61 protein-coding genes, 1 tRNA gene and 1 riboswitch (1 of these 63 only partly in view) are annotated in these 55,488 nt (G+C 71.7%); of the genes, 13 read left to right on the top strand and 49 right to left on the bottom strand.

The window, feature by feature from the left end:
• From ACIBF8_RS18840 to eis, 3 genes are all read left to right on the top strand, one after another.
• Positions 1 to 22 carry the 3' end of a cytochrome ubiquinol oxidase subunit I gene (locus ACIBF8_RS18840; RefSeq protein ID WP_396784425.1) on the top strand. The gene continues 1,391 nt to the left of window position 1, outside the view, so the window shows 22 of its 1,413 coding nt (coding positions 1,392-1,413); its start codon lies off the left edge, out of view; the stop codon is at positions 20 to 22.
• A 14-nt stretch (positions 23 to 36) separates the two neighbouring features.
• On the top strand, positions 37 to 1,035 hold the full coding sequence (cydB, locus tag ACIBF8_RS18835; protein WP_396784423.1) for a cytochrome d ubiquinol oxidase subunit II: 999 nt from the start codon (positions 37 to 39) through the stop codon (positions 1,033 to 1,035).
• 153 nt (positions 1,036 to 1,188) lie between these two features.
• Positions 1,189 to 2,382, top strand: a complete 1,194-nt coding sequence (gene eis / locus ACIBF8_RS18830; protein WP_396784421.1) for an enhanced intracellular survival protein Eis — start codon at positions 1,189 to 1,191, stop codon at positions 2,380 to 2,382.
• An 81-nt stretch (positions 2,383 to 2,463) separates the two neighbouring features.
• On the opposite strand, the gene ACIBF8_RS18825 is transcribed toward eis, so the two are convergent.
• Positions 2,464 to 2,907, bottom strand: coding sequence for a MarR family winged helix-turn-helix transcriptional regulator (locus ACIBF8_RS18825; RefSeq protein WP_396784419.1), 444 nt, complete (start codon positions 2,905 to 2,907; stop codon positions 2,464 to 2,466).
• Between the two features lie 96 nt (positions 2,908 to 3,003).
• On the opposite strand from ACIBF8_RS18825, the gene ACIBF8_RS18820 reads away from it, so the two are divergent.
• Positions 3,004 to 3,456, top strand: a complete 453-nt coding sequence (locus ACIBF8_RS18820) for a MarR family winged helix-turn-helix transcriptional regulator (RefSeq protein WP_396784418.1) — start codon at positions 3,004 to 3,006, stop codon at positions 3,454 to 3,456.
• A 6-nt stretch (positions 3,457 to 3,462) separates the two neighbouring features.
• Here the strand turns inward: ACIBF8_RS18820 and ACIBF8_RS18815 are convergent, their stop codons facing one another.
• The 3 genes from ACIBF8_RS18815 to ACIBF8_RS18805 all read right to left on the bottom strand — a co-directional run bounded on the left by ACIBF8_RS18815 (position 3,463) and on the right by ACIBF8_RS18805 (position 5,573).
• Positions 3,463 to 4,149 (bottom strand): hypothetical protein, encoded by a 687-nt coding sequence (locus ACIBF8_RS18815; protein WP_396784416.1) that lies wholly within the window; start codon positions 4,147 to 4,149, stop codon positions 3,463 to 3,465.
• An 83-nt stretch (positions 4,150 to 4,232) separates the two neighbouring features.
• A complete protein-coding gene (locus tag ACIBF8_RS18810) occupies positions 4,233 to 4,694 on the bottom strand; it encodes a peroxiredoxin (RefSeq protein ID WP_396784415.1) in 462 nt (153 codons plus the stop codon).
• A 45-nt stretch (positions 4,695 to 4,739) separates the two neighbouring features.
• On the bottom strand, positions 4,740 to 5,573 hold the full coding sequence (locus ACIBF8_RS18805; protein WP_396784414.1) for a patatin-like phospholipase family protein: 834 nt from the start codon (positions 5,571 to 5,573) through the stop codon (positions 4,740 to 4,742).
• A gap of 90 nt (positions 5,574 to 5,663) precedes the next feature.
• Here ACIBF8_RS18805 and ACIBF8_RS18800 point away from each other — a divergent pair, with 90 nt between their 5' ends.
• A complete protein-coding gene (locus tag ACIBF8_RS18800) occupies positions 5,664 to 6,392 on the top strand; it encodes an SDR family oxidoreductase (protein WP_396784413.1) in 729 nt (242 codons plus the stop codon).
• A 64-nt stretch (positions 6,393 to 6,456) separates the two neighbouring features.
• Here the strand turns inward: ACIBF8_RS18800 and ACIBF8_RS18795 are convergent, their stop codons facing one another.
• From ACIBF8_RS18795 to ACIBF8_RS18760, 8 genes are all read right to left on the bottom strand, one after another.
• Positions 6,457 to 6,582: a hypothetical protein gene (locus ACIBF8_RS18795; RefSeq protein WP_256443348.1), complete on the bottom strand. Its 126-nt coding sequence runs from the start codon at positions 6,580 to 6,582 to the stop codon at positions 6,457 to 6,459.
• Entirely contained in the window at positions 6,579 to 7,991 is a 1,413-nt protein-coding gene (locus tag ACIBF8_RS18790) for an OFA family MFS transporter (protein WP_396784412.1), read from the bottom strand. Before ACIBF8_RS18790 ends, ACIBF8_RS18795 begins: the two co-directional genes overlap by 4 nt.
• Before the next feature lie 249 nt (positions 7,992 to 8,240).
• Positions 8,241 to 9,620 (bottom strand): glucose-6-phosphate dehydrogenase, encoded by a 1,380-nt coding sequence (gene zwf, locus ACIBF8_RS18785; protein WP_396784411.1) that lies wholly within the window; start codon positions 9,618 to 9,620, stop codon positions 8,241 to 8,243.
• A 239-nt stretch (positions 9,621 to 9,859) separates the two neighbouring features.
• Positions 9,860 to 10,309 (bottom strand): hypothetical protein, encoded by a 450-nt coding sequence (locus tag ACIBF8_RS18780; RefSeq protein ID WP_396784409.1) that lies wholly within the window; start codon positions 10,307 to 10,309, stop codon positions 9,860 to 9,862.
• Between the two features lie 11 nt (positions 10,310 to 10,320).
• Entirely contained in the window at positions 10,321 to 10,830 is a 510-nt protein-coding gene (locus tag ACIBF8_RS18775) for an EndoU domain-containing protein (protein ID WP_396784408.1), read from the bottom strand.
• Between the two features lie 3 nt (positions 10,831 to 10,833).
• Complete coding sequence (locus tag ACIBF8_RS18770) at positions 10,834 to 11,328, bottom strand: hypothetical protein (protein ID WP_396784407.1); 495 nt, start codon at positions 11,326 to 11,328, stop codon at positions 10,834 to 10,836.
• A 1-nt stretch (position 11,329) separates the two neighbouring features.
• Positions 11,330 to 11,572: a hypothetical protein gene (locus ACIBF8_RS18765; RefSeq protein WP_396784405.1), complete on the bottom strand. Its 243-nt coding sequence runs from the start codon at positions 11,570 to 11,572 to the stop codon at positions 11,330 to 11,332.
• Positions 11,573 to 11,585: 13 nt separating this feature from the next.
• The gene (locus ACIBF8_RS18760) at positions 11,586 to 12,074 is read right to left on the bottom strand and encodes a YbaB/EbfC family nucleoid-associated protein (RefSeq protein ID WP_396784403.1); all 489 of its coding nucleotides are present in this window, start codon (positions 12,072 to 12,074) and stop codon (positions 11,586 to 11,588) included.
• Positions 12,075 to 12,361: 287 nt separating this feature from the next.
• On the opposite strand from ACIBF8_RS18760, the gene ACIBF8_RS18755 reads away from it, so the two are divergent.
• Positions 12,362 to 13,078, top strand: coding sequence for an alpha/beta fold hydrolase (locus ACIBF8_RS18755; RefSeq protein WP_396784402.1), 717 nt, complete (start codon positions 12,362 to 12,364; stop codon positions 13,076 to 13,078).
• A 90-nt stretch (positions 13,079 to 13,168) separates the two neighbouring features.
• Here ACIBF8_RS18755 and ACIBF8_RS18750 read toward each other — a convergent pair whose 3' ends face one another.
• Positions 13,169 to 13,927: a hypothetical protein gene (locus tag ACIBF8_RS18750; protein ID WP_396784400.1), complete on the bottom strand. Its 759-nt coding sequence runs from the start codon at positions 13,925 to 13,927 to the stop codon at positions 13,169 to 13,171.
• 467 nt (positions 13,928 to 14,394) lie between these two features.
• On the opposite strand from ACIBF8_RS18750, the gene ACIBF8_RS18745 reads away from it, so the two are divergent.
• Positions 14,395 to 15,396 (top strand): tyrosine-type recombinase/integrase, encoded by a 1,002-nt coding sequence (locus ACIBF8_RS18745; RefSeq protein WP_396784399.1) that lies wholly within the window; start codon positions 14,395 to 14,397, stop codon positions 15,394 to 15,396.
• Between the two features lie 6 nt (positions 15,397 to 15,402).
• On the opposite strand, the gene ACIBF8_RS18740 is transcribed toward ACIBF8_RS18745, so the two are convergent.
• The 5 genes from ACIBF8_RS18740 to ACIBF8_RS18720 form a co-directional block, all read right to left on the bottom strand.
• A complete protein-coding gene (locus ACIBF8_RS18740; protein ID WP_396784398.1) occupies positions 15,403 to 16,074 on the bottom strand; it encodes a fasciclin domain-containing protein in 672 nt (223 codons plus the stop codon).
• Positions 16,075 to 16,167: 93 nt separating this feature from the next.
• Positions 16,168 to 18,276, bottom strand: a complete 2,109-nt coding sequence (locus ACIBF8_RS18735) for a M14 family zinc carboxypeptidase (protein WP_396784396.1) — start codon at positions 18,274 to 18,276, stop codon at positions 16,168 to 16,170.
• Between the two features lie 115 nt (positions 18,277 to 18,391).
• The gene (locus ACIBF8_RS18730; protein ID WP_396784395.1) at positions 18,392 to 19,192 is read right to left on the bottom strand and encodes an MBL fold metallo-hydrolase; all 801 of its coding nucleotides are present in this window, start codon (positions 19,190 to 19,192) and stop codon (positions 18,392 to 18,394) included.
• Positions 19,189 to 19,989, bottom strand: a complete 801-nt coding sequence (locus tag ACIBF8_RS18725; RefSeq protein ID WP_396784394.1) for an alpha/beta hydrolase — start codon at positions 19,987 to 19,989, stop codon at positions 19,189 to 19,191. The genes ACIBF8_RS18730 and ACIBF8_RS18725 overlap by 4 nt, the downstream gene beginning before the upstream one ends.
• A gap of 111 nt (positions 19,990 to 20,100) precedes the next feature.
• Complete coding sequence (locus ACIBF8_RS18720; protein WP_396784392.1) at positions 20,101 to 20,880, bottom strand: endonuclease/exonuclease/phosphatase family protein; 780 nt, start codon at positions 20,878 to 20,880, stop codon at positions 20,101 to 20,103.
• 181 nt (positions 20,881 to 21,061) lie between these two features.
• Between ACIBF8_RS18720 and ACIBF8_RS18715 the strand changes: the two genes are divergently transcribed.
• Positions 21,062 to 21,832 carry a sulfite exporter TauE/SafE family protein gene (locus tag ACIBF8_RS18715; protein WP_396784390.1) on the top strand — a complete coding sequence of 257 codons (771 nt, stop codon included), beginning with the start codon at positions 21,062 to 21,064 and terminating at the stop codon, positions 21,830 to 21,832.
• Here the strand turns inward: ACIBF8_RS18715 and def are convergent.
• Both def and ACIBF8_RS18705 read right to left on the bottom strand, forming a co-directional pair.
• The gene (def, locus tag ACIBF8_RS18710; RefSeq protein ID WP_396784389.1) at positions 21,829 to 22,338 is read right to left on the bottom strand and encodes a peptide deformylase; all 510 of its coding nucleotides are present in this window, start codon (positions 22,336 to 22,338) and stop codon (positions 21,829 to 21,831) included. The genes ACIBF8_RS18715 and def overlap by 4 nt on opposite strands.
• A 32-nt stretch (positions 22,339 to 22,370) precedes the next feature.
• Positions 22,371 to 23,624, bottom strand: a complete 1,254-nt coding sequence (locus tag ACIBF8_RS18705) for a chorismate-binding protein (RefSeq protein WP_396784387.1) — start codon at positions 23,622 to 23,624, stop codon at positions 22,371 to 22,373.
• A gap of 123 nt (positions 23,625 to 23,747) precedes the next feature.
• Here ACIBF8_RS18705 and ACIBF8_RS18700 point away from each other — a divergent pair, with 123 nt between their 5' ends.
• Positions 23,748 to 23,948, top strand: a complete 201-nt coding sequence (locus ACIBF8_RS18700; RefSeq protein ID WP_007460326.1) for a DUF5999 family protein — start codon at positions 23,748 to 23,750, stop codon at positions 23,946 to 23,948.
• 149 nt (positions 23,949 to 24,097) lie between these two features.
• Here the strand turns inward: ACIBF8_RS18700 and gcvP are convergent, their stop codons facing one another.
• The 19 genes from gcvP to ACIBF8_RS18605 form a co-directional block, all read right to left on the bottom strand.
• On the bottom strand, positions 24,098 to 26,920 hold the full coding sequence (gene gcvP / locus ACIBF8_RS18695) for an aminomethyl-transferring glycine dehydrogenase (RefSeq protein WP_396784386.1): 2,823 nt from the start codon (positions 26,918 to 26,920) through the stop codon (positions 24,098 to 24,100).
• A gap of 75 nt (positions 26,921 to 26,995) precedes the next feature.
• Positions 26,996 to 27,094: riboswitch (glycine riboswitch) on the bottom strand.
• Positions 27,095 to 27,178: 84 nt separating this feature from the next.
• Positions 27,179 to 28,021, bottom strand: coding sequence for an NAD-dependent protein deacetylase (locus ACIBF8_RS18690; RefSeq protein ID WP_396784385.1), 843 nt, complete (start codon positions 28,019 to 28,021; stop codon positions 27,179 to 27,181).
• A 77-nt stretch (positions 28,022 to 28,098) separates the two neighbouring features.
• The gene (locus tag ACIBF8_RS18685; protein WP_396784383.1) at positions 28,099 to 29,166 is read right to left on the bottom strand and encodes a MerR family transcriptional regulator; all 1,068 of its coding nucleotides are present in this window, start codon (positions 29,164 to 29,166) and stop codon (positions 28,099 to 28,101) included.
• A 140-nt stretch (positions 29,167 to 29,306) separates the two neighbouring features.
• Positions 29,307 to 30,266, bottom strand: coding sequence for an SAM-dependent methyltransferase (locus tag ACIBF8_RS18680; protein ID WP_396784381.1), 960 nt, complete (start codon positions 30,264 to 30,266; stop codon positions 29,307 to 29,309).
• A gap of 92 nt (positions 30,267 to 30,358) precedes the next feature.
• Complete coding sequence (locus ACIBF8_RS18675; protein WP_363617528.1) at positions 30,359 to 31,054, bottom strand: cell division protein DivIVA; 696 nt, start codon at positions 31,052 to 31,054, stop codon at positions 30,359 to 30,361.
• Between the two features lie 52 nt (positions 31,055 to 31,106).
• A complete protein-coding gene (locus ACIBF8_RS18670) occupies positions 31,107 to 32,288 on the bottom strand; it encodes a globin domain-containing protein (protein ID WP_396784379.1) in 1,182 nt (393 codons plus the stop codon).
• Between the two features lie 2 nt (positions 32,289 to 32,290).
• Complete coding sequence (locus ACIBF8_RS18665; RefSeq protein ID WP_396784378.1) at positions 32,291 to 32,689, bottom strand: group 1 truncated hemoglobin; 399 nt, start codon at positions 32,687 to 32,689, stop codon at positions 32,291 to 32,293.
• Between the two features lie 258 nt (positions 32,690 to 32,947).
• On the bottom strand, positions 32,948 to 33,544 hold the full coding sequence (locus ACIBF8_RS18660) for a MerR family transcriptional regulator (protein WP_396784376.1): 597 nt from the start codon (positions 33,542 to 33,544) through the stop codon (positions 32,948 to 32,950).
• Between the two features lie 196 nt (positions 33,545 to 33,740).
• Positions 33,741 to 34,205 carry a bifunctional nuclease family protein gene (locus ACIBF8_RS18655; protein WP_396784375.1) on the bottom strand — a complete coding sequence of 155 codons (465 nt, stop codon included), beginning with the start codon at positions 34,203 to 34,205 and terminating at the stop codon, positions 33,741 to 33,743.
• 183 nt (positions 34,206 to 34,388) lie between these two features.
• On the bottom strand, positions 34,389 to 35,090 hold the full coding sequence (locus ACIBF8_RS18650) for a MerR family transcriptional regulator (protein WP_396784884.1): 702 nt from the start codon (positions 35,088 to 35,090) through the stop codon (positions 34,389 to 34,391).
• Between the two features lie 50 nt (positions 35,091 to 35,140).
• The gene (locus ACIBF8_RS18645) at positions 35,141 to 35,593 is read right to left on the bottom strand and encodes an FHA domain-containing protein (RefSeq protein WP_007071101.1); all 453 of its coding nucleotides are present in this window, start codon (positions 35,591 to 35,593) and stop codon (positions 35,141 to 35,143) included.
• Positions 35,594 to 35,807: 214 nt separating this feature from the next.
• Positions 35,808 to 36,188 carry a glycine cleavage system protein GcvH gene (gcvH, locus tag ACIBF8_RS18640; protein ID WP_396784373.1) on the bottom strand — a complete coding sequence of 127 codons (381 nt, stop codon included), beginning with the start codon at positions 36,186 to 36,188 and terminating at the stop codon, positions 35,808 to 35,810.
• Positions 36,189 to 36,249: 61 nt separating this feature from the next.
• Positions 36,250 to 37,263 (bottom strand): DUF881 domain-containing protein, encoded by a 1,014-nt coding sequence (locus tag ACIBF8_RS18635; RefSeq protein WP_396784371.1) that lies wholly within the window; start codon positions 37,261 to 37,263, stop codon positions 36,250 to 36,252.
• Between the two features lie 11 nt (positions 37,264 to 37,274).
• Positions 37,275 to 37,607: a small basic family protein gene (locus ACIBF8_RS18630; RefSeq protein ID WP_030327710.1), complete on the bottom strand. Its 333-nt coding sequence runs from the start codon at positions 37,605 to 37,607 to the stop codon at positions 37,275 to 37,277.
• Positions 37,604 to 38,545 (bottom strand): DUF881 domain-containing protein, encoded by a 942-nt coding sequence (locus tag ACIBF8_RS18625; protein WP_396784370.1) that lies wholly within the window; start codon positions 38,543 to 38,545, stop codon positions 37,604 to 37,606. Before ACIBF8_RS18625 ends, ACIBF8_RS18630 begins: the two co-directional genes overlap by 4 nt.
• Entirely contained in the window at positions 38,542 to 39,174 is a 633-nt protein-coding gene (locus tag ACIBF8_RS18620) for a CDP-alcohol phosphatidyltransferase family protein (protein ID WP_396784368.1), read from the bottom strand. Before ACIBF8_RS18620 ends, ACIBF8_RS18625 begins: the two co-directional genes overlap by 4 nt.
• A 293-nt stretch (positions 39,175 to 39,467) precedes the next feature.
• A complete protein-coding gene (locus ACIBF8_RS18615) occupies positions 39,468 to 39,929 on the bottom strand; it encodes a MarR family winged helix-turn-helix transcriptional regulator (RefSeq protein ID WP_396784367.1) in 462 nt (153 codons plus the stop codon).
• 16 nt (positions 39,930 to 39,945) lie between these two features.
• On the bottom strand, positions 39,946 to 41,154 hold the full coding sequence (locus tag ACIBF8_RS18610) for a PP2C family protein-serine/threonine phosphatase (protein WP_396784366.1): 1,209 nt from the start codon (positions 41,152 to 41,154) through the stop codon (positions 39,946 to 39,948).
• A gap of 71 nt (positions 41,155 to 41,225) precedes the next feature.
• Positions 41,226 to 41,972 carry an SAM-dependent methyltransferase gene (locus ACIBF8_RS18605; RefSeq protein ID WP_396784365.1) on the bottom strand — a complete coding sequence of 249 codons (747 nt, stop codon included), beginning with the start codon at positions 41,970 to 41,972 and terminating at the stop codon, positions 41,226 to 41,228.
• Positions 41,973 to 42,088: 116 nt separating this feature from the next.
• Here ACIBF8_RS18605 and ACIBF8_RS18600 point away from each other — a divergent pair, with 116 nt between their 5' ends.
• The 3 genes from ACIBF8_RS18600 (at position 42,089) to ACIBF8_RS18590 (ending at position 43,757) form a co-directional block, all read left to right on the top strand.
• Complete coding sequence (locus tag ACIBF8_RS18600; RefSeq protein WP_396784364.1) at positions 42,089 to 42,970, top strand: universal stress protein; 882 nt, start codon at positions 42,089 to 42,091, stop codon at positions 42,968 to 42,970.
• Between the two features lie 101 nt (positions 42,971 to 43,071).
• On the top strand, positions 43,072 to 43,284 hold the full coding sequence (locus ACIBF8_RS18595; RefSeq protein WP_088989541.1) for a phosphatidylethanolamine-binding protein: 213 nt from the start codon (positions 43,072 to 43,074) through the stop codon (positions 43,282 to 43,284).
• Positions 43,281 to 43,757: a hypothetical protein gene (locus ACIBF8_RS18590; protein WP_396784363.1), complete on the top strand. Its 477-nt coding sequence runs from the start codon at positions 43,281 to 43,283 to the stop codon at positions 43,755 to 43,757. The genes ACIBF8_RS18595 and ACIBF8_RS18590 overlap by 4 nt, the downstream gene beginning before the upstream one ends.
• Here ACIBF8_RS18590 and ACIBF8_RS18585 read toward each other — a convergent pair whose 3' ends face one another.
• Positions 43,758 to 43,961 carry a hypothetical protein gene (locus ACIBF8_RS18585; protein WP_396784361.1) on the bottom strand — a complete coding sequence of 68 codons (204 nt, stop codon included), beginning with the start codon at positions 43,959 to 43,961 and terminating at the stop codon, positions 43,758 to 43,760. It abuts the gene before it with no gap.
• Between the two features lie 134 nt (positions 43,962 to 44,095).
• Between ACIBF8_RS18585 and ACIBF8_RS18580 the strand changes: the two genes are divergently transcribed.
• On the top strand, positions 44,096 to 44,746 hold the full coding sequence (locus tag ACIBF8_RS18580; RefSeq protein ID WP_396784360.1) for a hypothetical protein: 651 nt from the start codon (positions 44,096 to 44,098) through the stop codon (positions 44,744 to 44,746).
• A 5-nt stretch (positions 44,747 to 44,751) separates the two neighbouring features.
• On the opposite strand, the gene ACIBF8_RS18575 is transcribed toward ACIBF8_RS18580, so the two are convergent.
• The 9 genes from ACIBF8_RS18575 to fdh form a co-directional block, all read right to left on the bottom strand.
• Positions 44,752 to 44,937 carry a hypothetical protein gene (locus ACIBF8_RS18575; RefSeq protein WP_396784926.1) on the bottom strand — a complete coding sequence of 62 codons (186 nt, stop codon included), beginning with the start codon at positions 44,935 to 44,937 and terminating at the stop codon, positions 44,752 to 44,754.
• A 70-nt stretch (positions 44,938 to 45,007) separates the two neighbouring features.
• The gene (locus ACIBF8_RS18570; protein ID WP_396784359.1) at positions 45,008 to 46,285 is read right to left on the bottom strand and encodes a hemolysin family protein; all 1,278 of its coding nucleotides are present in this window, start codon (positions 46,283 to 46,285) and stop codon (positions 45,008 to 45,010) included.
• A 75-nt stretch (positions 46,286 to 46,360) separates the two neighbouring features.
• A complete protein-coding gene (locus ACIBF8_RS18565; protein WP_030327722.1) occupies positions 46,361 to 46,558 on the bottom strand; it encodes a hypothetical protein in 198 nt (65 codons plus the stop codon).
• Between the two features lie 77 nt (positions 46,559 to 46,635).
• A complete protein-coding gene (selB, locus tag ACIBF8_RS18560) occupies positions 46,636 to 48,420 on the bottom strand; it encodes a selenocysteine-specific translation elongation factor (RefSeq protein WP_396784358.1) in 1,785 nt (594 codons plus the stop codon).
• Positions 48,421 to 48,422: 2 nt separating this feature from the next.
• The gene (selA, locus tag ACIBF8_RS18555; RefSeq protein ID WP_396784357.1) at positions 48,423 to 49,724 is read right to left on the bottom strand and encodes an L-seryl-tRNA(Sec) selenium transferase; all 1,302 of its coding nucleotides are present in this window, start codon (positions 49,722 to 49,724) and stop codon (positions 48,423 to 48,425) included.
• Positions 49,725 to 49,747: 23 nt separating this feature from the next.
• A tRNA-Sec gene (locus tag ACIBF8_RS18550) sits at positions 49,748 to 49,843 on the bottom strand.
• 13 nt (positions 49,844 to 49,856) lie between these two features.
• Entirely contained in the window at positions 49,857 to 51,101 is a 1,245-nt protein-coding gene (gene nrfD / locus ACIBF8_RS18545; protein ID WP_396784354.1) for an NrfD/PsrC family molybdoenzyme membrane anchor subunit, read from the bottom strand.
• Entirely contained in the window at positions 51,098 to 52,054 is a 957-nt protein-coding gene (locus ACIBF8_RS18540; protein WP_396784352.1) for a 4Fe-4S dicluster domain-containing protein, read from the bottom strand. The genes nrfD and ACIBF8_RS18540 overlap by 4 nt, the downstream gene beginning before the upstream one ends.
• On the bottom strand, positions 52,044 to 55,316 hold the full coding sequence (fdh, locus tag ACIBF8_RS18535) for a formate dehydrogenase (RefSeq protein ID WP_396784350.1): 3,273 nt from the start codon (positions 55,314 to 55,316) through the stop codon (positions 52,044 to 52,046). Before fdh ends, ACIBF8_RS18540 begins: the two co-directional genes overlap by 11 nt.
• Between the last annotated feature and the right edge of the window lie 172 nt (positions 55,317 to 55,488).

The raw sequence follows: 55,488 nt of genomic DNA, 5'->3' as shown, positions 1-55,488 counted from the left end.
CCCGCTCGCCTTCGCCTACTGATCCCGGAGCCCATCGTGGAACTGACCACCATCTGGTTTCTCCTCGTCGCCGTGCTGTTCACCGGGTACTTCATCCTGGAGGGCTTCGACTTCGGCGTCGGCATGCTGCTGCCCGTGCTCGGCCGCGACGATCGGGAACGCCGCGTCCTGATCAACACCATCGGCCCGGTCTGGGACGGCAACGAGGTGTGGCTGATCACCGCCGGTGGCGCCATGTTCGCCGCGTTCCCCGAGTGGTACGCCACCCTGTTCTCCGGCTTCTACCTGCCGCTGCTGCTGATCCTGCTGGCCCTGATCGCCCGGGGGGTCGCCTTCGAGTACCGGCACAAGCGTCCCGAGGCGTCCTGGAAGCGCCGCTGGGACGCGGCGATCGTGGTCGGTTCGCTGCTGCCGGCGATCCTGTGGGGTGTCGCCTTCGCCAACATCCTGCGCGGCGTGCCCCTGGACGCCGACCACGAGTACGTCGGCGGCCTGCTGGACCTGCTCAACCCGTACGCCCTGCTGGGCGGCGCGACCACCCTCGCGCTGTTCCTCACCCACGGCGCGGTGTTCCTCGCCCTGAAGACCACCGGCGACATCCGCGAGCGCGCGGGCGCCCTCGCGGTGCGCCTGGGCGCCGGCGCCGCCGTGCTCGCGGTCGGGTTCCTCACCTGGACGCTGAGCATCCGCTCCAGCGCGGCCGCCGTCGTGCTCGCCGTCGGCGCGGCCCTCGCCCTGCTCGGCGCGCTGGCCGCCGCCCGGGTGCGCCGGGAGGGCTGGGCGTTCACCGGTACCGCGGTGGCGATCGGCCTGGCCGTGGCGACCCTGTTCGCGGCGCTGTTCCCGAACGTGCTGCCGTCCACCCTGGACGCGGCCGGCACGCTGACCGCCACCAACGCCGCCTCCACCCCGTACACCCTGAAGATCATGACCTGGGTGGCGGTGATCTTCACGCCGGTCGTGCTGGCCTACCAGGGCTGGACGTACTGGGTGTTCCGCAAGCGCATCGGCGTGGCCAACATCCCGCAGCACTGACCGCCGAACCGCGTCGATCTTGCACTTTCGGTTGTCGTTCTGCGTGGGATGCACCTTATGCCGCCGCAGAAAGTGCAAGATCGACGAGGATGGGGGGTTCGTCGCGGTGGTATATCGGCTGTCGGGGCGGGGCTGCCTCGCTACGGTGTGCCGATGCCTGCCACCGTGCACGTACGCGAACTCACCGCCGACGACCTCGACGCCGCCTGGGAGCTGGGCCGGTTCGCGTTCGGCGCCAACCCGGAGCGCCCCTCCAGCACGAGCGTCGACGTGCCCGGCATGACCCGCTACGGCGCGTTCGACGACGCCGGTCGGCTCGTCGGCAAGGCCGTCGACCTGCACCACGACCAGTGGTGGTCCGGGCGGGCGGTGCCGGCCGCCGACGTCGCCGGGGTGGCGGTCGCCCCCGAGGCCCGTGGTCGGGGCGTGGCCCGCGCGATGCTCACCGCTCTGCTGGCCGGCGCCCGCGACCGTGGGGCGGCGATCAGCGCGCTCTATCCGACCGTCGCCGCCCCCTACCGGGCCTGTGGGTGGGAGGCCGCCGGTGTGCTGCGCACGGTCGACCTGGCCACCGCCGCGTTGCCCCGGCACCGGCCCGCGTCGCACCTCACTGTCCGGGCCGGCACACCCGCCGACCTGGCGGCCGTCGCCGGGCTGTACGAGCGGGTCACCCGGCACCGCAACGGCATGCTGACCCGCCGGGGGAAGCTGTTCGACTTCTTCGCCGCCGATGGTGGCCTGCCCGGCGACGGGCTCACCCTCGTCGAGGCCGACGGCGAGCTGGTCGGCTACGCCACCTGGCAGCGCGGCCGGGGCTACGGGGCCGACTCGGTGCTCACCGTTGACGAGGCCCTGGCCGTCACGGCCGAGGCCGCCCGGGAACTCGTCGGGGTGCTCGGCAGTTGGGCCAGCGTCGCGCCGAGGGTGCGGCTGTGCCCGCTCGACGGGGACGCCGTGAGTGTTCAGCTGCCGTTGGAGTCGGCCCGCGAGCACGAGCGGGACCTGTGGATGCACCGGCCGGTGGACGTGGCCCGCGCGGTCAGCGCGCGGGGGTGGCCCGCGTACGCCCGGGGCGCCGTGGACTTCCACCTCACCGACCCGCTCGCCGAGTGGAACACCGGCACCTGGCGGTTGGCCGTCGCCGATGGCGCCGCCGAGCTGACCCGCGTCGACGGTGCGGCGGATCTGCGGCTGGACGTCCGCGGTTTCGCGTTGCTGTACGCCGGGGCGGCGCACGCTCGCTCGGTCGCGCAGGCCGGCCTGCTGCACTGTGCCGGTGACACCGACCCGGCCGCCCTGGACCTGCTGGGCGTCGGCGGCCCGGCGCAGCTGCTCGACTACTTCTGACCGGCCGGGCCCGGCACCGTGTGCCGCTGACGGGGCCCCTGACCGGGCGCGCGCCGGCGTCGACGCGGGCCGCGCGCCCGGTCAGGTCGGGGTTGCCGCCAGTTCGGCGTTGGCGCGTTGGGTGACCAGGGTGAGCACTCGGGCGGCGGCGCTCGCCTCGTCGGTGGGGATGCCCGCGTACATGCGGGCGCTGATGCCCACGACGGCGTCGGCGATGCGGGCCTGTACGGCGTGACCGGCGTCGGTCAGCCGTAGCCGCGTCGCGGCATCCGGGTCGACCTCGACGAGGTTCGCGTCGACGAGGGTGGCGAGTACCCGCCGCACCTCCGGCTCGTGGACCTTGAGCGTGCTGGTGATCCGCTGGGTGAGCTGGGCGCGTTCGGCCGGGCCGTTGGCGAGGATGTTGAGCACGAGCACCTGGTTGAACTCGACGCCGAGGGGAGCGACGGCCCGTTCGAGCAGGGCCCGGGTGGCGTAGTGGGCCTGGCCGATGACCTGGCCGTTGAGGGTGGGGACGGTGGACATGATGCCTCCTTCGAAACGTTGGCCAAACCAACGTTGGTGAAGCCAACGTATCATCCGATCGTGGGTCACGCCAACGATTCCTGGTAGCCTGCGCCCATGGAATCCACGGCCCCGCAGTCACCCGCCGGGCTCAGCACCGCCCCGAGCTGGCTGCTCAACCAGACCGCCAGTCATGCCGCCCGCCTGCTCAGCGAGGGCTTCGCCGCGCACGACCTGCGCGGCTACCACTACCGGCTGCTCGCCACCCTGGCCGAGGAAGGGCCCGCGAGTCAGGCCGACCTCGGCCGCCGCTGCGGCATCGACCGCAGCGACGTGGTGGCCGCCATCAACGACCTGGCCGGGCGAGGGCTCGTGGTGCGTGCCCCCGACCCGGCCGATCGCCGCCGCAACGTCATCAGCGTCACCGACGCGGGCATCGACGAGGCCCGCCGGATGGGCGACACCGTCGAGCGCGTCCAACGCGACCTGCTCGCCCCACTGTCCACCAGCGAGCGCGAGCAGCTGACCCGACTGCTCACCCGACTGCTGCGCCACCACAGCGGAAGCTGACCCGCCTCAGCGGGCCTCGCGCAGCTCCGCCAGCCGGGCCTCGATCTCGGCCAGCTCGGCGCGCAGCTTCTCCGCCTGCTGCTCCGCCTCGGCCCGTTCGGTGCCGAGGATCTGCTCCACCGCCTCCTGCACCCCCGGCACGTCCACCAGGGCCACCATCTTCAACGCCTCGGCCGGCTTCACCACGTACGGCTTCGCCAGTGCCTTGCTGCCCTGCTGCGCGGCGACGGTCCACTCACCGTCGGCGTACGCCAGGGTCACCGTGAGGCCGGCGGGGCCCTTCGGCTTGACGGCCTTGACCGCCCGCCGCGCCGGCGGCTTCTCCGTCTGCTCCACCTTCGGCTCCTCCTGTCGCTGCGCGGGCACCCGCGGCGTGTCCAACACGAACTCCGGCGCGGCCACCGCGGGCGGCTCCTGCGGCTCGGGCTCCGGCTTCGGCTCCGCCACCCGACGGCCGACGCCCTTGGGCGCCACGGCCAGGTCGGCGGGGGAGAACGGCAACTCGTCGCGCCCGAAGCGCACCACCACGAACTCGTCGGACACCTCGGGGTCGGTCAGCTCGATCACCTGACCGACCTGACCGGCGATCTGCCCCGCCGACGCGGTGAACACCACCCGTGGCTTGCGCCCGGCCGCCAACGCCTCCCGGATGCTCTGCACCTCGTTAGTGGACAAACCCTGGCCGGCATCCATCACAACCCTCTTCCGTACACCTGTTTGATTGCTGTCTTGATACCAGCCGACTGCGACACCCGCCGCACGGGGCTCGCGCCCACTCAGCCGCCCAACGCCCGCAGGGCCCGGTCCGCGTGGTCGTTCATGCTGACCTCGCTGTGGATCACCTCGATGACCCGCCGGTCGGTGCCGATCACGAACGTCATCCGCTTCATGCTCAACGGCCCCAACGGCACCCGCCGCCTGACCCCGAACTGCTGCGCCACCGTGCCGTCGGCGTCCGACAGCAGCGGATAGTCGAAGCCGTGCAGCTGGGAGAACTCGGCCTGCTTCGCCACCGAATCCCGACTGATGCCCACCCGCGTCGCGCCCAGCGCGGTGAACTCCGCCGCGAGGTCCCGAAAGTGGCAGCTCTCCGCCGTGCACCCCCGGGTCATCGCCGCCGGATAGAAGAACAGCACGACCGGCCCCGTCGCCAGGAACTCCGACAGCCGCCGCGGCGTGCCCGTCTCATCCGGCAGCTCGAAATCCTGCACCACGTCACCGACACCCACACCCGCCACCGCGCACCTCCATCGTCCGACCGACCGCGCGGTGAGCGTAAGCGATCACGCCCAGAGCGTCGCCACCTCGTCGGCCACCACGTCGGCCTGCGCCCGCCCGGCCCGCGCCGCCCCCGCCCGCCGGGCCGGGTCCAGCACGTTGCGGCCGATCGCCGTGCGCGCCGCCGCGTCCGGCATCACCACCAGCACCCGTGACCCGGCCGCCCGCAACCCGTCCACCTGCGCCGACAGCCGCGGCATCGGCCCGAACGCCGCCGAGGTCGGCGCGAGCACCAGCACCGCCCGGGCGTCCGCCGCCAGGTCCGCGTTCACCGTCGAGCGCATCCCACCGTCGACGAAACGGCGCGCGCCGATCGTCACCGGCGGCCACACCCCGGGCACCGCGCAACTCGCGCCCACCGCGTCCACCAGGGACACCCCGCTGTCGCGGTCGAAGACCACGAACTCACCCGACGCCGCGTCCACCGCCGTGACCAGCAACCGCCGCGCCGGCCACTCCCGGTCCGGCAGCCGAGCCTCGATCACCGCCCGTCGCGACGCCTCCGACGGGGTACGCGCCGCCAACGCCATCGCCCCGATCCGCGCCCGCGAACGCACCGCGTCGCGGGTCCGACCGCCGGCCCAGATCAGCCGCGCCAGCACCGCGAAGCCCAACCGCGCCGCCACCTCACTCGACGGAGGCGCCAACTGCTCGGCGTAGAACCGCTGCACGGGCAACCCGGAACACACCTGCGCGCCGACCACCGAGCCCGCCGACGTGCCCACCACCAGATCCGCCTCGGTGACCGGCACACCCCGCTCGACCAACCCCGCCAGCAGCCCCAACTCCCAGGCCACCCCGGTCACCCCGCCACCGCCGAGCACCAACGCCCGCTGCATGTGACTCTCCTCTCGACGACCGACCCGCGCCGGTCACGGTAGCGTCGGCACGACCAGCACGCAGCCGGCAGACACCCCCGGGGAGGCACCGTGGCACCCGTCACCGTCATCACCGGCGGCGGACGAGGCATCGGCGCGGCCACCGCCCGCCGGCTCGCCGCGGCCGGTCACCACGTCGCGCTGTGCTACCGCCGCGACGAGGCCGCCGCCACCGCCGTCCTGGCCGACCTGCGCGCCGCCGGCGCACAAGCCATCGCGGTACGCGCCGACACCACCGACCCCGACCAGGTGAGCGCCCTGTTCGACGCCGCCGGTCAGCTCGGCCCGCTCACCGGCCTGGTCAACAACGCCGGCGTCACCAGCCCCATCGGGCCCTTCACCGAACTGCGCGTCGAGGACCTGCGCCGGGTCGTCGACGTCAACCTCGTCGGGTACGTCCTCTGCGCCCAGCAGGCCGCCCGGCGGCTGACCGACGGCGGGGCGATCGTCAACGTCTCGTCCGCGGCCGCGACCCTCGGCAGCCCGGGGGAGTACGTGCACTACGCCGCCGTGAAGGCCGCCACCGACACCCTCACCGTCGGCCTGGCCAAGGAACTCGCCCCGAGGGGCATCCGGGTCAACGCCGTAGCACCCGGCATCGTGCGCACCGACATCCACGCCGACTCCGGTGTGCCCGACCGCGCCGATTCCGCCGTCGGTCGCATCCCGCTGGGCCGCGCCGGCGAACCCGACGAGATCGCCGCCGCCATCGCCTGGCTGCTCGGCCCGGACGCCTCGTACGCCACCGGGACGGTGTTACGCGTCTCCGGCGGTCTCTGACCACGCGCCTTCGCGGTCGGCGACCGCCGGGCGTTCGCGCTGGTCGGAGACCGCCGGATCCGGCTCAGTGGGTGAACAGCTTCGCCGCGGTGATGACGGTCTGCGCCACCCCGTAGCCGAGCAGCGCCGCCACCACCAACCAGGAGATCCACAACCGGGCCTGCTGCCCGGGTCGGCTGTCCTCGCTCATCGCGTTGCACTCCTCTGCGCCATCTCGTCGTCGGTCGTCTGCTGTTCCGCCGATGGTTCGTGGTAGCGCTGCGGCACCGGCCGCACCAGCAGGTTCGCCACGAAGCCCACGGCCAGCACCCCCACCATCGTGAACAGCGCCGGCCGGTACGCCGCCGCCGTCAACGAGCCCGGCTCACCCTGCGCGTCGAGGAACCCGTTGACGATCAGCGGACCCGCGATCCCGGCCGCCGACCAGGCGGTCAGCAGCCGCCCGTGGATCGCCCCGACCTGGAAGGTGCCGAACAGGTCCCGCAGGTACGCCGGCACGGTGGCGAACCCACCGCCGTAGAAGGACAGGATCACGCAGGCCAACAACACGAACAGGGCCGTCGAGGTCTGCCCGACCAGCGCCAGCAGCGCGTACAGCGCCATGCCGACACCGAGGTACACCAGGTAGATCGGTTTACGGCCGATGACGTCCGAGGTGGACGACCACACGAACCGGCCGGCCATGTTGAACAGCGACAGCAGACCCACGAAGCCGCCGGCCGCCGCGACGGTCACCGCCGAGGTGCCGTTGTCGCGGAAGAAGTCCTGGATCATCGGGCTGGCCTGTTCCAGGATGCCGATGCCCGCGGTCACGTTGCAGAACAGCACCACCCACAGCAGCCAGAACGAGCGGGTCTTCACCGCGTTCGCCGCCGACACGTTCGCCGTGGTGACCAGCGGTTTCGCCGCCATGCTCGCCGGATCGAAGCCATCCGGGTGCCAGCCCTGCGCCGGCACGCGCACGTTCGCCACCCCGAACATCATGATCACGAAGTAGCCCAGGCCGAGCGTCACGAACAACCACACCAGTGCGCTGCCCGAGGCCGTCGACCCGGCGTTGGCCGGGTCGTAGCCGGCGTCGTAGAACGACAACAGTTGCCGCGACAGGGGAGAGGCGACCATCGCCCCACCACCGAACCCCATGATCGCCAACCCGGTGGCCAGGCCCGGCCGGTCCGGGAACCACTTGATCAGGGTGGAGACGGGGGAGATGTAGCCGATGCCCAGCCCGATGCCGCCGAGCAGCCCGTAGCCCAGATACAGCAGCCACAGCTGCTTCGTGGCGATGCCCAGCGAGCCCACCAGGAAACCCGCCGCCCAGAAACACGCGGACACGAACATCGCCTTACGCGGCCCGTTCGCCTCCACCCAGGTCCCGGCGACCGCGGCGGACAACCCCAGCATCACGATCGCGATACTGAAGATCACCCCGATCGCCGTCTGACTGGTGTCGAAGTGGGCGATCAGCGAGTTCTTGTAGACGCTTGTCGCGTAGACCTGACCGATGCAGAGATGGATGGCCAACGCCGCCGGAGGAATGAGCCAGCGGCTGTAGCCGGGCGGCGCGACGGTGTGCCGACGATCGAGTGCGGAAAGCATGCGCTGCTTCCTCTCCGAAGAGGACGAAAGACGTCGCACACAACGTGCCCACACCACTCGTAACCGGCAAACCCACCGTCGCCGGACGGTCGCTGCGGTGAGCTGAGCGGTCAGTCAGCGCCCGCGCCGAGCGGGCGGCGCTGCGAGCGTTGTCGCCGCAGCGCTTCCCGCACGTCCTCGCCGCCACCGCCGCACGGCGACCCGTACCACCGGATGACCCGCACCGCCCGCGGGCGGTGCGCGACGCCGTCAGCGCAGGTCCGGGGTGTGCCAGCCGCCGGCCAACGCGTCGGCGTCCGCTGGACCCCAACTGCCCTTCTCGTACGACTGCACCGCCGCCGGCAGATCCAGGATCGGCTCGACGATGCGCCACTCCTGCTCGATCGTCTCCGCCCGCGCGAAGCGCAGGTGCTGCCCATCCATCGCGTCGTCGAGCAACCGCTCGTACGCCTCCTGCCGACGGCCCAGAGCCGCGCCGAAGTCGACGGACAAATCCACCGGACGGCTCGCCACCTCGGCACCCGGGCTCTTCGCCTGGATCGACATCGTGATGCCGTCACCGCGCCCGAGACGGAACCGCAGCAGGTTCGCGGCCGTCGCCGTGCCCCGCTCGGCCGGGATCAGCGAGCGCTGCGGCTGCTTGAACTCGACCACGACCTCCGTCGCCGTGCCCGGCAGGGACTTACCGGTGCGCAGGTAGAAGGGCACGCCCGCCCAACGGGGGGAGTCGACCGTCAACCGGGTCGCCACGAACGTCTCCGTGTTCGAGTTCGGAGCCACACCCGGCTCGTCGCGGTAACCGGCGTACTGACCCCGAACGGTGTACTCCGGCGACAGCGGCGCGATCTGCCGCAGCACGGCGGCCTCCGCCTCCCGGAACGCGGCGGTCTCCTCGCCGGCCGGCGCCTCCATCGCGATCAGCGCAACCACCTGCAGAATGTGGTTCTGCAGCACGTCCCGCGTGGCGCCCACCGTGTCGTAGAAACCGGCCCGGCCCTGCGTGCCGAACCCCTCGGCGAGCGTGACCTGAATGTTGTCGATGTGCTCGTTGTTCCACAGCGGCTCGAACAGCCGATTGGCGAACCGGAAGGCGTAGAGGCCCTCGACGGCTTCCTTACCGAGGTAGTGATCGATGCGAAACACCCGCTCCGGCGCGAAGGCCGCGCCCAGCGTGCGATCCAGCTCGCGGGACGACTCCAGGTCACGCCCGAACGGCTTCTCCACGATCACCCGACCCCGGTCAGCCAGACCGACCGCCGCCAGGCCCTCGACGACGGAACCGAACACCGCCGGAGGAATCGCCAGATAGAAGACCGGTCGTTCGGCGTCGCGCAGCCGCTCAGCCAGCCGCTGGTACGTCGTCGGGTCCGCGTAGTTACCCGAGATCATCGAAAGGTTGCCCGCCAGCCGGTCGAAGGTCTCGTCGTCGACCTCGTCGTTGGCCTCATTGATCGACTTGCGGGCTGTGGTGACCAGCTGCTGATCATCCCAGGGGGAGCGGGCCACGCCGATCACCGGGACGTCGAGGCGGTCGCGCCGAGTCAACTCGTACAGCGCCGGGAACAGCTTCTTCGACACGAGGTCTCCCGTGACGCCGAACAGCACTACCGCGTCTGAGCGCATGTGCATGGCACTTCCATTCGATCATGTGGTTCTGATCTTCCGAACGGACAACGGCGCGACCCGCTCCGGGAATTCCCCAGCGAGCGGCGCACGTGAGGTCGGCGACAGCGGCGGCGCTCACCTTGAAGGAGGCTGACAGGCCGGGTGTGACGTGGGTAACGCCCGACTCACCCTGATCGAATAACTTCGATCATCATAAGGCCGGAAACCCCGACGCTCCACCCACCCACCGGAACCGACCGGTGTCAGAAAAGCCTTCCACGGTACGGGTGGGTGCGACCCCAGACCTGCTCCCACAGCCGAACCTCGGCCTCCGGCAACGGCAGCTCGGGCGAATACTCCCGGTACGCGCCCGGGGTCTCCGGGATGGCGGCCAGAAACCGCCAGTAGTCCTCCAACACCGGCCGCAGCTCATCGAGCGAATACTCACCCTGCTCGCTGTCCGCGTAGTGGTTGCGGAACCGGATGCCGGCCGCGTCGATCGTCACGTCGTAACTCTCACTGGTCCACGGCTCAACCGGGCCGCCCTTGGCGGCATCATCGACCGTCGCCAGAGCATCGAGGACCACGCCGAAATGCTTACCGACCTCGCTCGACACCCACGCCCCCAAGGGGCGGTACCGCTCGTAGTGCGTCGGGTCGACATCGAACCGGACACCGCCGCTGGCGCTGAGGTGGAACGTGATGAGGGGCAAGAAATTCTCCGTCAGAGCGTCGGCCAGCCGTTGCCGAGAGTGCCGTTGGGACCATACCAGCCCTCGATCCGGACACCTTTGTAGAAGCCCTCCCACTTGTTGGTGTTCGGAATCGCGGTGGCGTTCTGGAACGCCGTCGGAATGGCGGCGTCGACCTGCGCCGGAGTCCAGTGGTCAGGAAAGAAGGTGCTCACCCCACCGTTACCGCTCTTGGGCACCCACCGGCCGGTGGCCTGGTCGAAGTAGAGCGGACGCGCCGTGTACGGGCCGTTCGGCGTCGGACGATTGACCGAGCCCGGCACGATCCGGCGCTCCGGGAAATCCTGCCCACCGGGGCGGTAGTGGTAACCCGAGCCGTACGGGTTGTTCGGGTTGTTCGCCGGCCGACGCACGTCACCGCGGAACACGTGGCTACGACGCTCGTGATCCAACCGCCCCGGGCGCTGCCGACGCTTGGCCTTCTTCAGGTAGCGGAACGCCGCCGAGATGAGCTTCCCGCTGCCCCTCGAACGCGCCGACACCGCCTACGCCTCCAGCAGAGTGAAGAGCACCTCTTGGAAGAGGTTGCTCACCACGGTGCGCGCGAGCTGCTGAAAAATCGGGATCTCCAGGAGGGTGGCCCCGAACGAGACCGCCGCCGTCGCGATCGCCTGCGCGATCTGGATCGCCAGGATGACCAGCTGAACGATCACGGCGATCTTCAACGCCAGCACGATCATGCCGCAGATGACCAGCCCGGTGCCCGTCAACGTGGCCGCGGGCACGCCATCCCGAATGCTGGCGACCGGGCCCTCCTCATTGCTCCACCACTGCTGGAACGCGGTGATGTCGGCACCACTGTTGCCCGTCCAGACCGGAGCCGCACCAGCGTTGGCAGTGCCGACGATCGAGCCGAGAGTGCCCGCGAAGGACATCCACGCCTGCCCCATCTCGGCGAGCTTCTGCTCGTCAGCCTCCGGCCAGTTGAAGCCCAGAATGCCCAGCAACGAACGCAACTCGTCGGGAAGCTGCAGCCCCACGTCAGCCCCCGAGGCCCTGCTGCAGGGTCGTGAACGAACCGTGGATCCGTTCCTCGATCTCCCGATAGGTCGCCGCCATGCCACCCAGATCAAGGCCCGCCGCCCCGATCTCGTCCATCGCCGTGGCGAAGCAGTCGAACGCGAACTCGGCGACCGCCTCGTGCGCCGCCCCGATCAACGCTCCGATGTCGTCACTGCCCCACGGCTGCCCGAACGCCGCCAACTCCTGCTGGAACGCGGCCACCGCCTGCCCGAAATCACCAGCGACGCGCTCCAGACCCGACCCGGACGATGCCAGGGAATCGGGATCGACCTGGATGCCCGGCCCGGTCATCGCCCGTCACCCGCACGCCGCACGAGCATCTCCTGCGCCTGCACAGCTGGTTGGTGAACGCCGACAACTGCCGACCCGTGCTCTCCTGGATCTCCCGAAGCCGCTCACCGAGCCCGTCGAGGTCGGCGCCACCGCCCGGAATCCCCGCCTGGGCCTGAAGATCGGCCAGAGACGAGTTGACCGCTGCGGTCAACTCCTCGGCCAGGACCTGACTGGACAACCGCATCACCCGAGGATCAAGAGTGATCTCGGTGACGCGCCCGGGCAACGCCGTGCGGACCACCACCAGCCCGTCGGCGGCGCTGCCCTCGCCAGCCGGCGGCTCCGCCGCGCCCTGCTGGAACTCGTCGAGCGCGGCCATCGTGTCGGACAGCAACTTGCCGAGACCGGACGGATCGACAGGGCTGGTCACGTCGAGCCCCCCTTTACATCGACCGACGTGAGAAAGCCTAAACGAACCGGTCAACCTGTCGCAGCCCCGGCACACACCGTGACGACCCCCGACCAGCTACAAGCCGCTCCACGTGGGGGAGAGGGCCGCTACCGCGTCCGGCGTACGCACCGGCACCAGCATCCGACTGCTCGTGAGACGTTGTCTGGTGCCACCGCCATCACCCCAGTGAGGAATCGACCATGAAGCTGGCGTTCGACCAATCAGCGGGAACCGGACCAGAGATCGTCTGCCTGCCCATGTTCAGCATGACCCGCGCTGCCACGGCCGCCGCCTTCAGCCCGGCCTTCGCTGGCGCCAACCTCCGCGAGACGTACCTGGACCTGCCCGGCCACGGCGACACCCCAGCCAACGGCGAACCCACGTCCCAGGCGGTGCTGGACACCGTGTGCGGGTGGCTCGACCAGCACACCGACGCGCCGGTCCTGTTGGCGGGCGCCTCCTACGGCGCGTACCTGGCCGCCGGCATCGCCCGCCAACGACCCGGACTCGTCCGCGGCCTGCTCCTCGTCTGCCCCGGAGTCACCATCGCCCGCGACAGCCGAACCCTGCCCGACGCCCCGCCGCTCGACGCGCCCGCCGGCTGGCTCGACGCAGCCCCCGGCGCACTGCACGCACACCTCGACGCCGCCCTGGGGCATCGCACCCCGGCCGTCGTCGCGGCCGTGCTCGCGGCATTCGACTCCGGCGGCCCCGGCGACGCGACGTTCCAGCAGCAGTTGCAGACCGGCCCCGACTACGCCCTACCTGACGAGAACAGTGACGCCGTGTTCGCCGGGCCGGTCAGCGTGATCACCGGCCGACAGGACCGGATCGTCGGCTACGCCGACCAGTTCCGCGCCATGCGCCGCTATCCGCGCGGCACGTTCACCATGGTCGACGCGGCCGGGCACTACCTGCCGTACGAACAACCGGCGCTGCTGCGATCGCTCACGCAGGACTGGCTGCGCCGGGTGTCGGCGTAACACCAGTGCCCCCCGGAAGCTACCGTCGAGTGAGATTCGATAATGCACATTATGTAAAGTTGGGTGTTCTGGTGGTCCCCTCGACAGCGGTCAGTCGCGGGTCAGGCCGGGCGGGCACGCGTCCTCGTCCGGTGCGACGCGGCGCGCGTTGACCAACGGGTTGCGCTGCAGACGGGTGATCACGGCAGCGCTGCCGCCGACGTCGGTCCAGCTGTCGTCCCACAGGGCGGAGACGAGCCAGGAGCGATCCCGTGGAAAGAACAGGTCGGGCAACGCCCCGTCGCCGCGCATGTGACCGGTCCGCCACGTGCGGGCCTGCTCCGGCCCGGCCTCGACCAACACGTAGGGCCAGTCCCAGTAGAGGGACACCCGCGAAGCGTGTGGGAAAACGACGTCGTGGGCGCCGGTGTCCAGATAGCCCAGCCACCAGGGCTGCTCCGGTGTGCACGCGGCCAGCTCGTCGATCAGGGCGCGTTCGTGGGCGTCGAACCCGACGCCGTCCGGCGGATAGCAGGTGGCGTACGCCTCGAACAGCGGCGGGATCGCGGTGGTGATCGAGAAGCCCTGGGTGGTGCGCCCGGCGAGCCAGGCGACGTCGCTGGCCGTGCCGATCCGCCAGGTCCGGCCGTCCCTGCTGACGTCCATGGGATCCGTCCGGGTCGTCGGGTCTCCCGCATCATGGCCGACGGCGGTTGGCGACGCGTGTGGAGCCAACCCGGGCCGGCCGGCAGCCCGCCACTGGTGCCCCGCGGAGCAGACCAGATCCGTCGGACCGTCCAGGTCCCGGTACACGGTGGGCGTGCCGGGTCGACCACAGCTGGGACAGCTGGCGGCGGCGGGCGACGTCATGCCGCGCACGATACGTGCTCCTCGGTCAGTTCCGGCCGTTCTCGCCAGCAACTGGAGGCCCGGCTGGCCGCGTTGGATGGGCGGCTCCGGTCCGGTCCGGCGGCGTGCTGAACGCTGTTGCCGCGCTGGGCGCTGTCCCGGCCGTCCGAGCCGCGGCCCACGCCGGCGATCGGCTGGTTGGCGCGACGGGCTGTCAGGCTGCGTGTGGCACCGCGTGCCTGTCGAGTTGCCCCACGTCCGGGACGCGGCACCGTCCGGGACGCGGCACCGTCCGGGACGCGGCACCGTCCGGGACGCGGCACCGTCCGGGACGCGGCGTGCGCCTGGTGACCCGGACAGCGCCTGCCCCACTGCTGGGGCAGCTCGACAGGAACTCAACAGCTCATCCGGTGCCGAAGCCTGGATGGGGGGTCGCTCCCCCTCTCCCGCGCTTCCCGCGAACGCGAAAATGCTGCATAATATCCCTTATGCATGACAAAAAGGACGAATCGCTCAAGGTGTTGATCGAGGAGTTCCTGACGGCGCGGGCCACCCGCAAGCCCTCCCCGCACACCCTGGCCGCGTACCGGAGGGATCTGCACGCGGTGGCCACCCTGATCGCGGAGGATGCCACCCCTCCCCTCCCCCTGGCCGCCCTGTCGATCACCGCCCTCTCCCCCCGGGTGATGCGGGCGGCCTTCGCCCGGTTCGCCGCTCCCCGGGCGCCCGCGTCGGTGCATCGGGCCTGGTCCACCTGGAACAGTTTCTTCACGTTCCTGGTCGCCGACGGGTTCGTCGCGGGTAACCCGATGCCCGCGGTCGGGCGGCCTCGGGCGCTACTCCCCCAGCCGAAGCCGCTGCGCGGCGCGGACACCCCGGAGGTGCTGCTCGCGTCCGCCGCGCGGGACGACGGTCGGCAACGCGACCCGTGGCCGGAGCGGGACGTGGCGGTGTTGGCCGTGGCGCTCTGCGCGGGGCTGCGCCTGTCGGAGTTGCTGGCGTTGCGCGTCGACTCGCTCGGTGGCCGGTCCGGTGAGCGGCGGATCGAGGTGACGGGCAAGGGTGGGCGACCCCGGGTGGTGCCGATCGAGGCGGATCTGGACCGGGTGTTGGTGGACTACCTGGACAGTCGGGCGCGGCGGTTCGGTTCGCGGTCGGTACGCCCCGACTCGGCGTTTCTGGTGGATCGGCGCGGTGAGCCGTTGCGCCGTGGTGGCCTGCAGTATCTGGTGGAGTCGTGTTACCGGCGGGCGGGCATCGGTGACCGGGTGCCGCGTGGTGCGCGGTTGCACGCGTTGCGGCACACGTTCGCGACCCGGTTGGCGGAGGACGGTGCGAGCGCGGCGGAGATCATGCGGTTGTTGGGGCATGCGTCGTTGGCGTCGTCGCAGACGTACATCGAGGTGACGGCCGGGCAGCAGCGTGACGCGGTCCGGGCCAATCGGACCAACCGCGCGCTGGCGGGTCTGGCGTCGGTGCCGCCGCGGTGAGCGCGGTCAGTGTGCGCGGTGGCCGGTGCCGTCGGCGGTGACGGGCAGTGGGCCGAGGACGGCGTTGATGATGTGGATGCGGGCGTTGGTGGCCTGGTAGTCGGCGCAGATGGTGTCGGCGCGGTCGCCGAGGCGGGCGGTGGGCTCGGTGCGGGTGACGGTGACGGTACTGCCGTCCAGGGTGGTGGCGGTGCCGGCGGTGGTGAGCTCGGCGATCGGGTGGGTTCCGCTGATGAGGTGGGCCTTCAGCAGGGTGCGGAGTTGGTCGGTGTGGTGGGTCATGAGGTCGTCCCAGTTGTCCTCGGAGAAGGTGGCGGCGAAGGCGTCGTCGGAGGGCGCCAGCACGGTGACGCCGGTGCCGGCGGGCAGGTCGGTGAGGACGCCGCTGGTGCGCAGGGCCGCTTCGAAGGTGGTGAGGGTGGGGATCCAGCGCAGCGCCTGGTCGACGGGCTGACTGGCGAGGAAGGCGGGGTTGCCGGGGTCGGTGCCGGTGGGCAGGGCGGCGCAGAGTGGCCCGGTGACCTGGGGTGCGGTGGTCGTTGGGGTGGCGTCCGTGCGGGGCGCTGCGGGGCTGGCGGTGCAGGCGGCGAGGAGCAGAGTCGGCACGAGCAGTGTCGGCACGAGGCGGCCGAGGGCCCGTGGTCGGGGGTGTCGCGGCGGGTTGGCGGATTGCGACACGGCGGCCTCCACGGTTTGCGGGTGTGGGTGGGATGTGCCGGCGGCGGGGGCACCAGGCCCGCCGCCGCCGGCGCTCGGTCGGCTAGCTGGTGGTCACAGCGCCGCGCACTGGGTGGTGCGGGGGCCGTGGACGGTGTTGGCGATGCCGAGGTTGGTCGGGGTGGGGTTGTTGCCGGTGCAGCTGAGGGGGCCACGGATGGTGGTGCCGGCCAGCAGCGGGGTGTCGGTGCCGGTGGTGTTGGCGGACAGGTCGGTCGGGCCGGCGATGGTGACGTCGATGATGGAGATCGCGTCGGTGGTGGCGGTGATGCGGACCGGGCCGTTGATGGTGCTGTCGGCGAGCAGGAGGCCGGCGGCGCCGGTGGCGGTGAGCGGGCCGCTGATGGTCGTCGCGGTGGTGACGAGTGCCGCGCCGGCCCGGACGGTGACCGGGCCGTTGACGGTGGCGTCGGCGGCGCAGGTGAAGCCGGTGACGACCAGGGGTCCGTTGCGGCGGCCGGTGAGGGTGGGGTAGACGCGTTCGCCGTTGGTCAGCTTCTCCACGCCCGACGGGTCGAGGAGCAGCGGGATGAGGCCGCGTTCGGGTTGGTTGAGGGGTACGTAGTAGCCGTCGCCGGTCTTGATGACCTTCCAGCCGTGGGCGGCGATGCGCTGGGCGACGGTGGTGCCGACGCCGCCGGGTCCGTCGGTGCGGGCGCCGTGGTACTGGGCGTCGGTGAGTTTGTAGGCGCAGGGCGCGTTGTCGAGGATCAGGTCGGTGGGGGGCGCGTCGAGCGGTGGTGGGCTGTCGCCGGGGTGCGGTGCCGGGTGGGCGGGGATGGGGCGGGATCCGCGGAAGACCAGCCGGCCGGTGTTGGCGGCCTGGAATTCGATGGCCTCGGCGCGGGCTTTCAGGATGTCGTCGAGGTTGGCGCGGTGGTAGTCGAGGAACTGGTGGAACGTCCACAGGGCGGAGTAGGTCTTGCGGCGCCGGTTGTTGGCGGTGTTGCCCTCGTCGGGGCGGGTCTGGCCGCCGGAGCTGCGCAGTTCCAGCAGGGAGTTGGTGACGTTCTTGAGGCCGAGGGTGTTGCGCAGGATGGTTTCCTCGCTGAGGCCGACGTTGCCGCCGCCTTCGCAGCCGTAGGGGCAGGCCCACCAGCCGGCTTCGGCGCCCTTGGCGTACATGTGGCCTTCGATCATGTCCTGGGACTGGTCGAAGATGGGTTGGGCGACGTTCTGGTGTCGTGGGGGCAGCATCGGCAGGTCGCCGGCGCGGGAGTTGCCGAATTCGTGGCCGTCGTAGCCGGCGACGGGTCGGTAGTCGCGGACCATCCTGATGTACGCGGTGGTCTCTGGTTGGCGGATCAGGGAGTAGTCGCGGTTGAGGTCCTGGCCGGTGGAGTTGCCGCGGGTGTTGTTGGCGCGGCCGTCTCCGTTGATGGTGGGGACGATCAGGACGGTGGTGTGGCGGAGCAGGTCGGTGATGCGGGGGTCGGTGCTGAAGGCGAGTTGGCGGGCCATGATGAGGCAGGCTTCGCGGTCGCCGGGTTCGTTGCCGTGCACGTTGCAGTTGATGGCCACGGGTGCGGTGGCGGCGACTGCGGCGGGGGTGGCCGGTGGGGTGGGGTGGCCGATGACGAGCATGTTGATGGGTCGGTTCTGGACGGTGCGGCCGAGTTCGACGACGCGGACGCGGTCGCTGAGGGCGTCGATGGCGGCGGTGTAGGCGTACTCGTCGGTGTCGCTGGTGTATTGCGCGGCGTGGGTGGTTTCCCATTGGGTGCGCAGCTGTTGGCCGGGGGTGTCGGGGTTGCCCCAGGGTGCGGTGGTGGTGGCGGTGACCGGGTCGGAGTAGGGCTGTTCGGTGGTGCCGATGCGGGCGCGGACGCGCCATTGGAAGGTGTCGCCGGGGTGGTAGCCGGCGTCGGCGAAGGTGGGTGCCTGTTGGTTGATCTGGCGGTTGGGTCGCCAGATGCCGACGATGGTGGGTGCGCCGGTGGGGGTGTTGTCGGCGTCGACGGGGGTCCGTTCGATCTGGTAGTCGGTGGCGCCGTCGACGGGTTGCCAGGCGAGGGTGGTGTATCCGTCGGCCTGGTGGGCGGTGAGGGCGGTGACCTGGTCGGGTAGCGCGGCTGGTTGGGCGTTGACGGGGGTGGGTGCGGTGGTGAGAGTGACGGCGATGAGGGTGGACACGGCGATGAGGGTGGGTCGCTGGCGTCTCATGTGGCCTCCGACGAGTTGATCGTGGCGCGTATCGACCAGCATGATCGTCGAAGTTCGTCGATGCAATGATCTTGAGGAAATCTTGCGACTCGGTGGTGCCCTCCCCCGGGGTTGGTCAGGCGGGGACGGTGGTGGGTTCGCCCGGTGGGAGCCAGCGGATGCTGTCGCGTACCGGCGGTGGGGCGGCGGCGAACGCCCGCTCGATGACGTCGCGGGGCTCCTGGAAGTGTTGCCAGCCCTCGTAGTGCACCGGGATCGTGGTGTGGGGTCGCACTGCGGCGCACAGTTGGACGGCTCGCCGGGCGGTCATCGAGTAGCGCAGCGGCCCGGTGACCGGGAACCGTACGCCGCCGAGGTGCAGCAGCACGGTGCCGATCCGGATGCGGGCGGCCGCAGCGCGTACCCGGCGGGTCAGCACGGTGTCGCCGGTGATCCAGAGCGCGCCGTGGTGTTGTCCCTCCCAGCGCAGGGCGAAGCCGATGACGTCGCCGACGATCGGGCCACTCAGGGGCGGGCCGTGCCGGCAGGGGGTGGCGGTCACCTCGATCGTCGGTCGGTCGGGGTGTGTGAGGCGGGTGGTGTGCCCGGCGCGTAGACCTCGGGTGTCGGGGCCGAGCCGGCGTGCCCCGGATGCGGTGGTGAGCACGGTGTCCGCGTCGCTCAGGAGCGCGCGGCCGGTGTCGTCGAGGTTGTCGCCGTGGTGGTCGTGGCTGAGTAGCACCGCGTGGATCGGCCCGAGGTCGGCGGCGGGGATCGCCGGGCCGGTGACTTTCCGCGACGAGGTGCCCCAGCCGAAGGTGTAGCGCCGCCCGGGTGGGTCGAACGTCGGGTCGGTGAGCAGCCGCCACCCGCCGACTTCGATCAGTGTGGTGGGGCCGCCGATGTGGGTGATCCGCGGCGGCTGCGCAACGTTCACCGGGCGTGCCGCAGGGCCCAGTCGAGGGCGTCGTCGGCGATCTGCTGCCAGCCCTGCTGGGCGGGCAGCAGGTGCGCGTACCCGTGGTAGAGCGTGACCTCGGTGAGGGTGTCGCCCTGGTAGTGCGCGGCGTTGGAGCGCTGCACGCTGGGCGGCATGATGTGGTCTTCCGAGCCGGAGATGAACAGCAGCGGCGCGCGGTGGTCGTTGTGGTAGTTGACGGCGATGTCCTGGGGGCCGGGCAGCAGGTTGGCCAGGACGCTGTCCCAGAGGATGCCGCCGGCGGCGGGGATGGCGTAGCGCTCGTACAGGGCGCGGGCCTCCCCCTCGTCGAACGTGTTGGTGAACGCGTAGTTCCACTGCTCGAAGGTGAACCCGACGGCGCGGTGCCGGTTGGCGGGGTTGCGCAGCACCGGGAAGGTGGAGCGCAGCTGCGAGAACGGAATGACTTTGACGCCTTCGGTGGGCGCCGAGTTGAGGGCGACGGCGCTGGCACCGTACCCCCGGTCGAGCAGCACCTGGGTGAACGCCCCGCCAGCGGAGTGGCCCATGATGATCGGCGGCGTGGGCAGTGCGGCGACGACCGCGGTGAGGTGCTCGATGATCTGCGGCGCGGTCAGTGTCTCCAGAGGGCTGGGGTCGGCGTTGATCGCCTCGACCTCGCCCTCCAGCCCGGGGTACGTGGGGGTGAGCACTCGGAAGCCCTTGTCCTGGTAGTGGGTGACCCAGTGTTCCCAGCTGCGGGGGGTGACCCAGAACCCGTGGATGAGGACGATCGTGTCCGGCGTGTCGCTCATGGTCAGCTCCGTGTTGTCCGGGGGTGGCGATGACGCAACGGCGGTGGTGTCGGCGAGCCCTACCTTAGACATTCGTGGCCCGCGATGGCGGCTTATCCGGCTGGTGGGTGGTCAGCCGAGGTCGACCAGCAGGGGGCGGTGATCGGAGATGGTGGACGGTGGCGCGGTGACGGCGCGTACCGGTGGAAGGGCGGCGAGGGCGTGCCGGTCGGCGAGGATGTGGTCGAGCTGGACGCGGGGCTGCCCGGAAGGGTAGGTGGGGCGTCGGCCCAGGGGGTGCCAGCCGGAGATGAGCCGGGCCGCGCCGGCGGGCAGGTTGAGGTCGCCGAGCAGGACGCGCGGCGCCGGTAGCGCGCGCAGGGCGCGGACGGTCTGGCGTAGCTGGCGGGCGTTCCAGCCGGGGACGAAGGACAGGTGGGTCGCGGCGACGGTGAGCGGGCCGTGCGGGGTGTCCAGGACGGCGGCGAGGACTACGCGGGGTTCGTCGTGCAGCAGGATGAGGCCGCCGCGGGGGCCGGGCACGTAGACCGGTGAGCGCACGGGCGCCGGTTTGAGTCGGGTGACCTGCCAGCTGCGCACGGGGTGTCGGCTGATCAGCCCGATGCCGTAGCAGGGTTCGCCGTGGCCGTCGTCGTCGTGGCGCAGCGGGCGGAACTGTTCGCCGGGGGTGCCGACGATGGCGGCGGCGAAGCGGTGGTGGGGTGCGTCAAGGGCGCGGGCGGCGTGGGCGGTGAGGTCGAGGTTGCCGCTGCGGTGCTGGTCGCGGTCGACCTCCTGTAGGGCGAGCACGTCGGCGTCGAGGGCGCCGATGGCGGCGGCGAGTCGGTCGGAGTCGACGAGCCCGTCGGTGAGGGACCGTCCGTGCAGCACGTTGAAGGTGGCCAGGCGCACTCCTGCACCTTACGTGCCCGTGGCATGGTTGCCGGGTGGTGAAGGTGCTGCTGTGCTCGGTGCTGGTGTTCGTGGTGGTTGGCGCGTTGGGGGTGTGGTTGCGGCGGGCCCGGGGTCGGTGAGGTGAGGCTGGCCACTTCAGGGCCGGTCGGGCCCTTACCGGTGGGCAGAATTGCCGGCCGTGGACGCCGTATCGCTGAGTACCCTGCTGGCCGCCGCAGCGATGGCCGGGTGGGTCGATGCCGTGGTCGGTGGTGGCGGGTTGTTGCTGCTGCCGGCGTTGCTGGTGGCTGCCCCGGGGTTGCCGGTGGCCACCGCGCTGGGCACGAACAAGTTGGCCGCGATCTTCGGTACGGCCACGGCGGCGACGACGTACGCCCGGCGGACCAAGGTCGACTGGCGGGTGGCGGGGCCGGCGGCGGGGTTGGCGGTGCTCAGCGCGGGTGTGGGCGCCGCTCTGGCCGGGGCGGTGCCGGCGTCGGCGTACCGGCCGGTGGTGTTGGTCGTGTTGGTGGCGGTGGCGCTGTTCGTGCTGCTGCGTCCCCGGCTCGGGGTGGTGGCGGTGCCGGCGAAGCGGACTCCGGTGCGGGTGGCGGCGGTGGTCGCGGTGGCCGGGGTGGGCATCGCCCTGTACGACGGGTTGATCGGGCCGGGCACCGGCACGTTCCTGGTGTTGGCGTTCACCGCCCTGATCGGCGCGGACTTCGTGCACGGCTCGGCGATGGCGAAGGTCGTGAACGCGGGGACGAACCTGGGCGCGCTGGTGGTGTTCGGGGTGACCGGGCACGTGTGGTGGCTGCTGGGCGCGGGGATGGCGGTGTGCAACATCGCCGGCGCGGTGGTGGGGGCGCGGATGGCGTTGCGCCGCGGTTCCGGTTTCGTGCGGCTGGTGTTGCTGGTGGTCGTGGTGGCGTTGGTGGCGAAGCTGGGCCACGACCAGTGGGTGGCCTAGCCGCGGCGACTCGGTGAGTCGAAGCGCCCGGCGCGGATCTCGCGCAGGGCGCGGCGGCGGGTGTCGCCGCGCAGGGTGTCGACGTAGAGCCGGCCGCCCAGGTGGTCGGTCTCGTGTTGCAGGGCGCGGGCCAGGAAGCCGCTGCCGGCGATGGTCAACGGCTCGCCGTGCTGGTCGACGCCGTGGGCGGTGGCGTGCAGGGCCCGCACGGTCGGGAAGTACAGCCCGGGGATGGACAGGCAGCCCTCCTCGTCGTCCTGGAGCTCGTCGGACAGCTCCAGGGTGGGGTTGATGAGGTGGCCGCGGTGTCCGTCGGCGTCGTAGACGAACACCTGGGCGCTGACGCCGATCTGCGGTGCGGCGACACCGGCACGGCCGGGGGCACCGAGCAGGGTGTCCATCAGGTCGGTGACGAGGGCGCGCAGCTCGGCGTCGAAGCTGGTGACCGGTTCGCATCCGGTGCGCAGGACAGGGTCGCCGATGATCCGGATGGGCCGCATGGTCATGCGGGTCAGCGTATCGCCGTCCGGTGCCGCGGTCAGCGCCCGGCCAGGGTGGCGCGGATCGGCGCGGTCTTCGCGGCGGCCTCGGCGACCTCGGCGGACGCGTCGCTGTCCCAGGTGATGCCGCCGCCGGCCCAGGTGTGCAGCCGTTGGCCGTCGGCGGCGGCGGCGGCGGTGCGGATGGTCAGGCCCAGGTCGACACGGCCGGGCGCGACCCAGCCCAGCGCGCCCATGCTGGCGCCGCGTCCGACGGGTTCGAGGGCGGCGATCTGGGTCAGGGCGGCGAGTTTCGGTGCGCCGGTGACCGAGCCACCGGGGCAGGTGGCGCGCAGCAGGTCGGCCAGTCCGAGGCCGTCGGCGACGGTGGCGCGGACCGTGGATTCGGCCTGCCACAGGTCACACCAGCGGCGGACGGCGAACAGGTCGTCGACGGTGACGGTGCCGGTGCGGGCGACGCGGGCGAGGTCGTTGCGTTCCAGGTCGACGATCATGATGTGTTCGGCGCGTTCCTTCGCGCTGGTGAGCAGTTCGGCGCGGCCGGCGGCGGTGGCCGGGCGGGTGCCCTTGATGGGCCGGGTGATGACGTGCCCGTCGGTGACCTCGACGAGGGTTTCCGGGGAGGCGCAGCCGATGGCCCAGCCGTCGCCGGTGAGCACGCCGCCGTAGCGGGCGCCGGGCAGCGCGCCGAGGCGGCTCAGCGCGGGCAGGGGGTCGCCGGTGTAGGGGGCGGCGGCGTGGCCGACGAGGTTGCTCTGGTAGACGTCGCCCCGGCCGATGGCGGCGCGGATCGCGTCGACGGCGGCGGCGTGCTCCCGGGGGGTCCAGCTCTCGGTCCACTCGCCCAGCCACCAGGGTGTCGGTGGGCCGGGCGGGATGGCCGGCGTGGTGCCGTGTTGGTAGACGACGACGGCGAGGTCGGGCAGGGTCGGTGCCGGTTCGGGCGCCCCGGTGGGGGCGCCGGCCAGTAGCGCCCCGGCGGCGGCGGACAGGTACAGCGCCGCGCCGCAGACCCCGGTGCCGTGCTGGCCGGTGGCGGGCCGGGTCAGGTCGTGCAGGGGCAGGCCGTGCGCGGCGAGGAACTCCTCGGCGAGGGCCGCGGGGTCGCCGCCGTCGCGCAGAGACCAGTGCAGGCGGGCGCGTTCGGTGAGCGCGCCCCGGCAGGCAGCCGGTGCGGCGGGCACATCGACCAACGCGGCCGGGCCGCGGTCCGCGGCCAATCCAGCCGGGCTGCGGTCCGCGGTGCATACCTCTGGGAGCGTTTCCACGCCGTACGGTCCAACCTTCCTCATCCGTTCAGTGGATTTCCCGGGCACCAGGTGGGCACCTGCTCGATGCTGGACACTTTCGCTTGGTACTGTGCGTCACTGGTCATGTGAACCATGACACAGTGCCCCCACAGTCCGGAGAACCCGATGTGCCAGCACCAACCGACCTGCCCCTCCGCTGAAGCCACCGACCGGGAAGCCGCGCGGGTCCTCGCCTGCTTCCGTGAGCAGGGCTGGAGCCTGCTCTGCAACGGTGTCATCGTCTTCGAGGACACCGGCGAGCTGCTTCCCGACGGCAGCAGCATCGCACCGCACCGCGGCCCCGCCCGCCACGCCCTCGTGGCCTGACCGACCACTCAGCGTCACCGAATAGCCGCCGTCGACCCAGACTAGTCCCCCGGTAAGGGACATCGCCGCCCAGGTCGCAGCGGCTGCCGGGGCGGCTCATACCGCCCGCCCCGGCGCGCCGCCGTCAGTCATCGACGCCTGCGGCGTTGTCAGTCCTCGAACGCCTCCGGCGACGGGCACGAGCAGACCAGGTTCCGGTCGCCGTACGCGCCGTCGATGCGCCGCACCGGCGGCCAGTACTTCCCGGCCCGGTCCACCCCGGCCGGGTACGCGCCCACCGACCGCGGGTACGCGTGCGGCCACTCGTCACCGGTGACCATCGCCGCGGTGTGCGGCGCGTTGGACAGGGGGTTGTCCCCCGCCGGCCACTGCCCCGACGCCACCTGCTCGATCTCCGCCCGAATCGCGATCATCGCGTCGCAGAACCGGTCCAGCTCGGCCAGGTCCTCGCTCTCGGTCGGCTCCACCATCAGCGTCCCCGCCACCGGGAACGACATGGTCGGCGCGTGGAAGCCGTAGTCGATCAGCCGCTTCGCCACGTCGTCCACGCTCACTCCGGTCGCCTTCGTCAACGGCCGCAGGTCCAGGATGCACTCGTGCGCCACCAGGCCCTTGTTGCCGGCGTACAGCACCGGGAAGTGCCCCCGCAGCCGCGCCGCCACGTAGTTCGCGGCGAGGACCGCCACACCGGTCGCCCGGGTCAGCCCCTCGGCGCCCATCATCCGCAGATACGCCCACGGGATCGGCAGGATGCCCGCCGACCCGTACTTCGCCGCCGAGATCGCCGGCGTCGCGTCCGCGTGCGCGCCCAGCGGGTCGCCCGGCAGGAACGGCGCCAGGTGCGCGCGCACCGCCACCGGGCCCACACCGGGCCCACCGCCGCCGTGCGGGATGCAGAACGTCTTGTGCAGATTCAGGTGCGACACGTCCGCGCCGAACTTGCCCGGCTTCGCGAAGCCGACCAGGGCGTTGAGGTTCGCCCCGTCGACGTACACCTGCCCGCCGGCGTCGTGGACCTTCGCGCACAGCGACGCGATGCCCGTCTCGTACACACCGTGCGTCGACGGGTACGTCACCATGATCGCGGCGAGCGCGTCCCGGTGCTTGTCGATCTTCGCGTCCAGGTCGACGAGGTCGACGTTGCCGTCGTCGTCGCAGGCCACCACCACGACCCGCATGCCGGCCATCACCGCCGACGCCGCGTTCGTGCCGTGCGCCGACGACGGGATCAGGCACACGTCGCGGTGCGTCTCACCCCGCGACGCGTGGTAGGAGCGGATGGCCAGCAACCCGGCCAACTCACCCTGCGAACCGGCGTTGGGCTGCACGCTGACGGCGTCGTAGCCGGTCACCTCGGCCAGCCACGACTCCAGCTGACCGATCATCTCCCGGTACCCGGCGGTCTGCTCATCCGGCGCGAACGGGTGGATGTGCGCGAACTCCGCCCAGCTGACCGGCTCCATCTCGGTGGTCGCGTTCAGCTTCATCGTGCACGACCCCAGCGGGATCATGCCCCGGTCCAGGGCGTAGTCGAAGTCCGACAGCCGCCGCAGATAGCGCAGCATCGCCGTCTCCGAGTGGTGACTGCGGAACACCGGGTGGGTGAGGAAGTCGCTGGTGCGGGCCAGGTCGACCGGCAGGGCCGTGTCGACGGCGCCGTCCACGGCGTCCACGCCGAACGCCGCCCACACCTCGCGCAGGTGCGCGTCGGTGGTGGTCTCGTCGCAGGACATCCCCACCCGGTCGGCGTCGACCAGCCGCAGGTTCACCCCGCGCCGCGCGGCGGCCGCGACGACCCGCGCCGCGCCGCCCGGCACGCGCGCGGTGACGGTGTCGAAGAACGCGACGTCCGCGACGTCCACGTCACCGGCGCGCAACCCGGCCGCGAGCCGCGCCGCCATGGCATGGGTACGCGTCGCGATGGCACGCAACCCGTCCGGGCCGTGGTAGACCGCGTACATGCCGGCCATCACCGCGAGCAGCACCTGCGCGGTGCAGATGTTGCTGGTCGCCTTCTCCCGCCGGATGTGCTGCTCACGGGTCTGCAACGCCAACCGGTAGGCCGGGTTGCCGTCCGCGTCGCGCGACACCCCGACCAGACGCCCGGGCAGCATCCGCTCCAGGCCCGAGCGCACCGCCAGGTAACCGGCGTGCGGGCCACCGAAGCCCATCGGTACGCCGAACCGCTGGGTGGTGCCGGCGGCGATGTCCGCGCCGATCTCCCCCGGTGCGCGCAGCAGCGTCAACGCCAGCAGGTCCGCCGCGACAGTCACCAGGGCACCGACGGCGTGCGCCGCCTCGACGAGGCGCGCGTGGTCACGCACCGCCCCGGACGCCCCCGGGTACTGCAGGTGCAGACCGAAGAACTCCGCCGGCAACTCGTCGCGCTCGACGTCGAGGACCCGCACCTCGATACCGAGCGGCTCGGCCCGGCTGGTGATCACCGCGATGGTCTGCGGCAACGCGTCGGCGTCGACGACGTACACCCCGCTCTTGCTCTTGGACGCCCGCCGCGCCAGGGTCATCGCCTCCGCCGCCGCGGTGCCCTCGTCGAGCATCGACGCGTTCGCGGTGGCCAACCCGGTCAGGTCGGTGACCATGGTCTGGAAGTTCAGCAGCGCCTCCAGCCGGCCCTGGCTGATCTCCGGCTGGTACGGCGTGTACGCCGTGTACCAGGCCGGGTCCTCCAGCACGTTGCGGCGGATCACCGCCGGGGTGTGGGTGCCGTGGTACCCCAACCCGATCATGGAGACGGCGACGGTGTTGCGCGCGGCGAGGGCCCGCAGCTCGGCGATCGTCTCGGCCTCGGTGGCCGGGTCGGGCAGGTCGAGGGTGCCGTGCCAGCGGATCACCTCGGGGATCGCGGCGTCCATCAGCTCGTCGATCGAGTCGTGCCCGACGACCTCCAACATCCGACGCTCATCATCGGGGCCGGGGCCGATGTGACGGGTGGCGAACTGCTCTACGGTCATCAGGGGCACTCCCGGGGCGAGGTCGACGTGTCGGCCTCCCCCTCTGTCGCACCCACGATGGGGCGCTCCACAGTGCCTGCCCACGAGGTCCTTTTGCCTGAGAGGTTCCGGGGAGGATTTGCCCCTTCGGCGCCGCCCTGCGTGCTGTCGGGCGGTCTCTCCCACGTGGGTGTTACCGGCGTGGTCAACGCTACCAGCGTTGGTGTTTCCAGCAGATGTCCTACCCCCGGGCCAGGCACCGCATCCAGTGACCCACGATCACACCTTGAGCGGCGTCCCGGCGCCGACGCGCGCGGCCAACCGCGGCAACACCGTGCCCAACGGCGCGTCGACGCACACAGTGGCGTGGCCGTCACCACGGGTCGGCCCCTGGTTGACGATCCCGACCGGGATGCCCCGTTTCGCGGCGCGGATCACGAAACGGCGCCCCGACATCACCGTCAACGACGACCCGAGCACCAGCAACGAGCGGGCCCGCTCCACGGCCGCGAAACACCGCGCCACCCGCTGCGGCGGCACCGTCTCACCGAAGAACACCACGTCCGGTTTCAGCATCCCGGTGCCGCAGATCCCGCAGTCCACCGGCCGGAACGCCGCCACCTGCTCGTCGGGGAGATCAACATCACCGTCCGGGTTGACCCCGGCGACGCGCGCCACGAAATCCGGGTTGGCCTCCCGCAGCCGCCGGTGAAGCTCCTCCCGGGAGGTCAGGTTGCCGCAGGCCAGGCAGGTCACCTCGTCCAGGCGACCATGCAACTCGATCACCGCAGTGCTGCCGGCCGCACCGTGCAGACCGTCGACGTTCTGCGTGATCACCGTGTCCACCAGGCCGGCGTCTTGCAGCTCGGCCACCGCCCGGTGCCCGGCGTTGGGCGCCGCACCCGCGATCAACCGCCACCCCAGGTGGCTACGCGCCCAGTACCGCCGCCGCGCCAGCGGATCACGGGTGAACGCCTGGAAGGTCATCGGCGTGTGCCGCCGCGCCACCCCGCTGGGCCCCCGGTAGTCCGGAATTCCCGACTCGGTGGACAGACCTGCGCCGCTGAGCACCACCACCCCACCAGCGGCCACCAGCGAGGTCAACGCGTCGAGGCTCTCCATCACCCCTCCATGCTGCCTCAACCCGTCCGCGAACGCCGAACCCCGCGACGGGCCCCCCGTCGGCGCGGTGGCGGCGGCTACACCGCGACGACGTCGGCGACGACGCAGGCCATGTTGTCCGGCGCGCCCTCGGCCCGCGCCAGGTCGATCACCTTCCGCACCGTGTCCTCGGGATCGGCGGTTACCGCCAGCGCCGAGCGCAGGTCGGCCCGGTCGACGACCGCGGACAGCCCGTCGGAGCACAGCAGGTACCGGTCACCGGGCAGCGCGGTGCGCAGCGCAAGATCCGCCTCGACCTGCCGACCGCCACCGAGGGCGCGCACCAGCACCGCCCGCTGGGGATGCGTCGCCACCTGACCCCGGTCGAGCCTGCCCTGATCCACCTGGGCCTGCACCCAGGTGTGATCCTGCGTGAGCAGGGACAGCTCATCGCCGCGCAGCAGATAGGCGCGGGTGTCACCGACGTGCACCAGCGCCAGCCGGGAACCGCTGAGCACCATCGCGGTCAGCGTGGTGACCGGCTGGGCGGCGTCGGTCGCCAACGCGTGAACGGCACGGTCGGCGTCGCTCACCGCACCCGCCACCATCGTCAACAGGTCGACGGCCGGCACCTCGGCGAGCGTCAACGGCTTCAGGGCGTCGATGGCGGCGGCGCTGGCCGCCGCGCCACCAGGCCCCCGCATACCGTCGGCCACGGCGAGCAACCGCTCGCTGGCGTACGCGGCGTCCTCGTTGCTGTCGCGCACCAGCCCGGTGTCACAACCGGCGGCCGAGCGGACCGCGACGGTGCGATTCGGCGCGGACATGGTGGCGCCCCCGTCGGACAGGTGGTCCACGAGGATCGTGGCGAGCCGGGCGCGAGCGGCGGTGTCGGCGCTGACCTGCCGCCAGTACGCGCCAACCGCCTCCGCCGCCTCGGCGGCCTCCAGACCACACACCACCCGAATCGTCGCCAGCGGCATGCCGATCCGGCGCAGCTGGGCGACCAGCCGAGCCACCGGCAGCTGCGCCGGGTCATAGAGCCGGTACCCGGACTCGGGGTCGACGGCGGCCGGCACCAGCAACCCGACCTGGTCATACAGGCGCAACGCCTTCGGCGTCAGCCGCACCGCCCGCGCGAACGCCCCGATGGTCATGAGCCCCACGACGACATCCTCCTCGTACCGGTCACCGCGACCCGGCACCCACCAGGCTCAAGCTCGATCACCGCTTCACCGCGCCCATCGAGAAGACGGCGCGTCACCTTCCACCTACACCAACGGCTCAACTGACCCGTCGGGCGACGTCAGGCGTCCGGCCGGCGCGCGGCGACCAGCACCGGCCCCCCGGGGACGGTCGGGAAACGGCGGACATCACCCAACCCCGTCCCCGCCAGCACCTCCGCCATCCGATCCGCGTCACACGCATTGCCGCCGTTGCGAACCGCGTTCCACCGGCCCACCGCCGCCCGCAACGGATCCCCGGCGGGCGGATTGGTCCCCGCCACCAGCCACCCACCCGGTCGCAGCGCCTCAACCAACCGGGGCAGGGCGAGCACCAACGTCTCCTCGGGAAGAAACGGAGCCGGAAGCCACACCAGGTCGTACCCGCCCGGCTCGTCCACCTCCGCGACGTCCTGGTGGCGCAGGATGACCCGGTCCGCGACGTCGCGCGCCTCGGCCAACTCCCCAGCGGCGAGGTCCAACGCGCGCTGCAGCACGTCGATGCCCACCACGGACGCCCGGGGCAGCTCACGAGCCAGGGCAATGGCCAACGCCCCCACCCCGGTCCCGATGTCCAGAACCCAAGCGTCCGCCGAACCCAACCGCTCCGCCAGCCCGGGCAACTCCGGCACCACACGCGTAGCCAACGCCCGGCCCGTCGCCGCGGACGCCCGGCCCTGATGCAGCAACACCTCGTCGTCCAACTCCGCCCAGCCGCCCCCGCTCGGCACCGACGCCTCCTGCGCCGCCGCGGCGACCGCCTGCCGCAGCGAACTCAACCGCGCCTGCACGGCACTGCCGCCGGTCGGCCCATCGGCCGGCACCAGCGACGGGTGCGGCACCGGCACCCCACCATCCCAGGAGAGCAGCCCGGCGGCCTCCAACACGGCGCTGCGGTGCGGCGACGCCACAAGGACCTCGGCGAGCGGCGCCGACAGGGCATCGCGCATCGTGCCGACCGCAGCCGCCAGCGCCCACGCCGAAGCATCCAACGCGGCCAACGGGTCCGGCGACCCGCCGGACGGGGACCGTGGTACAGACACCGAGGCACCTTTCCCAGGGGCGGGCCGCCGGTCAGCCCCGCCAGGCCCCTCCGACTATGCCAGCACCGCCAACGCGCCGAGTGGGATCCCCGTCACCGCTGCTGGTGCCGCGGCAACGCCGACTGCCCCACCACCCCACCCACGAACGGCGCCCCCGGCGTCTCCGCCGCGATCCGATCCATCGTGCGGGCCAACTGCTCACTGCCATCGTCGAGATGCCGCGCCGCCGCCTGCATGTGCGACACCATCATCTCGCCGAAAATCCGCAACGCTTCCCGGGTCGCCACCGTGTCATCGAAGCTCGACCCCGCCGCGCTGCGGTACTCCGCCACCGCCCGCTCCGCCTCCTGCTTCGCCTCCGCCTCCGCCGCATGCAGATAGCTCTCGTACTGCACCCGGGCGTACTCGGCGACCCGCCGCGCGTAGTCATGCGCCTGCGCGATGATCTGCTCCGCCTCCCGCTGCGCCGCCGACAGCAGATTCACCTCCCGCGCCGCCGGCACCTTCGCCGCCGCCCCCGTGCTCGGGATCACGCCGTGCCGGTGCAACTCCACCCGGTCGGTCAGCCGCTCGTTCTCCGCCCGCAACGTCGCGATCTGCGTCGCCAACAGATCCAACTCGTCAGCGACCTGCACCCGGAACCGGTCCACGTCAGCGTTGTCGTAACCACGCCGGGCGAACGACGCGGCACCGAACTCCCACCGCCGAACCCGATCGGCGGTGATGCGCACCTGCACACCGCCGGAAACCTGCATCCCGTCATACCGACTGATCGGCGTCGCGCTCACCTGTGTGGCCCTCCGTTCGCGACTGCGGGGCTCGCAAGCTCACTCCTCGCGCTCACCTGTGCCCACCTCCCGAAGTGTCACCCGCGGCCGACTGCTGCACCGCCGTCCGCCACGCCGGGCCGTACCACTGCGCACCCAGGCCCTCGTGGTGCACCTGACCGGCGTGGAAACCCGCCTGAATCAACGCCTGCACCGCGTGCGACACCATCTCGTCCGACCCGCACACGAACACGTGCCGGGAACGCCAGTCACCGTCGGCCAACGCCCGGTCCACCGCGTGCACGAACTCCCCCGGCCGGTGCACGTCGGCACCCACCACATACGTCACCGTCAACCACGGATACGACGACGCCAACTTGTCGATCGCGTCACTGTCGTAGAACTCGCTGCGGGACCTTGCCCCCACATACAGATCCACCCGTCGCCGGGAACCCTCCGCGGCCACCTGCTCCACCAACGCCTTCACCGGCGCCCAGCCGGTGCCCGCGACCAACAACAACAGGTCACTGGAGCCCGCCGACCACAAACCCAGCCGGTCCCCCACCGGCGCCGCCAGGTGGATCCGATCCCCCACCGCCGACCCGTACACCAGCCGCGAGGAGACCGCGCCGCCCGGCGCGGCCCGCACATGCAACTCCAACGTGCCGTCCGCGCGGGGCGCGTTCGCCGGCGAGTAGTACCGCCACGAACGCACCGACGGGTGCGACACCCCGATCGACTGGCCCGGAGTGAACGGCAACAGGTACTGGGGACGCACCGTCAACACCGCCACGTCGAACGCCCGCCGCTCGTGCGCCACGATCTCCGCCACCCACCACGGCGGATTGACCGCCTCGGCGGCCTGGGCGGCCTCCGTCATCACCTGGGCGACCAACCCGTACGCGGCCGTCCAGTCCGCCGCCAACTCGTCAGTCCACTGCTCGGCGAGGAAATGCTGCAACGTCGCCACCAGCGCCTCACCGACGGCCGGGTAGTGCTCCGCGCGGACCGCGAACTTACGGTGGTCCGCGCCGAGATCCTGCAGGAAACCCACCAGCCGGTCCACCTGGTCCACGTTGGACACAATGTGACCCAACGCGGTCACCAGGCGATCCCGCTGCCCGGCCATGTTCGTGGGGAACATCTGCCGCGTCTCAGGATGAGCGAGAAACAACGTCGAATAGAAGTAGAGCGGCACCTGGTCGCCGTGCCCGGCGACCACCGACCAGCTCTGCTTGAGTCGGGCCGCGTCCACGCTCAGGCGTCCGACCGGTTTCCGGCAGCCACCACCTGGTCCTGCACCTGCCCCAACACGGTCTGCACATCGGCGAGGATGTCGGACGGCACACCCAACTCGGTCAGCGTCACCGTCAGGTGCTCGCCCACCTTCGCGTAGTGCGCCACCGGAATGTTCAACGGCTGGTGCGCCTCGGCCAACCCACGACCCGTGTACTCGTTCGGGCCGCCCAGCACCACGGTCAACATCAACGCCAGGTGCCGCCGCTGACCCGCCATGTCCACATCGGCGAAGTAACCCGCCAACTCCGGGTCCGCGAGCACCTTGTCGTAGAACAGCTCAACGGCCGCCTTGACCGAGCTGGCACCGCCGATGCGGTCGTAGTGCGAGGCGGGAGCGGTCTCTTCCGTAACCGTCACGGTCGTTCCTTCCGGGGGTGAGGGTCCAGAACCGTGAGGGACCATAGCGTGTCAAGCGCCTCCGGTCAGCGCCCCCGTATCGGATTCCCGACAAAACGACGGCACGCTCCGTCACCACTACCAACCGGTATTTCCACAACCAGCCACCACAACGACACCCAGAGTATCCACAGTGGACCGCGACGACCTCGCGGCATCGGCCATCGTCACCGACGGTCGCGATAAAAACCAACCGGAAAAAACCGGAAGCCGGAACGCTCAGCCAGCCCGCCGCCGCGCCCGCCGCGCCGCCAACTCGTCACCCACCGGATCCGAACCCGACACCACCGCCGGCTCCACCGGGCCGCTCGCCGCCGGCTCCGCCGGCAGATGCGACAACGACCCCTGGATCTCCTTGAACGCCCCACCGATCGCGATGCCGAAGACCCCCTGGCCACCCTGCAACAGGTCGACCACCTCCTCCGGAGACCGGCACTCATACACCGTCGTCCCATCAGAGATCAGCGTGATCCCGGCCAGATCCTCCACACCCCGCGACCGCAACGCCTCGATCGCCTTACGGATGTTCTGCAGGGACACCCCCGCGTCCAACAACCGCTTCACGACCTTCAACACCACCAGGTCCCGGAACGAATACAACCGCTGCGTCCCCGAACCCGAAGCATCCCGAACGCTCGGCACCACCAGCGTCGTCCGCGCCCAGTAATCCAACTGCCGGTAACTGATGCCCACCGCGTGGCAGGCCGTCACACCCCGGTAGCCAACCGACCCGTCACCCTCGGCCGCCACACCTGGCGCCGACGCACCCGGCTCGTCGAACCCTGCACCCGGATCGGAATCCCGCGGCTCGTGCATCCGGACAACCTCCCCGTCAGTGTGGCGACGCGTCGTTTCCTCCGACGCGCACCCCTCGACATGGAAACCCTATAGCCACCGCCAGGGGTAACCACGGAGGAACCGACGCGACACGCCGCGCAGCCACCGAGAAAGATCACCAATCGCACCCGGGCATCACCCACCGTGACACCCGACGCCGAGCCAAAAGCCCACCTCAGCCCGCGAAGTCCTCCGGACGCACCTGCTCCAAGAACTCGCGGAACTTCTCCACCTCGTCCTCCTGCTCATCAGGAATGACGATCCCCGCTTCGGTGAGGACCTGCTCCGCACAACGAATCGGCGCACCGACACGCAACGCCAACGCGATCGAATCGCTCGGACGCGCCGACACCCGCACCCCATCGCCGATCAACAGATCCGCGTAGAACACGTTCTCCTTCAGCTCGGTGATCTCCACCGCCTGCAAGGGCGCCTTCAACGCCGCCAACACGTCCCGCAGAAGATCATGCGTCAACGGCCGGGCCGGCTTGACCCCCTGCTGCTCATAAGCGATAGCCGTCGCCTCGACCGCGCCGATCCAGATCGGCAGATAGCGGTCCCCCTCGACCTCCCTGAGCAGGACGATCGGCTGGTTGCTGGGCAGCTCCACCCGAACTCCGACCACGCTCAGCTCGCGCACCGCCGCCTCCGTGTCGTTGTCACCTACGCCGCAGCGCCCTTCCCTGCACGGTACACGGACCGCGACACGGCCGTCCCATGCGCTACAGCACCACGTCCGCGCCAGAAAGGGGCTACCCCGGCAAGCCTACGGCACGCTTCCCGGAAGAGATCTTTCCGCTCAGCCACCACCCGCCGGGCACCCTCACCGACCCAACGTCGAACGCAAACCCACCCGCACCAACGCCGCGTGCAACTGCTCCGACAACGCCACCAACTCACGCGCCGTCTCCGCAGCCCGCGCCCGCGCCGCCGGATCACTCTGCCGCGCCAACGGGGCCACCAACTGCGCGAACAAACCGACCTCCCGGTCCGCCGCCGTCCGATAACCCCGCAGGTGCCGCGGCTCCAACCCGTACGACGCCAACCCCGCCACCGCCGACGCGATGATCAAAGCGTCCCCGTCGTACCACCCCGGCGGATCCGACACGAGCACACCGAGCCGCTCCAACTCCACCAACGTCGACTCGTCGATCCCACTACGCGCCACGAGATCCGCCCGGCCGAGCCGCACCTGCGACGACTCGGCCGGTTCGGCAACCTCACGACCCGGCACCGCACCATCGGGACCAACCGCCACCAACGCCGGCCGCGAACGCCCCGGCTGCTCACCAGACGAATCCCACTGGGCCAACTGCTCACGGATCACCCGCAACGGCAGGTACTTGTCCCGCTGCGCGGTCAACACGAACCGCAACCGCGCCACATCGTCCCAGCTGTACTTCCGGTAACCCGCCGCCGTCCGCTGCGGCTCGACCAAACCCTCGGCCTCAAGAAACCGCAGCTTCGAAATCGTGGTGTCCGGAAAATCCACCCGCAACTGCCCGAGCACCTCACCGATGCTCATCAGCGGCTGAGACCGGGCCGCCCCCGGTGACGTGGAGGCCGCAGGCTCGTTCACCCCCGGCCGGCCTCCTCCTCCGGGCGCGGACCGGCGATGAACACCACCCGGAACTTACCGATCTGAACCTCGTCACCATTGCTCAACGTGGCCGCCTCAACCCGCTCACGATTGACGTACGTGCCATTCAAGCTACCCACGTCCCGCACCGTGAACGTGCCACCGTCACGGTGGAACTCCGCATGCCGACGCGACACCGTCACATCGTCAAGGAAGATGTCACTGTCCGGGTGCCGGCCACTGGTCGTCACATCGTGGTCCAACAGGAACCGGGCACCCGCATTCGGGCCCCGACGAACCACCAGCAGCGCCATACCCGGCGGCAACGAACCGGACATCCGGCTCGGCACCACATCGGTATCCGGCCCCTCCAGCACTTCGTCGAGCGAACCGAGATTGAGCGTCGAAGTGACGTCGAGCGGGGGGAACTCGTCGTCTGGCCGCGTCATGGGACCACCTCACGGATCTGTTCGGTCGGCGTCGGGTAATGGCGGGTCTGGCCGCCGGGCACATGCACACCCGGCGGCTGGCTCCCCGTGCCCGGGAAGGCAATTCCGCAACGCTCAACTATTGGGTTCTCGGTCGACTGGGCGAGCCTAGCCAGCGCCGAAATGCAGGGCAACCGGACGCGCGCAGACAACCCGCGCACCGGATCAAGCACACTCAGCCTTCGGTGATCTTCTGATACGCGGCCGCCGTCAGCAACCCATCCGTCGCCGTCGGATCATTCGGCGTGATCTCCACCAACCAACCCGCACCGTACGGATCAGTGTTGATCAGCTCCGGCGTGTCACCCAACGCCTCGTTACGCGCCGCGACCGTACCGGCGACCGGCGCGTAAATCTCCGACACACTCTTGGTCGACTCAATCTCACCCAACGAGTCACCGGCCGCGACCACCGCACCCGCCTCGGGCAACTGCACGTACACGATGTCACCGAGCGCGTCCTGCGCGAAGTGGGTGATGCCGACCCGGACCGAAGCCGTGCCGTCACCCGCCACCCACTCATGCTCGGCGGTGTATCGCAGATCCTCGGGAATCACCAGACGCGTCCTTCATCCATCGGTGCCCCGGACCACCCGGGTCCGGCGCGGCCGCGGCCGGTCAGGAGACCGGACGGGCGTGTTCCAACTTGATCGGCACGTGCAGCGCCGAAACCTCGGCAACCTCACGCTCCCCAAACGTCACGTTACCGCCGCCACCCCGAACCGACGCCACCACCCCACCAGGAATGTTCAACGCCGTACGCATCGTCGCCGGATCACCGATCACCGTGATGGTGTACGGCCCCGTCAACCGACGCCCCTCCACCACCAACGACCCGTTGTCCCCATCCAGGAAGTACGTCGACGCGATGATCCGCACCGTCGCCCGATCACCACCGGAAATCTGCATCGCCTCGGCGCCCGCACCACGCAGCTCCTGCACCGCGTCCAACACCCGGTTCGCCGAAATCGGCTTCACACCCGCGTCGAACTGCACCGTCAAACCCGGACCCACCGCCGGCAACGTCCCCGCCAGAATGCCCAACTCGTCCGCCCGCCGCGTCGCCTCATCCAACGCCGCCTGACGACCCTGCTCACCCGAACGCAACTGCCGCTGACTGTCCTCCAGAGCCCGAATGTCCTGCTGGAGACGATTCTCCCGCGCATCCAGATCCGACAGGATCCGGACCAGGTCCTCCTGCCGCGTCGCCCCCAACGTCGGGTCCGTGGACGTCGTCTTCAACTGCACGACCAACGTGAACCCCAGCAACGCCAACAACGCCGCGATCATCACCCCGGCCGTACTCCACCGGGACCGGCCAGCCGCCACCGGCGCCGCCGACTCCCCGGCCGGCTCCGCCAACCCGTCGGAATCCGCGACCGGCTCCCCCGACCGCGACGCCGCGCCCAGGTCCACCGTCGCACCGTCGTCGACCGGCTCCACACCCGGCTCCACCACAGGCTCGTCATCCGACGGCTGCGGCTGCGCGGGCCCCGGCGGAGCCAACGGGCTCAGCTCGTCCGGATCCGGCGCATCCGGCCGCGGATCCGGCTCACCCGCCGGCCCACCCGGCCGCGCCGGACCCGCCGGCTGCGGCCACCCGGTCCCCGTGTCGGTCTGCTCGTCACTCATCGCAACCCAACCTACGCCCGGAACAGGTGCCGACGGATCGCCGCCACGTTGCCGAAGATACGCACACCCAGCACAACGACCACACCGGTGGACAACTGCCCACCCACCCCCAGCTGGTCACCCAGATACACGATCAGGCCAGCGACCAACACGTTCGAAATGAACGACACCACGAACTGCTTGTCGTCGAAGATGCGGTCCAGCCGGGCCCGCACCCCACCGAACACCGCGTCCAACGCGGCCACCACCGCGATCGGCAGGTACGGCTGCAACGCCGCCGGCACCGTGGGATCAAGCCACACGCCCAGCACCACACCGGCGAGCAACGCCAGCACCGCGATCATCGGCCACCTCCGGAGGGGCTAACAGTCGTCGCCGGACCGGACGACCCGGGACTGCCGGACCGGACACCCGACGCGGAAGGGCTCGGACTGACCGACGGCTTGGCGTAGCGTAGCTGCGGCTCCGGCGCCGCCGGCAGGGTGAGGTCATCCGAATCCCGCACACCGAACGACAACCCGGTCTTCTGCGCGACCTCCCGCATCAGCGCCGCGTTCCGGCTGTCCTCGAACTTGCGCCGCATCGAACCCGGCCCAATCGCCGACACCTCGTACGGCCCGGTCACCGGCCGGAAATCCACCAGCATCGCCTCACCCGCCGACCGGATCGTCGACGTCGACGTCAACCGCTGCCCGTTGATGGCGATCGCCTCCGCGCCCGCACTCCACAGCGCGTTCGCCACCCCCTGCAGGTCGCTGTAGAGCACCCGCGGCGGCCCAGCCCCAGCACCGGTCACCGCGTCCGCCTTGTCCGGCGCGTCCGCCAGCCGCACCACCACACCGTCACCGCGCACCCGACCCAGCCCGGTGCTGGCCTCCAGGTCACGCAACCGGGCTGCGGCCGACCCACTCAACGCCGCGTCCCGCTGCCGACTGACCTCCTCGCGCAGCTGGTCCGCCCGGGTGGACAACCGGTCGGTCTGGCGCTCCCGATCCTTGATCTGCGCCACCAGCCCCGACCGGGCCTGGCTGCGCCCCGGCTCGTCCGCCATCGTCTTCCGGTACGCGACCGCGAACAGGAAACCGAGCAGCATCACCACGACCAGGCTGACCGACCGCGCCGGCCAGGCCCGCCACCCCCGCGCCGGCCCGGACTCCGCCGACCGTCGACGGGCCGCCGCGTCCGCGTACCCCGGATCCAACGGGTTGCGGAACAGCTCGGTGAGAAAATCCGGCGCGTACACCCGGTCCTGGCCGGGTTTCCCGAGCCGCGGCGCGCTCACGCCGCCGCTCCCGGAGTGCGCGCCGCGCGCACCAGTCGGGCCGCCTGCACGACGTACATCCCGCCGGCCACCCAGTAGAGCACCAACCCCCACCAGGCCAACGCCCACCCGATGGCGCTCGCCGCCGTCGCGATGTCGGTCGCCGCGGTAGCCAACAGCAGCACCGGGAACGCCGCGAGCAGCAGGAACGTCGCGGTCTTACCCACGTAGTGCACCGGCGGTGGGCCGTACCCGTATCGCCGCAGCACGCCCAGCGAGACGAGCAGGAGCAGCTCACGGGCCAGCAGCGCCGCGGTGAACTGCCACGGCACCACCTCCCGCGCGGTGAACGCGACCAGGGTGGCGAGGATGTAGAGCCGGTCGGCCAGCGGGTCGAGCAGCTCGCCCAGGCGGCTCACCTGGCGTAGGCGCCGGGCGATCCACCCGTCGACCCAGTCGGTGGTGCCGCCGATGGCGAGCACGACGACCGCCGCCACGTCGGCCCGCGCGACCAGGAACAGGTAGAGGAACAGCGGCACGCCCAGCAGCCGCCCGAAGCTGATCAGGTTGGGCAGGGTGAGCACCTGGTTGCCGGGGGCCTCGTCACCGGTGTCCCGCGGTTGCTCTGCCCGAGCCGGCCGACGCGACACCGATCCTCCTCCACGGCACGCGGCCCCCGGCCGACGCCGGGCGCGGCTGAGGGTCGTACGCGCTGTCGGGCCGACCACCGCCGGCTCTCCCCTGCGGCCCCGGGCGGGGCCCCTTCCCCTGATGCGGCCCGCGATCTCGATGATCGCGGGCCGGGTAGGTGCGCTGCCACTATATCGGGCTTCCTCTCGCGGGCCGGGTGCCGCCGCACGGCTGTCGGTGCGGCTGTGCCGCACTGTGGCGTGGATCACCACGCGTTGAGCGTCCTAGGATACTAGTGAAAGGACGGCGGCGATCAGGCCGTCTGGACGGCCTGATCGCTCTGCTGCTCGGGCACCGAGGTCGCCGCCCGGGCGAACGCGACGAGCGCCAGCAACAGATCGTGCTGCATCCGCGTCGGCATCCGATCCAGCACCGCCTGCACCGCTCGCTGGCGCCGCTCGGCCAACTCCCCCAGCAGGGTCAGCGCGGCGGCGGTCGGCACCAACCGCACCTCCCGCCGGTCGCGGGGATCGGCCACCCGGCGCAACAGCCCGGTCGCCTCCAGCCGATCGCACAGCCGGCTCGCCGAGGAGGGCACCACGTCCAGCAGCTCGGCCAACCCGTTGACGTTGGTCTCCGGCCGACCGCTGATCAGCGTGAGCACCCTCAGCTGGGTCGGCGGCACCTGATGCCGCGACGTGGCCGAGTCGAGCACAGCGATCAGCGTCTCGGCAGCCGCGTCGATCGCCGCGGCGAGATCCGCAGGTCGCTCCACCTGATGTCCCCTGCCGTCATCGCGCTGGTGCCCGCCCGGCACGGCGGCCAACCTCACCCCGTGCCCGCTCCCGCGGACCGTGCCAGTCCAGACAGACCACGACCGCGTCGTCGCGCAGATCGGAATCCGCGTGGTAGGCGTGCAGTTCGCGCATTACCGTACCAACCGCCTCAGCTGGCGGCTGCAGCCGCGTGGCGCGCAGGCAACGGGCCATCATCCGCTGCCCGTACGGCTCCTGACCCGGCGGCTCGGCCGCCCACACCCCGTCGCTGACCACGAAGAGGCGGTCACCCGGAGCGAGTTGCAGCTGCTGAAGCTCGTAGCGGGTCTCGGCGAACATGCCCAACGGCAACTGCTGATCCAACTTCGTCGGCTCGACGGCGGACCCCCGCATCCGCAGCAGGTGTGGGGAACCCGCGTCGACCGCCCGCACCCGGCCGGTGCGAGTGTCCACCTCGAGCAGCAGGGTCGCGACGTACCGGCCGCCCCGGTGTTGGTAGAAGATCGTGTCCGACGCGAGCTCGGCCTGTTCCACCAGGCCGCCACCGGAGCGACGCGCGTTGCGCATCGCGTTGACCGTCACGGCGGTCAACATGGACGCGGCCAGTCCACTGCCCTCGCCGTTGAGCACCGTCACGGTGAGACGGTCGCCGTCCAACGACCAGTCGAAGTGGTCACCGCCCACGGTGTACGCCGGTTCGAGCTGACCGGCCAGTTCGAACGCGTGGTGGGCCACCCCGCGACCGGGCAACAGGTCCCACTGCATCTCCGCGGCCATCGTCAGTCGCTCCCGACGGCGGGCCCGCCGGTACCGGTCGGTCTCCCGGTCCGCCGCGCGCATCGCCACCGCCACCGCACCGGCGATGTCCGTGGCACGGCCGGTCACCGTCGCATTGGGTACGGTCGGAAGCTCGATCAGCAGCACGCCCAGCCGCTCCCCCCACACCGTCAACGGCAGGTAGAGCCGGCACGCACCATCGCCGTCGCGTACCGGTTGCTGGCTGCTGAAACAGCGCTGTGCCATGGTGTGGCAGGACAGGAACCCGGCCGCTGGCAGGTCCGGGTCCAGCACCGGCCAGAGCCCGCTGATCCGGTAGTCGGCGACGAAGACGTCGGTGCGCAGCGCGCCCATCACCGACCGGATCGCCCGGTCCGCCGCCTCGGCCAACTGGTCGGGCGGGGCCTCGCGCAACGCGCGCGACACCAGGTCCGGCGCGTCCACCATCGTCGTCCTCCCCAGAAGCTTGCTATAGGGCAAGCATCATACGGACGCCCTCGGACGGTTGACCGGCGCGGTCAGTCCGCCGCGCGGATCGCGAGCACACCGTGGAACGCGTCGGGCACCCGTGCCGGCGGGCCTTCCGCCCGCCACTGGGCGACCGGGACGATCCCGTCCGCCGTTGGCGCCCACCGACCCAGCAGGGGCGCGAACGCCGCCGGCGGACGCATCCGGAACTGCGGTCCCATCATGGCCAGCGCCTGCGGGTGTCCGGCCAACTCCTCCGTGTCGAAATCCACGGCGAGCAGGCTGCCCGGCGCCGCGGCGGCATACAGCTCGTCGAGAGTACGGGTCAGCGTGGCGTCGTCGAGGAAGGCGGCCAACCCGAGGAAGACCACCCCGACCGGCCGCCGGCCCCACCCCGGCACGAAGCGGTGCAGCTGCGCCGGGTCGACCGTGCCGATGTCGGTCGCGTCGCCGAAGCCGTAACCGGCCCGGTCGCTGCCGGCGAGGATGCTCTGCCCCAGCCGGATGGTGACCGGGTCGACGTCGGTGTAGAGCACCGTCGCGTCGGTGGCGACCTCGTGCACGTTGCCCATCGTGGGCACCCCGGCGCCGAACACCAGGAAGCCGTCCACGCCCTGGGCGACCATGGCCCGCACCGCCCGCCCCAGGAACGCCCGCAGCTCCCGGAAGACCGGCGCGCACGGCCCGTACGCCTGCTCGAACGCGCTCGCGGCGGCCACGTCGACCGGGAAGCGGTGGTGGCCGCCGAGCCAGAAGTCGATCATGCGAGCGGTGCTCGGCTGGTCCGGTTCACCCATCGGCGACGCTCCCTCCCAAGCCGGTCGTCGCCAGCGTACCGACCGGGACGCACTCAGCGGTATCGCGGCGCGAGGGCGTCCGCGACCGCGATACTGGCCGCGAGCGGAGGTGGGCGGTGAACTCGGCGAACAACGCGGCGGTGGTGGTCGGCGTCGACGGCTCGGAACCGGCGCTGCGTGCCGTACGCCTCGCCGCCACCGAGGCGGCACGCCGGCACCGGCCACTGCGGGTCGTGCACGGCTTCATCTGGCCGCTGCTGCACGTGCCGGTCTCCCCCGCCCCAGACGCGCCGCCCGGCGGCGGGCTACGCCACCAGGCCGAGGAACTCGTCGAGGCCGCGGTACGCGAGGCCGAGGCGACCGTGCCGGGGTTGTCGGTCTCCGGCGAGATCATCGACGGGGAGGCCGCCGCGGTGCTGGTCGGCGAGTCCCCCACCGCCGCGCTCATCGTGCTCGGCGACCGCGGGCTGGGTGGGTTCTCCGCGCTGGTGGTCGGCTCGGTCGCCGTGCAGGTCGCCGCGTACGCCGACTGCCCGGTCCTGGTGGCGCGCGGCGCGCAACGACCCGACGAGCCGGTGCTGGTCGCCATGGACGGTTCGGCGGCGTCCCGGCAGGCGGCGGAGTTCGCCGCCGAGACCGCCGTGTCGCTCGGCGTGCCGCTGGTGGCGGTGCACGCCTACCGGCACCCGGGCAGCAGCGGCCCGGGCGACATGCAACCCCTGGTGTACGACGAGGCGAAGCTGCACGGCGAGCAGGAACGGATGCTCGCCGGGTGGCTGACCGGGCTCACCGAGCACCACCGCGGTCTGCGGCTGACCTGCCGGGCGGTGCGCGGCCGACCCGGCGCCGTGCTCGCCGAGGCGTCCCGCTCCGCCCAACTCGCGGTCGTCGGCGGGCAGGGGCGCGGCGAGGTGACCGGGTTGCTGTTGGGGTCGGTGAGCCAGTCGATGCTGCACCACGCGCAGTGCCCGGTCGTCGTGGTCCGCGCGCCCCACTAGACGCCCCGGGGTTGGTCGGCCACCAGACGGGTAGACGGCCGCGGTACGCCCAGCGGACGGCGGGCAGCAGCAGATGCCCAGACCGACGAAGGAGGCAGCACATGCCAGGACCACGGCCGGGCAGTAACGCGTACGACAAGCAGCGCGCGCGGTTGCGCAACGCGATCGACGACTCCGGACGACGAGTGCCCGACGGCAAGGCAAACCAGGTCGCCAACCGGATCCTGCAGGAGGATCGCGGCCAACGGGGCGTGGTGCGCGGTGACCGCACCTACGGCCCGAAGAGCGAGCGCGAACCGGGCGACCCGAAGTGAGGAGGGTCGACGTGGCCGACGGTGCCATCGCGGGCGCCGTCGGCAGCACCGCGCTGAACGTGGTCAGCTACCTCGACATGGCGCTGCGGGGACGGCCCGAGAGCGACGTCCCACAGGAGACCGTCGACCGGCTGGCCGGGATCGCGCACGTGGACCTGGGGAACGGGGCCCGGGCGGCCAACCGCCGCTCGGGCCTCGGGCCGCTCATCGGGTACGGGCTGGGCGTCGCCGCGGGCGTCGGGTTCGCGCTCTACGCCGGTGGTCGGCGTCAGCCGTTGTCGGTGGCCACCGGGCTGCTCGGCGCCGGCGTCATGACGATGACGGACGGGTCGATCACGGTGCTCGGGATCAGCGATCCGCGCACCTGGCGACGCTCCGACTGGATCTCCGACATCATTCCGCACCTCGCGTACGGGCTGGCGGCCGCCGCCACCTGGAACAGGTTGCGGCGGCCGCCAGGTCGTGGGCGCTAGTCAGCGGGTGTCGCTGTCGTCCTCGGCCACCGGCTCACCGGCCGGGCCGTAGGGCGACACCTGCCCCTTGGGCACCGGTCGACCCTCGTCGCCACGCGACGTGCCACGGTTGAGCGGGTGGCCGGTCGGCTTGGGCCCCTTGCTGTCCTGGCTGGTGGCGCCCTTGGCGTTGCGCCGGAACTCTTCCTGCTGCGGGTTGACCACGGGTGTCTCCCTTCCGGGTACGGCAGGCGGCATCGACCGCCTCCGAAGCCGGCATACCCGCCCACCCCGGCGGCATTCCGACCCCGGGCACCGATGAGACGGCTAGCGGTTCCCGAATCGGGTAATCCGTCGGCGTGGGCAACGATCGCAGCGTGGTGCGGGTCCTGCTCGAACGGCGTAATCGCACGTACGCCGAGGAGGCCGGTATCCGGCTCGCCGACCGGCCCGGGCCGCTGTACCAGCTGCTGGTGCTGACCACCCTGCTGAGCACCCGGATCCGGGCGTGCGTGGCGGTGGACGCCGCGCGGGAGCTGTTCAACGCGGGCTACCGCACCCCGCAGGCGATGGAGGCGGCCAACTGGCAGCAACGCGTCGACGCGCTGGGCCGGGGCCACTACCGTCGCTACGACGAGCGGACCGCCACCATGCTCGGCACCGGCGCCCGGCTGTGCCTGGACCGCTGGCACGGTGACCTGCGGCGCTTGCACCGGGAGGCGCAGGGCGACCCGACCGGGCTGCGGCGGCGGCTCACCGAGTTCCCCGGCATCGGCCCCACCGGCGCGGACATCTACCTACGCGAAGCGCAGACGGTCTGGCCGGACGTGCGCCCGTACGCCGACCGTCGGGCGCTGGCCGGGGCGAAGCGGCTGGGCCTGCCGGGCACTCCGGACCGGCTCGTCGGCCTCGTCGACGAACCGGACTTCGGCCGGCTCGCCTCAGCGCTGGTACGGGTGGCGCTGGGTGAGGAGTCCGCCGGTGAGGTCACCCGCGTCGCCGCCGGCTGAGCCGCTCACTTGACCGTCTTGTCCCCCGGACGGGTCAGGTGCCACACCAGCAACGCGGCGAGCAGCGCCAGGACCACCACCCCGCGGGAGATGCCACGGCCCTCCTCGGGGCTGCGGCCGGCGCTGCCGAAGTAGATCACCGCGAGGCCGGCCAGCACCGTGACGAACGTACGCAAACCTCGGTCCTTCACGTATGGCACCGTAGGCAGGCCGCCTTCGCGGTCGCGCCGATTTAGGCCTTTTGTCAACCTTTAGGGGACCTCAGCGCTCGGCGACGAACCCGCAGAGCCGCACCCGACGCACCGCCCGGTCGGCGACCTCCACCACCTCCAGGGTCAACCCCGGCAGGCGTACCGTCTCGCCCGGCCCGTCCGGCAGGTGCCGCAGCCGGGCCAGCATCAAACCCGCCACCGTGGTGTAGTCCCGGCTCAACGGGAAGCTCAGCCGCACCCCCAGATCGGGCAGGTCGTGCAGCGGGAAGTCACCGGGCACCAGCAGCGACCCGTCCGACTCCCGGACCACCCCGTGCACGTCACGGTCGGTCTCGTCGTACAACTCACCGACCACCTCGGCCAGCAGATCCTCCATGGTGACCATGCCGTCGATCCCGCCGTGCTCGTCGACGACCAGAGCCAACTGCTGATGCTCCTGCCGCAGCTGACGCAACGCGTCGGCGACCGGCAGGGTCACCGGCAGCAGCAGCGGGGCGCGGACCTGCCCACCCACCGGGGCGGTTCCGGCCCGCACCAGGTCCCGAATGTGCACCACACCGAGCACCTCGTCCAGGCCGCCGGGACCGGTGACCGGAGCGCGGGACCGCCCGGCGGCCGCCAGCCGTTGGACGCCCTCGTCGGCGGGGAGGCTGGCCGACAGCGTCGTCACCTCCCGCCGGGCCACCAGGATCTCGCGCAGCGTCCGGCCGGCGATGTCGAACGCACCCGTCAGGATCTCCCGCTGCTGGGTCGACAGTCCGCGCTGGCTGGTTAGCATCTCCCGCAACTCATCCTCGGTCATCTCCTCCCGATTGGCCCGCGGGTCACCGCCGGCGAGGCGCACGACCGCGTCGGTGGCCCTACTGAGCAGCCACACCGCCGGCCGGGACACCCGGGCCAGCAGGTCCAGCGGGCCGGCGGTCAGCAACGCCCAGCGCTCGGCCCGCTGCATGGCCAGCCGCTTCGGGGCCAACTCCCCGAGCACCAGCGTGACGAACGTCAGCAGAACGGTCACCAGCAACACCGCGGCGGGACGCGCCGCCCCGCCGAGGAAGCCCAACGGGCCGACCAGCGGACCAGCCAACGTCACCGCGGCCGCCGCCGAGGCGAGAAATCCCGCCAGGGTGATGCCGAGCTGGATCGTGGCCAGGTAGCGGTTCGGGTCGCGAGACAGCTGCACCAACCGGCCGCCGGCGCGGCTGCGCCGGCCCAGCCGCCGCAACTGCCCCTCGCGCAGGGTCACCAGTGCCATCTCACTGCCCGAGAGCGCGGCGTTGACCAGCACCAGCACGGCCACCAGCGCCAACTGCCCGAGCTGACCGCCCATCGCGTACCCCCGTTTGCCGCCTGAGGTCACTCAACCGCAGCGGGGCGCACCGCGGGCCCGGTTTGCGACCGCCGCTCAGTCGACCTCCAGGTCGTCCAGCGAGATGGCGTGGGTCATCAGCCACCGGGCCAGCGCCGACATCCCGAACAACCACAGCGGCACCGATTCGGTGGGGCCGTTGGTGGCGTAGATGGCGAATCGCAGGTCCGGCGCGCGGTACGCCTCGATCCGCCACCGGTGCTGCCGGTCCCGCCAGACCGCCGAAGGGTCCATGGCGTCACCGTAGGTGACCGCAGTCGGTTCGGGGGCCGGTTAGCCCGGCACCACGGTCGCCCCGAGCACGTGTGCGCTCAGGTGACGACGATCCGGGCGTCGTCGGGCAGCCGCCGGGTCGCGCCCCGCCGGTCCAGCAGCTCCAGCAGGGGCACCGCCACCCGGCGGGTGGTGTCCAATGCCTGCCGGGCCGCCGAGAGGGTGAACGGCTGCGGCAGCCCGGCCAATACCCGGACCGCGTCGTCGAGCGCGTCCGGCAACAACACCACGTTGTCGGCCAGCCGCAGCAGGGCGCCGGCCCGCACCGCCGCACCGATCTCCCGAGGGCCCAGACCGAGGTCGACGAGGCGGCCCGCCTCGGGGGCGCGGAACGGCCGGTCGCCGTACTCGGCGCGGACCCGTTGCACGGCCTGGGCCACCGGTTCGGGCAGCGCGTCGGCGCCGGCCGCGCCGACCCGACCGGAGTGGATCCGCAGCGGCGGCCGGACCAGCGCCTCGACCAGCACCCGGTCCGGCAGGGCGAGACGCTGGCGCAGCGCGTCCACCGGCATCCCGGGCTGCAACGGGTGCTCCCGCGCGTACCGGGCGACCTCCTCGGTCACCTGCTCGCCGAGCCGCCGCCAGTACGCGGGGTCGGCTAGCCAGTCACCGGCCACCGGCTCCGCGCACGCCGGCCTGTCACGCCCCGGCTCGCCGTGCACCGGCACGCCCATCCGGATCAACGCGCCGGCCCGGATCAGCCGGCGTCGGCGCAGCTCCCCCGCCAGGTCGGGTCGACCGTCCAACTCGGCGAGGACCTGCGCGCGGGCGGCGGCCGCACCCCGTCGGGCCAGCGGTGGCGGCGCGACGTCCAGCACCCGCACCCCGCCGCTGACGTGGTGCCGGCCCGGGTCCCGCAGCAGCGCCCGGTCACCCACCAGCAACGGCAGCGGGTGGGCCAGCCGCAGCCGCACGGTGTCCGGGCCGAGCGGGCGCACCCGCACGGGCACCGCCGCCGACCCGACGTGCAGGGTGAGGGTGGCCGGCAGGTCGGCGGCCGGGTCACCGGCGAGGCGGACGTCGACGAGGTCGGTGTGGTGAAACCGGCCCGGGGTGAGCAGCGCGTCGCCCCGGCCCAGCCGGTCACGGGGCGTACCGCGCAGGTTGACCGCCACCCGAGCCACCGCCGCCGCCTCCGATCGGGCCTCCCCCAGGGAGTGCAGGCCACGGACCCGGACCGGCTCGTCGGCGCCGGCCAACTCCAACTCGTCACCCACGCGCAGCCGACCGGCGCCGAGGGTGCCGGTGACGACCGTGCCACTGCCCCGCACGGTGAAGCTGCGGTCCACCCAGAGCCGCACCGGGTCGTCCACCGCGGGGGCGGGCAGCTGCGCGGCGAGCCGGTCCAGGGCCGCCCGCAACTCCGGCAGGCCGGCGCCGGTCAGGCCACTGACCGCCACCGCCGGCACCGCACCGAGGCTGGTCGCGGCGATCTCGGCCCGGGCACGGGCCGTCGCCGGCCCCGGGTCGGCCAGGTCCGCGCGGGTCACCACCAGCAGGCCGTACGCCACGCCGAGCGCGTCGAGCGCGGCCAGGTGCTCGGCGGACTGCGGCATCCAGCCCTCGTCGGCGGCCACCACGATCAGCGCCGCCGGGACCGGGCCGACCCCGGCGAGCATGTTCGGCACGAACCGCTCGTGCCCGGGTACGTCGACGAAGGCGACGGTGCCGCCCGACGGCAGCGTCGTCCAGGCGAAGCCCAGGTCGATGGTCATTCCCCGGCGGCGTTCCTCGGCCCACCGGTCGGGTTCCATCCCGGTCAACGCCCGGACCACTGTCGACTTGCCGTGGTCGACGTGCCCGGCGGTCGCGACGACGAACACGCTCAGTCGTCCCCGGGTACGCGCAGCACGGCCGCGCGGACGGTCTCGTCGGCGTCGGCGGGCACGCAGCGCAGATCGAGCAGGAGCCGGCCGCGCACCACCCGGCCGAGGACCGGCTGCTCTCCGGTGCGCAGCGGCGCCGCGTACCGCTCGGGCAGGCTCAGCGCCCACGAGTCCAACTCGACCCCGGGGGCGCCGCCCCCGCCGACCACCGCGACGGCCGGCACCACCTCGGCCTTGCGGCCGTCCGCACCGAGCCGGTCCCGGAGCCGCTCCACCCGCTGACGCAGGGCGCCCGGGTCGGCGTGCAGCGCCGACCGGGTCGGGGTGTCCGGTTGGTGCAGGGTGGCGGCCAGCGCGGCCAGGGTGAGCTTGTCCACCCGCAGCGCCCGGGCCAGCGGGTGACGACGCAGCCGGTCGATGAGCTCGACGTCACCGAGCAGCAGCCCCGCCTGTGGGCCACCGAGCAGCTTGTCGCCGCTGGCGGTGACCAGCGCGGCGCCGGCCCGCAGGGTGCTGGCCGCGTCCGGCTCGTCGGGCAGCAGCGGGTCCGCGCCGAGCAGGCCGGAACCGATGTCGGCGACCACCGGCACGCCGAGCGTGGCCAGTTGCCGTACCCCGGTGGCGGAGGTGAAGCCGGTGACCCGGAAGTTCGACGGGTGCACCTTGAGCACGAAACCGGTCTGCGGGCCGGTGACGGCGGCGTAGTCGGCGAGGGTGGTGCGGTTGGTGGTGCCCACCTCACGCAGCCGCGCCCCGGTGCTCTCCAGCAGGTCCGGCAGCCGGAAACCGTCGCCGATCTCGACCAGCTCACCCCGGCTGACCACGATCTCCCGACCGGCTGCCAACGCGGTGGCGGCCAGCACCAGCGCGGCCGCGCCGTTGTTGACCACGTGCACGGCGCCCGCGTCGGGCACGGCGGCGGCCAGCGCGTCGAGCGCGCCGCGGCCCCGGCGGGCCCGCCGGCCGGTGGCCAGGTCCAACTCGACGTCGGTGTGCCCGGCGGCGGCCACCACCGCGGCGACCGCGGCGGACGACAACGGCGCCCGGCCCAGGTTGGTGTGCAGCACGACGCCGGTGGCGTTGAGCACCACCCGAGGGCCGGGCGTGGGCAGCGCGGCGACCGCGGCGTCGCGTACCTCGTCGGGGTTGATCTCACCGCGGCGGGCGCGGTCCTGCGCGCGGGCGACGATCGCCTTGACCTGCTCCCGGCCGAGCGTCGCGGTGGCCGCGGCCAGCACCGGGTCGGCGAGGAGTGTGTCGGTGCGGGGTACCCGGCGTCGCGGGTCCGGGCCGTCGCCCATCACGTCATCTCCTGCAAGCGGTGTGGCGGAGACGGACGGGAATCGAACCCGCCTGGCCCGGGTCCCGGACCACTCCGGTTTTGAAGACCGGGAGGGGCACCAGCCGCCTGAACGCCTCCACCGGACATTCGATCACACCTCGGGCGGGGCCGCCCGATCGGCTGGAAGATCCATGCCGGTCCGCCGGGCTTCGACCCGTTCGCGTTGCGGCACCACCGTGTACCGAGGGTCGCGGGCCGAGGCGACGCCGCCGTAGAAGATGCCGAACCGGGTCAGCACCGACGCCGCCAGCAACGCGGCCCCCGACAGCACCCCGACCACCCGGCTGCGCCGGCCCAACAGGGCGCCGGCCACCCCGCCGGCGGTCAGCAGCCGCCCGGCGCGCAGCAAGCGGCCCGGCCGGCCCAACCGGTAGGGCTCGCTGAGCAGGCCGAGGCGGGTCTCCACCCGGTGCGCGCCGTACAGCTCCAGGGCCGCGCCGGCCACCGCCATCCGGCGGGCCGGCCCGGCCTGGGCCGGCGGCGCGGCGAGCAGACCCACGCCGGCGCCGCTGGCCAACGCGCTGCCCGCGAAGATCACCGGCAACTCGGGGTACGCCTCATGCCACGACGGCACCGCCGTGTCGGCCAACAACACCCCGGTGTACGTGGCCAGCGCTGGCGCGGTGCCGGCGGCGACCAGCCCAGCGGCGTGCCCGATCGGCGGCAACACCCGGCCGGCCAGTCCCAGCAGGCCGTGCCGGGGCAGCGCACCGGCGGCCTCGGCGATCGCGGCGACGCCCGCCGCCGGCCCGTACGCGGTGAGGATCCAGGTGCCCATCGACATCGGCGAGGTCGGCTTGGCCACCCGGAGCATGTGGTGAAACCGCGCCGGGCGGCCCAGGTCCTTGACCAGGAAGACAGCACTGGCGCTGACGGCGGCCAGCGCAGCGACCCGACCGGCCCGCCGCAGCGCGGGCCGACCGGTGAGCTGCCCACCCGCGGCGAGCAGCGACGAGCCGGCGGCCAGCCCGCCGGTGAACAGGTACGCGGCGATGTCCCACTTCCAGACCGGGGCCTTCAGCACGGGCCGACCGTAGTAGGACGTGAACTCGGCCTCCGGCACCCGCAGCTCCTCACCACCGCCGCCGCGCCGCCTGCCCCGCCGGCCGGAGGCTTCGCCGCTCCGCCGCGCCGTGAGGTCGCCCCGGCGGCCGCTGGCGGCCCCGTCGCCCCTGACCGGGTGCCGGTCGCTCGTGGCCGCTGCGCCGCGCGCAGTTGCTGCATCGCTCGCGGTGCTGGGTCGCTCGTCGCTCAACTGTGGCTGGTCGCTGCCCTCGGTGGCGAGCCGCTCCCGGAAGCGACGGAACCGGTCGCCCACGGGGCCCGGTGGGGTCATGAGGAACCTCCGACGAACGCGGCGACGGTCGCCGCCGCCATGGCGAGAGCGGCGAGGCCGGCGCGTTTCCACATCTTCGGCAGGTCGCGGGTGGTCACCACCGGGTCGGGTGGCAGCCCGTACACCTCGGGTTCGTCGAGGAGCAGGAAGAACGCCCCGTCACCACCCACACCGTCGTGCGGGTCGTGCCCGTACAGCCGCGCCTCCGGGACCCCCCGGTCGTGCAGCGTCTCGACCCGGGCGGCGGCGCGTTCGCGCAGCTCGTCGAGGGGTCCGTACTGGATCGACTCGGTCGGGCACGCCTGCGCGCACGCCGGGGTCATCCCCGCACCCAGCCGGTCGTAGCACAGCGTGCACTTCCACGCCCGACCGTCGCCCTTACGCTGATCGATCACCCCGTACGGGCACGCCGAAATGCAGTAACCACACCCGTTGCAGATGTCCTCCTGCACCACCACCGTGCCGAATTCGGTCCGGAACAACGAACCCGTCGGACACACATCCAGACACGCCGCATGGGTGCAGTGCTTGCAGACGTCCGACATCATCAGCCAGCGGAAATCCGTACGCTCCTCGACGCCCGTGCCCCGCCCCGGCGGCTGGGCCCCGGGCATCCCCAGGAACTGTGGTCCCGCGCCGACCGGCCGGTCAGGGCCGGTGTCGACCGGCGCGCCGAGGACGTCCGCCGACGCGGCGGGGCGGGGTTGCTCGATGAACGCCACGTGTCGCCACGAGTTCGCTGTCAACGCGCCGGTGTTGTCGTACGACATGCCGAGCAGGTCCAGGCCGCTCTCCGGCACACCGTTCCACTCCTTGCAGGCGACCTCGCAGGCCTTGCAGCCGATGCAGACGCTGGTGTCGGTGAAGAACCCCATCCGGGGCGGCGCGTTCTCATGGCCTGCGTCGGGTGCCGGGTCCAGCGGACCGTACAGGCTGTTCGGGTCAGGAAGCACCGTGCTCCTTCCCGTCAGTGTCTGTGGTCACGGCCGGGGCGTGCTGGCCCGGCGTGATCCCGGCCCGCCGCTGGTAGTCGGCCACCAAGTCGAGCAACTCCGGCCCGGTGGGACGGCGGCCCGGCCGCACGTCGCAGGTGCCGACCTTGCTCTCCTGGATAAGGACGTTCGGGTCCAGGCTGATGCCAAACAGGTCGTTGGCCGAGTCACCGGTCACCAAACCCTCAAAACCGAAGTGGTACGGCAACCACACCTGGTGAATGACCCGACCGTCCACCCGCAACGGGGTGAGCCGGTCGGTCACCAGCACCTTCGCCTCGATCACCGCCCGGCCGCTGACCAGGTGCGCCCAACCCAGATGCGCCAACCCAACCTCACCGGCCAGGTCCGGGGACACCTCGACGAACATCTCCGGTTGCAGCTCCGCGAGGGGTGACACGGTCCGGCTCATCCCACCGGCGGTGTGGTGCTCGGTGAGCCGGCTGACCGTGAACACGTACGGGAACACCTGAGCGTGCTCCTGCGGCGGGCTCGGGTTCACCGAGTTCATCGGATGCGCGTACATCTTGCGGGTCGGGTTGGCCTGCTGCCGGTAGAGCGGGTTGCGCACCGGGGACTCGACCGGCTCGTAGTGCGTCGGCAGCGGCCCGTCCAACACACCGCTGGGCGCGTACAACCAGCCCTTGCCGTCGCCCTGCATGACGAACGGGTCGTCGCCGGCGATGCCCTCCGTCCCGGACGCCCCGGCTGGCGGCCGGTACGACGGCGGTTTGGTCTTCTCGAAGTCCGGCACGTCGTAGCCGGTCCACTCGGACTTGTCCGCGTCCCACCACACGTAGCGCTTGCGCTCACTCCACGGGTTGCCGTCCGGGTCGGCGGACGCCCGGTTGTAGAGGATGCGCCGGTTCGCCGGCCACGCCCAACCCCACTCGGCGGCCACCCAGTCCTGTTCGTGCCGGGACTTGCGCCGGGCCGCCTGGTTCACCCCGTCCGCGTACACCCCGGTGTAGATCCAGCAACCGATCGCGGTGGAGCCGTCCGCGCGGGCCTCGGCGAAACCGGACAACGGACGGCCGGTCGCCACGTCGTACCCGTTGATCTCACGCAGCACCGCCTCGGCGCTCGGCTCCGCGTGCGGACCGTGCGTGGGGTAGTCCCAGGTGAGGTCGAGCAACGCCCGGTCGCGCGGCAACGGCGAGCCGGCCAGCTTCTCCCGCAGTTTGCGGCCCAGGTGGTAGAAGAACCACAGCTCCGAGCGGGCGTCGCCCGGCGGCTCGACGGCCTTCTCCCGCCACTGCAACAGGCGCTGCGTCTGCGTGAACGTGCCCTCCTTCTCCACATGGGAGGCGGCCGGCAGGAAGAACACCTCCGTGCGGCACTCCTGCGGCACGATCTCCCCGGTGGCGACCTCGGGACCGTTCTGCCAGAACGTCGCACTTTCGATCATGAACAGGTCCCGGACGACCAACCAGTCGAGGTTGGCCATGCCCAGGCGCTGCGCCCGGCCGTGCGCCGAGCCGACCGCCGGGTTCTGCCCAAGCAGGAAGTATCCCTTGATCTTGCCGTCGATCATGTTCAGCACCTGCTGGTAGGTGCCGTGGTCACCGGTCAGCCGGGGCAGGTAGCCGTAACAGAAGTCGTTCTCCGGCGTCGCCGCATCACCCCAGTACGCCTTGAGCAGGCTGGCCGCGAACGACCGCGCGTTGCCCCAGAAACCCTTCTGCCCCGGGTGCCGGATGCTGTCCACCCACTCGTCGAAACTCGGGTGCTCGGCGTGGTGCGGCATCGGCAGATAGCCGGGCAGCAGGTTGAACAGCGTCGGAATGTCGGTGGAGCCCTGGATGCTGGCGTGCCCCCGCAGGGCCATCACCCCGCCGCCGGGGCGACCCATGTTGCCCAGCAGCAGTTGGATGATCGCCCCGGTGCGGATGTACTGCACACCGACGCTGTGCTGCGTCCACCCGACGGAGTAGATCAGCATTCCGGTGCGGTCCCGACCGGAGTTCACCGTCCACGCCTGGGCCAGCTCTAGGAACTGCGCCTGCGAGATCCCGCAGACCCGCTCCACCATCTCCGGCGTGTAGCGGGCGAAGTGTCGCTTCAGGATCTGGTAGACGCAGCGCGGGTGCTGCAACGTCTCGTCGCGCCGGGTCTGCCCGCCCACCGGCGCGCCGTGCGACTCGTGCGTCAACCCCGCGGCGCTGTCCCGCTCCTGGGCGGTGTGCCCACTGCCCGACGACCCCTCGTGCCCCTCGTACTGCCAGCTGTCCTGCACGTACGTGCCGGTCTCCGGGTCGAAGCCGGAGAAGAAGCCGTCGCCGTCCTCGGTGTCGCTGAACTTCTCGCTCACGATCGTCGCCGCGTTGGTGTACGCCAGCACGTACTCCCGGAAGTCCAACTCGTTGTCCAGGATGTAGCGCACCACCCCGCCGAGCAGCGCGATGTCCGTGCCCGCCCGGATCGGCAAATACGAGTCAGCCAGCGCGCTGGTCCGGGTGAACCGCGGATCGACGTGGAAGACCTTCGCACCCCGGCGCTTGGCCTCCATCACCCACTGGAAACCCACCGGGTGCGCCTCAGCCATGTTCGAACCCTGAATGACGATCACGTCAGCGTTGGCGATGTCCTGCTGGAAATCCGTCGCACCGCCACGACCGAAGCTGGCCCCCAGACCGGGGACGGTGGCGGAGTGTCAAATACGGGCCTGGTTCTCGATCTGGAGCGCCCCCATCGCGGTGAACAACTTCTTGATGAGGTAGTTCTCCTCGTTGTCCAGCGTCGCCCCACCCAGACTGGAAATGCCCAGCGTGCGGTTGAGCGGCCGGCCCTGCGTGTCGACGTCCTCCCAGGTCTGCTCGCGGGCCGCGAGGATCCGGTCGGCGATCATGTCGAGCGCGGTGTCGAGCTCCAGATCCTCCCACTGCGTCGAGTACGGACGCCGGTAACGGACCTTCGTCTGCCGCAACGGGCTGGTGACCAGGCTCTTACTGGCGGCCCCCTTCGGACAGAGTCGACCCCGCGAGATCGGGCTGTCCGGGTCACCCTCGATCTGAGTGACCTGCCCGTCCTTCACGAACACCCGCTGACCACACCCGACAGCGCAGTACGGGCAGATGGACCGGGCCATCGAGTCGGCGGTGTCGGTGCGGGCGGTGAGCGCCCGGGATCCGTCAGACTTGGCCGCGGCACCCCGGCCGAGCGGGTCGGTGCCGGTGAGCTGGCGGTACACCGGCCAGCCCTCGATGAAGGTCCGTAGACCCAACCCCGACACCCCCTCCCACGCGAGCGACCCTCTGAACATAGGCCAACCGAGACGGGTTCGCGAACCGGGGAGTGCAGACAGCGCCGCCCCCGGCCGGTGGGCCGGGGGCGGCGCTGATGTCGGTGTGCAGGTCGCCTCTCGGCGAGTGGCACGACGCGGCTCCAGCCGAACG

The organism is Micromonospora sp. NPDC050276 (genome assembly GCF_044459545.1).
In the GTDB taxonomy this organism is placed as follows: Bacteria; Actinomycetota; Actinomycetes; order Mycobacteriales; family Micromonosporaceae; genus Micromonospora.
Note: the sequence above shows the minus strand (reverse complement) of the source record. Positions and strands in the feature narration are given on the sequence as shown.

What these genes read in the sequence shown, in the direction of transcription:
- eis (WP_396784421.1), top strand. Translation starts at nt 1,189, where the DNA reads ATGCCTGCCACCGTGCACGTACGCGAACTCACCGCCGACGACCTCGAC.
- ACIBF8_RS18825 (WP_396784419.1), bottom strand. Translation starts at nt 2,907, where the DNA reads ATGTCCACCGTCCCCACCCTCAACGGCCAGGTCATCGGCCAGGCCCAC.
- ACIBF8_RS18820 (WP_396784418.1), top strand. Translation starts at nt 3,004, where the DNA reads ATGGAATCCACGGCCCCGCAGTCACCCGCCGGGCTCAGCACCGCCCCG.
- ACIBF8_RS18815 (WP_396784416.1), bottom strand. Translation starts at nt 4,149, where the DNA reads ATGGATGCCGGCCAGGGTTTGTCCACTAACGAGGTGCAGAGCATCCGG.
- ACIBF8_RS18805 (WP_396784414.1), bottom strand. Translation starts at nt 5,573, where the DNA reads ATGCAGCGGGCGTTGGTGCTCGGCGGTGGCGGGGTGACCGGGGTGGCC.
- ACIBF8_RS18795 (WP_256443348.1), bottom strand. Translation starts at nt 6,582, where the DNA reads ATGAGCGAGGACAGCCGACCCGGGCAGCAGGCCCGGTTGTGGATCTCC.
- ACIBF8_RS18790 (WP_396784412.1), bottom strand. Translation starts at nt 7,991, where the DNA reads ATGCTTTCCGCACTCGATCGTCGGCACACCGTCGCGCCGCCCGGCTAC.
- zwf (WP_396784411.1), bottom strand. Translation starts at nt 9,620, where the DNA reads ATGCACATGCGCTCAGACGCGGTAGTGCTGTTCGGCGTCACGGGAGAC.
- ACIBF8_RS18755 (WP_396784402.1), top strand. Translation starts at nt 12,362, where the DNA reads ATGACCCGCGCTGCCACGGCCGCCGCCTTCAGCCCGGCCTTCGCTGGC.
- ACIBF8_RS18750 (WP_396784400.1), bottom strand. Translation starts at nt 13,927, where the DNA reads ATGACGTCGCCCGCCGCCGCCAGCTGTCCCAGCTGTGGTCGACCCGGC.
- ACIBF8_RS18745 (WP_396784399.1), top strand. Translation starts at nt 14,395, where the DNA reads ATGCATGACAAAAAGGACGAATCGCTCAAGGTGTTGATCGAGGAGTTC.
- ACIBF8_RS18735 (WP_396784396.1), bottom strand. Translation starts at nt 18,276, where the DNA reads ATGAGACGCCAGCGACCCACCCTCATCGCCGTGTCCACCCTCATCGCC.
- ACIBF8_RS18725 (WP_396784394.1), bottom strand. Translation starts at nt 19,989, where the DNA reads ATGAGCGACACGCCGGACACGATCGTCCTCATCCACGGGTTCTGGGTC.
- def (WP_396784389.1), bottom strand. Translation starts at nt 22,338, where the DNA reads ATGACCATGCGGCCCATCCGGATCATCGGCGACCCTGTCCTGCGCACC.
- ACIBF8_RS18705 (WP_396784387.1), bottom strand. Translation starts at nt 23,624, where the DNA reads ATGAGGAAGGTTGGACCGTACGGCGTGGAAACGCTCCCAGAGGTATGC.
- ACIBF8_RS18700 (WP_007460326.1), top strand. Translation starts at nt 23,748, where the DNA reads ATGTGCCAGCACCAACCGACCTGCCCCTCCGCTGAAGCCACCGACCGG.
- gcvP (WP_396784386.1), bottom strand. Translation starts at nt 26,920, where the DNA reads ATGACCGTAGAGCAGTTCGCCACCCGTCACATCGGCCCCGGCCCCGAT.
- ACIBF8_RS18690 (WP_396784385.1), bottom strand. Translation starts at nt 28,021, where the DNA reads ATGGAGAGCCTCGACGCGTTGACCTCGCTGGTGGCCGCTGGTGGGGTG.
- ACIBF8_RS18660 (WP_396784376.1), bottom strand. Translation starts at nt 33,544, where the DNA reads ATGCACGAGCCGCGGGATTCCGATCCGGGTGCAGGGTTCGACGAGCCG.
- ACIBF8_RS18650 (WP_396784884.1), bottom strand. Translation starts at nt 35,090, where the DNA reads ATGAGCATCGGTGAGGTGCTCGGGCAGTTGCGGGTGGATTTTCCGGAC.
- ACIBF8_RS18645 (WP_007071101.1), bottom strand. Translation starts at nt 35,593, where the DNA reads ATGACGCGGCCAGACGACGAGTTCCCCCCGCTCGACGTCACTTCGACG.
- ACIBF8_RS18635 (WP_396784371.1), bottom strand. Translation starts at nt 37,263, where the DNA reads ATGAGTGACGAGCAGACCGACACGGGGACCGGGTGGCCGCAGCCGGCG.
- ACIBF8_RS18630 (WP_030327710.1), bottom strand. Translation starts at nt 37,607, where the DNA reads ATGATCGCGGTGCTGGCGTTGCTCGCCGGTGTGGTGCTGGGCGTGTGG.
- ACIBF8_RS18610 (WP_396784366.1), bottom strand. Translation starts at nt 41,154, where the DNA reads ATGGTGGACGCGCCGGACCTGGTGTCGCGCGCGTTGCGCGAGGCCCCG.
- ACIBF8_RS18605 (WP_396784365.1), bottom strand. Translation starts at nt 41,972, where the DNA reads ATGGGTGAACCGGACCAGCCGAGCACCGCTCGCATGATCGACTTCTGG.
- ACIBF8_RS18595 (WP_088989541.1), top strand. Translation starts at nt 43,072, where the DNA reads ATGCCAGGACCACGGCCGGGCAGTAACGCGTACGACAAGCAGCGCGCG.
- ACIBF8_RS18570 (WP_396784359.1), bottom strand. Translation starts at nt 46,285, where the DNA reads ATGGGCGGTCAGCTCGGGCAGTTGGCGCTGGTGGCCGTGCTGGTGCTG.
- ACIBF8_RS18565 (WP_030327722.1), bottom strand. Translation starts at nt 46,558, where the DNA reads ATGGACCCTTCGGCGGTCTGGCGGGACCGGCAGCACCGGTGGCGGATC.
- selA (WP_396784357.1), bottom strand. Translation starts at nt 49,724, where the DNA reads ATGGGCGACGGCCCGGACCCGCGACGCCGGGTACCCCGCACCGACACA.
- nrfD (WP_396784354.1), bottom strand. Translation starts at nt 51,101, where the DNA reads ATGACCCCACCGGGCCCCGTGGGCGACCGGTTCCGTCGCTTCCGGGAG.